Raw genomic sequence first — 57,143 nt, forward strand, 5'->3', positions numbered from 1 at the left:
TACGTCATACCTCCTGGTCAGGAACCTACATAACCCCTGAGCCACAAAGTCTGACGCGCGACACGTTCCTGAGCGGAACGGGCGGCTGATCGCGGACGGGTCACCCGATCTTGCGCGGAGTTATCCACAGGGGCCTAAATGATCCACAGCTGGCGATCTTCTGTTGGTGCTGTGGTTGTGGCTGGTCGATCCTTGCGTTGCGTCAGTGATCAACCCGGCGCCGGAGCGGGCGGCGGGGACCAGGAAGGAGCGACATGAACGAAGTGACGGTGACGGTCATGGGCTACGTCAACAGCACGCCAACGGAACGGCGGACCAGCGAGGGCAAGAAAGTGGTCAGCTTCTGGCTGGGCAACACCGAGCGACGGTTCGACCGCAACAGCGGCAAATGGGAGAACGGCGACCGCCTCAGCGTCCGCGTGAGCTGCTGGCGCCGCCTCGCGGACGGGGTCGCCACCAGCCTCGCCAAAGGCGACCCGGTGCTCGTCACGGGTCGCCTGTACAGCAGGAACTACCAGGTCGAAGGTCAGTGGCGGTCGGCAACCGAGCTGGACGCCCACGCCGTTGGACTCGACTTGGGGCGCTACGACGCACTACCGAAAGGAGGTCCGCCCGCTGCTCGTCACGAGGACCCGCCCGGTAGTGCGGATCCCACCACGACACCGGAGGAAGCGGATCCGGCGAAGGAGGTGGGCACGCAACGCAAACTCGCACTGGTGGCGACCTGACCTGGTCGTCCCCATCCGTGCCCAACTCCGCAAGGGAGTCACGGGCACACGATCCGGCCCAGTCCAACTCTGGGCCCTGTGACAAACAGCCATAAATCGGACACACGCGCTTGCTCACCAGCCTCGCATCCACGGCGCTCGGGTGCCCGGGAACCCGACGCCAGCGGAGCGACGTGATGGAGCGGCCAAGAACAAGACGCCAGGGCACTACGCGTAGGCACAGGGGTACGAGAGCCAGGCTCAAGGGAACGAGGGGACAGGGGTAACGAGGGCCTCAGGGAACAGATGAGGAGGGGAACAGCAGGGGACAGAGCCCAGTGGTGGCGATCAAGTAGCGCGACGACACGGCGTCCAGGACGCCGTCACTAACGAGAAGCGGACCCAGGGCCGGGTCACGCTGTCGACGGTCCGCCGACAGCGTCCGTCCGGGGTCGGACCGCGCGCCAGGAGCGGTCCGACCTCCCCGACCAGCCGGTTGACCAGTGACTTGCATCGCCTGATAGCGGGAGTGGGCCCACCGCGGTGCCCACCCAGAGCCCACCACTCTACGATCGCGGCCATGGCCGAGTTCATCTACACCATGCGGAAGGTGCGCAAGGCGCACGGGGACAAGGTCATCCTCGATGACGTCACCCTCAGCTTCCTCCCCGGCGCGAAGATCGGCGTTGTCGGCCCGAATGGCGCAGGCAAGTCGAGCGTGCTGAAGATCATGGCGGGGCTCGACCAGCCGAACAACGGTGACGCCATCCTGTCGCCGGGGTACAGCGTGGGCATCCTGCTGCAGGAGCCGCCGCTGAACGAGGACAAGACCGTCCTGGGCAATGTCCAGGAAGGGGTCGGCGAGATCAAGCAGAAGCTCGACCGGTTCAACGAGATCGCCGAGAAGATGGCGACCGACTACTCGGACGAGCTGATGGAGGAGATGGGCCGGCTTCAGGAGGAGCTGGACCACGCTGACGCGTGGGATCTGGACTCCCAGCTGGAGCAGGCCATGGACGCGCTGCGCTGCCCGCAGGGGGACTCCGAGGTCAGGCACCTCTCCGGTGGGGAGCGGCGCCGGGTTGCGCTGTGCAAGCTGCTGCTGAGCAAGCCCGACCTGCTGTTGCTCGACGAGCCGACCAACCATTTGGACGCCGAGAGTGTGCTGTGGCTCGAGCAGCACCTCGCCCAGTATCCGGGCGCGGTGCTGGCAGTGACGCACGACCGCTACTTCCTGGACAACGTGGCCCAGTGGATCCTGGAGCTGGACCGCGGCCGCGCCTACCCCTACGAGGGCAACTACTCCACGTATCTGGAGAAGAAGGCCGAGCGGCTGGCGGTGCAGGGCCGTAAGGACCAGAAGCTGCAGAAGCGCCTGAAGGAGGAGCTGGCCTGGGTCCGCTCCAACGCCAAGGCGCGCCAGGCCAAGTCCAAGGCCCGGTTGCAGCGGTACGAGGAGATGGCCGCCGAGGCCGAGAAGACCCGCAAGCTCGACTTCGAGGAGATCCAGATCCCGCCGGGGCCGCGGCTGGGCCAGGTGGTCGTCGAGGTGGAGAACCTGCGCAAGGGCTTCGACGACCGGCAGCTGATCGACGGGCTGTCGTTCAGCCTGCCCCGCAACGGCATCGTGGGCGTGATCGGGCCGAACGGCGTCGGGAAGACGACGCTGTTCAAGACGATCGTCGGGCTGGAGCAGCCGGACAGCGGCTCGGTCCGGGTCGGCGAGACGGTGAAGCTGTCCTACGTCGACCAGAACCGGGCCGGGATCGACCCGAACAAGACGGTCTGGGAGGTCGTCTCGGAGGGCCTGGACCACATCAACGTGGGCCAGGTCGAGATGCCGTCCCGCGCCTACGTCAGCGCCTTCGGGTTCAAGGGCCCGGACCAGCAGAAGCCGGCCGGAGTGCTCTCCGGTGGTGAGCGCAACCGGCTGAACCTGGCGCTGACGCTCAAGATCGGTGGCAACCTGATCCTGCTGGACGAGCCGACCAACGACCTGGACGTGGAGACCCTGGGGTCGCTGGAGAACGCGCTGGAGCAGTTCCCCGGCTGCGCCGTGGTCATCTCCCACGACCGGTGGTTCCTGGACCGGGTGGCAACGCACATCCTGGCCTGGGAGGGCACCGAGGAGAACCCGGCCCAGTGGTTCTGGTTCGAGGGCAACTTCGAGGGTTACGAGAAGAACAAGGTGGAGCGGCTCGGCCCGGAAGCGGCCCGGCCGCACCGGGTGACCTACCGCAAGCTGACACGGGACTGAGCGGAGCAGCCGACGGTGGCGGCCAGGGGCGTGGCGCCGACGGAGGACGAGGCGGGCGAGCTGTTCGAGCCCGCCTGGCGCCTGCGGTGGCGCGCGCCCGAGCTGGCCATGGTGCTCGCCGACCGGGCCGGCCGGACCGCCATGCTGCGCCGGGACGAAACCACCCGGCTGCGGGCGGAACTGCTGGCGGTCTTCGCGCTCAACCGCCTCGGCCGCGGCGTGCTGGCCGCCGAGCGTGCGGTGGTCGCGCTGCGCGCGGCCGAGGCGGAGCGGGAGACCGAGCTGGCCCGGCTGCTCCGGGTGGAGCTGGCCTACTGCGCGCGGGCGGCGGGGGCGCCGCTGACGGGGTTCGGCGTGCTCCGGCCGGTGCTGGCCGACGACGACGTCCCGACCGGACTGCGCGCCGCCGCCCTGGTGCAGCTCGCCGAGTGCATGGCGCACCTGGGTCGCGGCGGGGAGCTGATCGACTCACTGCACGAGGCGGACCGGCTGTACCGGGACGACGAGCAGCTGGACCACGACGTGCGGGTGCTGGTCCGCGGCCAGCTCCGGGCGGTGGCCGCCGCCCACCACCGGCGTTGGGGCGACCCCGATGCGGCCGCGGACGCCGCGCGGGACGGCCTCGCCCTGCTCGCCGAGCTCCGCGCGCCGGAGAGCGATGCCGGGCTGGTCAGCGGCCGCCTGACGGTGGAACTCGTGTGCGCGTCCCTGGACGCCGACCAGCCCGACGACGCCCTGGCGGCCGCCGCACCGGTCCTCGACCGGCCGGTGCGGGCGCCAGCCGCCGAGCCGGTTGGCTGGACCCGGGTGGCCCTGGCGACCCGGCTGCACCTGCCCGCGGGTGAGTCGGCCGAGGCGAGCGATCTGCTCCGCGACGCCGCCGACAGCGCGCAGCGCCACCAACTTGACCCGCTCCTTGCGGAGAGCCTGATCTCTCTCTCGCACGTACACGAGAGCGCGGGCGATCTCGGGGAGGCGTTGTCCTGCCTGCGCACCGCCTACCGGGCGGAGCGGCGCCGGCAGCGTGCCGTGCACTCGGTACGGGTGCGTCTGGCCGAGGAGTTCGCGGCCATGCGCAAGGAATTCACCGCGCTGCGAGGCGAACCCGCCGGGCTGCGCGGCCAGGTGGCAACGCTGCTCCGACCCCGGGAGACCGGCAAGGGGAGGGCTTGGTCCAGCGGGCAGGCCGCCAACCTCGGCCGCACCGGCGAACCCACCTCCCCGGGAACTCACGGCCCGCCGGTCCCATTCGCCCGCTCGGCCAAGTCCGGTCCAACCGGTGGGGAGTACACGGGCGACGATTCGCCGGGCGAGTCGCGCACGGAAGCGCGGCTCACGCCGCTCTGGCCGGGCCTGGGTGTGTCGAGCCACACCGAGCGGCCCGGCCGGGACACCGGAGCGAGCGTGCTTCGCTCCACCCCCGCCGAGGCCACGCCGACGGCCTCGGATTCCGCGGTCGCGGCGGACTCGCCGGGTCTCCCGGCACGGGCCTTTGACCTCCTTGCCTTCGGGCCCTCCGCGAAGGCGGGCGGGCACTCCGAAGCAGCCGCGACGGGCGGGCGGCGCCGGCGCCGCCCACCATGGGAGGACGAGCCGCAGGCTCGTGCCGCGGCCGCCGAGCCTCCCGGGGCGGACCGGCCGGCGACCGGGGCCCCGGACGACAGTGCCAGGGTGGGCGGAAGCATGGCTGGTTCCGGATCGGCGGCAATCCCGTTGGTCGGTGCGTTGCCCGCGGAAACGTCGGGCACCGACGAGGAAGCACCGGCGGCTGGTGGGGAATGGCAGGTGGTACCCCGCCGACAGGGAGGCCGTCGGCGCCGCAAGGACGACCCGGACGAGGACGAGGCGACCACGCTCGGCCCGCCCGACCTACCGGCAGCGGCCGGCAGCGCCCTGAGCATGCTCCTGCAACCACGGCCCGGACCGGACGACAAGCCGGCCATCGGGCCGGTGCCAGCCGAGCGGGCCGGGCCGAGCCCGGGCCGTCACCGCAGCATCGAGGAGCGGCCACCGGGCGTGGACGACACCTCGGTCGGGTCGGAGGGCCGGCTCGCCGCGGAGTCGCTCAACGCGCGGGAGGAGTTGAGCGACGAGGGCTACGTCGGGAAACGCCGGGCCCGCTCGGCGGACGAGGCCCCGGCCACGACGTGGTCCATTCCTCTGGGGGACAAGCCCGCGGGTGCCAACAGGCCATGGGATGAACCGACCGGGCGGCGGGCACGCCGTGCAGCGGCTGAGACCGAGCATTCACCCTCCTATGACCCACTTCTGGGACCGCTTCCGATCGGCGAGTCGGGGCCGAAGCCGCCGCTGGCGAAGGAGGACATCCCATCGGGAACAGGCTTGGCGGGAGGGCTCGGCGACTCGGATCCGCTTTCGGCCGCGGGGGTCCGCGACGCATCCGTGTCGGAGCTCGCGGGTCTGGGGTCGCGGCCGCCTTCCGAACGAGATGCTGGGGCGGAACTCTCGGTGCGGGCTACCGGGCCGGGATCCCCGCGCGGTGACGCCCCCGCGGGAGGCTCCTCGCTCGACGGCGATCCGACCGGGTCGGGCAAGGAGCGCCCCGGGCTGGTGCCGGGGTTGCCGGGATCCGGTGCACAACGCCGGCCGGATCCGTACCCGGGGCCGCCGCCGGTCCCGCCCACACCGGAACCAGAACCGGTGCCGCCAACCCCGGAGCCGTCGCCGATTCCGCCGATGCCGGAACCCTCCCCGATCCCCCCGTCGCCCGAGCCGACCCCGGTGCCGCCGACGGAGCCCCGCCCCCTTCCGGAGCCGGAGTCCGCACCGAAATCCACGTCCTCGCTGCCGCTGGACATGGCGGCGGTGCGTTCGACCGACCCGCGGGAGCTGGTCGCCCAGCTGATGGCGGCGGTCGCGCACAGCGAGCGGGAGGAGCGGGACGACGAGACGGCGGCACGCACCACCGGCGGGACCACCCCGGCCACCGCGGGTGACTCGCGGTCGTCCAGCTCGGCCGAGCAGTCGTTGGGCGGCGCCCGAGCCGCCGCGGTGTCCGAGGGCAGGCGGAGGAGGGAGGTCGAGCAGGAGGCCATCGAGTCGGCTTCCCGGAGCAGACATCTGGAACCGGTCCGATCCGACCCCACCCGTGCCGAACCGGACCTGCCCGCGAACGCCAAGCTCGCCGACCTGCTTGCCGAGGCGATGGCGGCCTACGAGGCGACGCGCCGGGAGCACCCGGAGATGGACGGGTTCGACACCGCGCGGTCTGATCGCGGTGCGGATCAGTCATGGAACAAGCCGGCGTCAGCCCATCGAGAGGATGTCGCCACGGCTGCCGAAGCCGGCACGGAAACGGACGGCACGGAGGGCCGGGAGACCGACGAGGAACGCACGCTGCCCCGCACCGCCCCGTTGGTGGCCGAGGAATCATCGCTGCTCGTCCCCTCGACGCCCAGTGGCATCGATCCACTCGACTGGCGCGTGCGGCCCAACGCGCCCGCGGTCTCGTTCGACGCCGACCCGCTGGATCCGGACGCAACCCCGCCCACCGGCCTGCCCCCGCTCACCGCCGTCGACGAGCAGCGGTTCCGCCCCGGTCTGCTGGACGGTCCGCAGCTGTCCGACCGGGTCGGCCGGCACGGCCTCGCCGACGCACCCTCCGACGACGTGTGGACGCCGCCGGACACCCGCCGCTCACACGGCCGCTAGCGATGCGTTTTTGCGCTGGGGAGGATGAATCGTCGTAACCGCGGGCTTCCGACGGACAAGTCGTTCGGGGTGGGGTGGATCTCTTCGCGCATCGTTGGGGCGGTTCGGGCTGAGACCGAGCTGTCTCGGATGAGGCCCCATGTCCACAGTGGACGGATTGGATGATGCAGTGGGGTTGCGGCCACTCGATTCCGCGGAAACGGGGCCCGGTTGTTGCGTCGATCCGGATGATCCGCCCGAGGGTCGGTCACGCGCGAAGATGCGGCAAGGTACCCGCCGCCGCGCGTGCGCGTGGGAGGAAAACCGCACCCGCGGCGATCTTGGTCGTAGCGAAAGCTCATGATCGAAAGATGTGACGGAGTACTCAACGGCGGCTTCCGGTCAGCCAGCGGCCCGCGTGTCGCGGGGGCGTTTCGTCCTCGGCGTCGGGGTACCCGCCAGTAGCCGGACGGCGGGATCGGTCCCGTGGTTGATTCCCGCCGGCTGCTCGGGGCCCCACATCAAAAAACCGCAGGCCCGAGCCTCCGACCGGCCCCCGATCACCGACCGGGGATGGTTAGGGTTGAAGGTGGTCCTGGCACAGCGGCGTGCCGGAGAACGCGTGGAGCTACCTGTAACGATGACCTCACTCTCGGCGAGCGCAGCCCCGTCCCGAAACGAACGCAGCACCGCACCCGACCAACCGTTCGAGCAGGCTCGTGACCACCTGCTGAGCCGGGCCGCGCAGGCGGCTCCGGAGCTGGCCGACCTGGTCGAGCTCTACTACCGGCACGTCCCGGCCGACGAGATCGCCCACGACGAGCCCGCCGACCTGATCGGCGCGGTGCGCTCGCACCACGGGCTCGCCGGGTCGCGGGTGCCCGGCCGGCCGGCGGTCCGGGTGTTCAACCCCAGCCGCGCCGAGGACGGCTGGCGGTGCCCGGCCACCGCGATCCAGGTCGTCACCGACGACATGCCGTACCTGGTCGACTCCGTGGCCGCCGAGCTGGCCCGCAAGGGCGTGCAGGTCCAGCGCGTGGTGCACCCCATCGTCGTGGTGCGCCGGGACGTCGCTGGCGGCCTGCGCGGGGTGTTGCCGCACGCCGACCCGGAGGAGCCGCCGGCCGACGCGCTCGTCGAGTCGTGGATGCTCATCGAGGTCGACCTGATCAGCGACCCCGAGCGTGCCCGCGAGCTGGAGCACCGCCTGCTGTCGGTGATCAACGACGTCCGCGAGGTCGTCGAGGACAGCGAGAAGATGTCCAGCACCGCGCTGTCGCTGGCCGACGCCCTGGAGCAGGCTCCGCCGCCGCTGCCGGAGGACGAGGTCTCCGACGGCGCGGCACTGCTGCGGTGGCTGGCCGACGGCCACTTCACCTTCCTCGGCTACCGCCACTACGAGCTGGTCGACGACTCCGACAGCGGCGACAAGGCGTTGCGTGCCGTTCTCGCCTCGGGCCTGGGCGTGTTGCGCCGGGACAGCCTGGCCGCGCGCAGCTTCATCACCGGTCCGGACGTCGCCGCGCAGGCGTTCTCACCCCAACTGCTGGTCCTGACCCAGGCGAGCGCTCCCTCCACCGTGCACCGGCCCGTCTACCCCTACTACGTGGGCGTGAAGACCTTCGACGCCAACGGGAAGGTGACCGGCGAGCATCGCTTTCTGGGCGTGTTCACCACCTCGGCGTTGCACGAGGACGTCATGGACATTCCGGTGGTGGAGCGGCGGGTGCGTGAGGTGATCCACCGCGCCGGCTTCCCGCTGGAGTCCTACTCGGGCCAGCGGATGCTGGAGGTGATCCAGAACTACCCGCGCACCGAGCTGTTCTCCACCGACCCGGAGTCCCTCTACGCCACCACCACCGGTGTGCTGTCCCTGGCGGAGCGGCGCAAGCTGCGGCTGTTCATGCGTCGCGACCCCTACGGTCGGTTCTTCTCCTGCCTGGTCTACCTGCCGCGAGACCGTTACACCACGGCGACCCGGCTGAAGATGCAGGACGTCCTGCTCGCCGAGCTGCAGGGCACGTCGCTGGAGTACAGCGCGCGGATCGGCGAGTCGACCCTGGCCCGCGTGCACTTCACCGTGCACACCGACCCCGGGCAGCGGGTGGAGCCGGACACCACGGCCATCCAGAACAAGCTGGCCGCCGCCGTGCGCAGCTGGGACGACCACATGATCGACGCCGTCCAGGCCGAGCAGGAGGCCGCGGCCGACGGGACGGCGCCAGTGAGCGGGGAGTCCGCCACCGAGCTGGGCCAGCGCTACGCGCGGCTGTTCCCGGAGGCCTACAAGGAGGACTTCGGCGCCGCCGAGGGACTGGCCGACCTGCGCCGGCTGCAGCGCCTGTCCGGCCCGGGCGATCTGGCCATGCATCTCTATGCACCGAGCGGCGAGGAGTCGCCCGAGCGTCGGTTCAAGCTGTACCTGGCCGGGGGGCGGGTGACGCTGTCCGCGGTGTTGCCGATGCTGCAGCGGACGGGTGTGGAGGTCGTCGACGAACGCCCGTACGAGGTGATGCGCGACGACGACGTCCAGTGCTGGATCTACGACTTCGGCCTGCGCCTGGAGAAGGTGGCGCTGGACTTCCTGTCCGCGCAACCGGATCCGGAGAAGGCGCGGATCTGGTTCCAGGACGCCTTCGCCGCCGTCTGGCGCGGTGAGGCCGAGATCGACCGCTTCAACGCCCTGGTGCTGCGCGCCGGGCTCACCTGGCGGCAGGCCGCTCTGCTCCGCGCCTACGCCAAGTACCTGCGACAGGCGCGCACGCCCTACAGCCAGGACTACATCGAGGACGCCATCCTCGGGCACACCGAGATCGCCGTCGCCCTGGTGCGGTTGTTCGAGACCCGGTTCGACCCGCAGCTGTCGGCCCAGACCCGCACCAGCCGCGGCGAGGCGTTGCTGGACCGGATCACGCGGATGATCGACGAGGTCACCAGCCTCGACGCCGACCGCATCCTGCGCAGCTACCTGACGCTGGTGCGGGCCACGCTGCGGACGAACTACTACGTGCGCGACGCCGAGGGCCGGCCGCGCCAGTTCCTGTCGTTCAAGCTGGACCCGCAGGCCGTTCCGGACCTGCCCGAGCCGCGGCCCCGGTTCGAGATCTTCGTGTACTCCCCGCGTGTGGAGGGCGTGCACCTGCGGTTCGGCCCGGTGGCACGGGGCGGGCTGCGCTGGTCGGACCGCCGGGAGGACTTCCGCACCGAGATCCTGGGCCTGGTCAAGGCGCAGGCGGTGAAGAACGCGGTGATCGTGCCGGTCGGGGCCAAGGGCGGCTTCGTGGTGAAGAGACCGGTCCCGCCGACCGGTGACCCGTCCGTCGACCGGGAGAACTGGTGGAAGGAGGGCATCGCCTGCTACCGGATGTTCATCTCCGGCCTGCTCGACCTGACCGACAACATGTCGGGCGGTCAGATCGTGCCGGCCCGGCAGGTGGTCCGGCACGACGGCGACGACGCCTACCTGGTGGTCGCCGCGGACAAGGGCACGGCCACCTTCTCCGACATCGCCAACGAGGTGGCGGCCTCCTACGGGTTCTGGCTGGGTGACGCCTTCGCCTCTGGTGGCTCGGTGGGCTACGACCACAAGGCCATGGGCATCACCGCCCGCGGCGCATGGGAGAGCGTCAAGCGGCAGTTCCGTGAGCTGGGCGTGGACACCCAGAGCGAGGACTTCACCGTCGTCGGCGTCGGGGACATGTCCGGCGACGTGTTCGGCAACGGGATGCTGCTGTCCGAACACGTCCGCCTGGTGGCCGCCTTCGACCATCGGCACATCTTCATCGACCCGGACCCGGACGCCGCCTCCTCCTTCCAGGAGCGGAAACGGTTGTTCGAGCTGCCCCGCTCGAGCTGGGACGACTACGACCGCGGCATGATCAGCGAGGGCGGTGGGGTGTGGCCGCGCGCCCTGAAGTCGATTCCGCTGAGCCGGCAGGCCCGGCAGGCGCTGGGGTTGCCGGAGGGAGTCACCCGGCTGTCGCCCCCGGAGCTGATCAAGGCGATTCTGCTGGCCCCGGTCGACCTGCTGTGGAACGGTGGCATCGGCACCTATGTCAAGGCGTCCACCGAGACCCACGCCGAGGTCGGGGACAAGGCCAACGACGCGGTCCGGGTCGACGGCAAGGACCTGCGGGTGAAGGTCGTCGGCGAGGGCGGCAACCTGGGGCTGACGCAGCGCGGGCGCATCGAGTTCGCGCGCGCCGGGGGCAAGGTCAACACCGACGCGCTGGACAACTCCGCCGGTGTTGACTGCTCCGACCACGAGGTCAACATCAAGATCCTGCTGGACCGGATGGTCGACGACGGCAAGCTGGCCGCCGAGGAGCGCAACGAGCTGCTCATCGCGATGACCGACGAGGTCGCCGACCTGGTGCTTGCCGACAACTACCGGCAGAACGCCGTGCTCGGCGTGGGCCGGGCGCACGCGGCGCCCATGCTGTCGGTGCACGCGCGCCTGACCTCCGAGCTGGAGCGGCGTTGCGGCCTGGACCGGCAGCTGGAGGCGTTGCCCACCCCCGCCCAGTTCAAGGCGCTGGACCAGGCCGGGCAGGGGCTGACCTCCCCGGAGCAGGCCACCCTGATGGCGCACGTGAAGCTGGGCCTGAAGGACGAGGTGTTGGCCAGCGACCTGCCCGACGCCGAGGCGTTCGCCCGCCGGCTTCCGGAGTACTTCCCGACCCCGCTGCGCGAACGGTTCGGCGACGCCGTCTCCGGCCACCCGCTGCGCCGGGAGATCACCACGACGCTGCTGGTCAACGAGGTCGTGGACGGGGCCGGGATCTCGTATGCTTTCCGGCTCGCCGAGGAGATGAGCGCCAGCGCCACCGACGCGGTGCGGGCGTTCGCCGTGGTGACCCGCGTGTTCGACCTGAACTCGCTGTGGCGGGAGATCGACGCCCTGGACAACGTGGTGTCCACCGAGGTCGCCGACGACATGGTGCTGGAGTCGCGGCGGCTGCTGGACCGGGCGTCCCGCTGGCTGCTGTCGAACCGGCCGCAGCCGCTGGCCGTGGGCGCCGAGATCAGCCGCTTCGCCCCGGTGGTCGCCGAGCTGGCCCCACACGTGCTGGAGCTGTTGCGCGGCCGGGAGCGGGACGTGGTGTCCGAGCACGCCGAGAAGCTGGTCGCCGCGGGCGTGCCCGTGGGCCTGGCGCGGCGCGTGGCCTGCCTGCTCTACCTCTACGGCCTGCTGGACATCGCCGAGGTGGCGGAGCTGGCCGAGCGGGAGCGGCTGGGCGTGGAGCGCAGCCACCGGGAGACCGCCGAGCTGTACTACGCGCTGTCGGACCACCTCGACGTCGACCGCATGCTGACCTCGGTCGGTGCGCTGGCCCGGGGCAACCGGTGGCACGCCCTGGCGCGGCTGGCGTTGCGCGACGACCTGTACAGCTCGTTGCGCGCCATCACGCTGGACGCGTTGCGCAACAGCGACACCGGGGACAGCGTCGAGGAGAAGATCGCCAAGTGGGAGGAGGCCAACACCTCCCGCCTGGCTCGTGCTCGGGCCGCGCTGCAGGCGATCCGCGACTCCGGCCGCCTGGACCTGCCCACTCTGTCGGTGGCGGTGCGCCAGATCCGCAGCATGGTGCGGTAGCAGCGGCCCGCCGCGACACCGCGGGAAAACATCGCGGCGGACTGCGACGAGTATCGGGCGGGGCACGGTGTCCGGCAGGAAAGCGTCGGGCCCGTGCCCCACACGCCCGACCCTTGGTCCACTCGATCGTGGCCATCGGTACGTTGGTGGATACGGGTCGTCGCGGGGACAACGCCCGGTCACTCCAATCGGTCCCTCGCCGCCACGAGGAGGCGTTCTTTCTTGGGTGTGTTCGTCGCCGAGGTGCAGCCGCGCTGGTCGGACATGGACGCCTTCGGCCACGTCAACCACGCGAACACCGTGGTCCTGCTGGAGGAGGCCCGGGTCGCGATGTTGTTCGTGGAGGGGGCCCGGCACGGTGTGACGGGGATGGCACGGGGCATGGTGGTGGCCCGGCTGTCGGTCGACTACCACGCGCCCCTGGTGCACAACGGCGAACCGGTCCGCATCCAGATCGCGGTACGCGACCTGCGCGCCGCCTCCTTCGTGCTCGACTACAGCGTGCACGGCGGCCGGCAGGACACCGACCCGGTCGTGGCCAGCGCCCACACCCTGATGGCGCCCTACGACGTGGCCGCGGGACGGCCGCGCCGGCTCACCGACGCCGAGCGGGACTTCCTCGCCGGCTTCCACTGCGGAGGCGGCCGTGCCGGCCAGGGCTGACCGGCCGGAGCTGGTGATACCGGAGCGGGCCGAGCGCGACGTGCTCGGCGCGTTCGTGGCGCGCGCCGTGCGGCTCGACGCGCAGGCCGTGGTTCGGCTGCGCGACCGGGGCGGTGACGCGGGCCGGGTGGACGCCTGGTTCGCCACCCCGTTCGACGCGCTGGCCACCCGCTCCGTGGCGGGCCGGATCCAGCCGGCCGACGTCACGGTGCCGGGCAACGAGCTGCTGGCCGCGCTGGCCGTCGTGGGCGGAGAACGACTGGATCCCGGGCCGCCGCAGGATCTGATGTGGCGGTCGGCGCTGCCACCCGGCAAGGGCTGGCAGCACGTGGACGACCTCCCCGGCCGCGTGGTTGCCGAGCTGGCCGAGCGCGGCGTGGCCGTGGCACGGGAGAACACCGGCCCGCAGGGCACCCCACCGGCCTCGCTACTCGACCAGCCGGTGCTCGTCGTCAGCGGCGGAGGCTTCGAGGTCAAGATTCCGCTGCGGTGTCTGTTCGCCATGTCCGGCATGGGGTTCCTGGGCGCCGAGGTGGGCGAGGACGAGATCGTGCGGGTGGGTGCGACCGACTCCTGGCTGCGGCTCGACGCCCGCTTCGGCGCGGTCGCCCGGCGCCGCCACGCCCTCCTGCCCCTTCTCGTCTGACCCCCATCCCACCGGCGTGCGACCGAGCAGCCACACGAAACGGTTGTGGGGCAACACAAACGGGAGTGCCATGGGCGGCATCACGATGGCATTCGGTGAACGACATCGTCCAATCGTCGTGCGATTTCCTGTGATACGGGCGAAGGAAGACTCGCCGCGACCACGAGCCGGTGACACAGCGTCGTTTCCGCTATCGGGTGATCACGCCTCCCGCAGTCGCCGTCGATAAGGAACATGTCCCTCGGTCGACCGTGTGTGGGCGTACTGATGGTGTTTGCCGGCTGTCGCGTCCCCCCAGTCAGCGTGACAGCCGGCAAACACGCTTCAACAACGAAGAGAAGAGGTTACGGCGACGCTGGTGGCACCAGCCAGACCGCGGTGTCCGGCGGCAGCCGGTCGCCCTCCAGGGGGCCGCTGGCCAACAACACCTCACCGGGCGGCAACGGCACCAGCGCGGCCGAGGTGTTCAACGCGCAGATCAGCCCGCCTCCCTTGCGACGGAAGGCGAAACAGCCGGCCGGCGCGCCGTACCACTCGATCTCGTCACCGCGGATCGCCTGATGTGTCTTGCGAAACTCCAACGCCTGTCGGTACAGCGACAGCATCGACCCGGGGTCCTCCAGCTGCGCCTCGGCGGTGACCGCACCCCAGTCCGGGGGCATCGGCAGCCACGTGGTCCCGCCGGTGGTGAACCCGTAGGGCGGTGCCTCGCCCTCCCACGGAAGCGGGATACGGCACCCGTCCCGGCCGATGGTGTGCCCGGAGCGCTCCCACATCGGGTCCTGGCGTGCCCAACTCGGCACCTCCACCTCGGGCAGGCCCAGCTCCTCGCCGTTGTACAGGTAGACCACACCGGGCAACGCCAGCTGCACCAGCGCCATCGCCCGCGCCCGGCGCACCCCGAGCTCACCGCCGCCGTATCGGGTCACGTGTCGCGGCACGTCGTGGTTCGACAGGGTCCAGCTCGCCGGCGCACCCACCAGCTGTACTGCGGCCAGCGACTCCTCGATGGCGGTGCGCAGCGCACCGGCGTCGAACTCGGTGGACAGCAACCGGAAGTTGAACGCCATGTGCAGCTCGTCCGGCCGGATGTAGCGGGCGAACCGCTCGTTGTCCTTGACCCACACCTCACCGGTGGTGACCCGCCCCGGGTACTCGTCGAGCACCTTGCGGATCCGCCGATGGATGTCGTGCACCCCCTCGGTGTCGAACCGCGGGTCGTCGAAGTCCTCGTACAGCGCCGTGGGCGGCCCGATCCTGGACAGGTCCACGTCGGGCAGGCCGTCCGCCTTGGCCATCCCGGTCGCCACGTCCACCCGGAACCCGTCCACGCCGTGGTCCAGCCAGAACCGCAGCGTCCGCTCCAGGTCCGCCCACACCTCGGGGTGCTGCCAGTTCAGGTCCGGCTGGTGCCGGGAGAACAGGTGCAGGTACCACTGGCCGTCGGCCACCCGGGACCACGCCGAGCCACCGAACACGCTCGGCCAGTTGTTCGGCGGCAGCTCACCGGCGACGCCGCGGCCCGCCCGGAACACGTAACGCTCCCGCTCCGGGCTGCCCGGGCCGGCCTGCAGCGCGGCCTGGAACCACTCGTGCTCCTCGCTGGTGTGGTTCGGCACCACGTCGATCACGACCCGGATCCCGCGCTGGTGCGCGTCGTCGATCAGGCGGTCGAACGCGTCGAGGTCACCGAAGAGCGGGTCGACGTCGCGCGGGTCGGCGATGTCGTAGCCGTGGTCGGCCATGGGCGAGCGGAAGAACGGGGTGATCCACAGCGCGTCCACGCCGAGCAGCTCGAGGTAGCCGAGCCGACCCCGGATACCCTCCAGGTCGCCGACCCCGTCCGCGTTGGAGTCCGCGAACGAGCGGACGTACACCTGGTAGACGACCGCGGTCCGCCACCAGGTCGGGTCGTCGGCGCTCTCCTTGCGTAGGTCGGCGGATCGTCGCACGGTGAGCCATCCTGCCATCCATGGAGAGCCACGCCTGCCTCTAACGGGGGATCACGACGCGGCTCACGCCGTGATCAAGAACACGTCACGGCGGGCGACCGGGCCGCGCCGCCGCCACGTGCGAGGGAACACCGGTCAGAACCAGGAGTTGACCAGGCTGTTGGCGGCCATCTCCAGGTACTCCCACAGCTGCTGCCGGTGCGGCTCGGCCAGCCCGGCCTCGTCCACCGCGATCCGCATGCAGCGCAGCCACGCGTCCCGCTCCATCGGGCCGATCGTGAACGGGGAGTGCCGCATCCGCAGCCGCGGGTGGCCACGCCGCTCCGAGTAGGTGTGCGGCCCGCCCCAGTACTGCATGAGGAACAGCCGCAGCCGCTCCTCGGCCGGGCCGAGATCGGCCTCCGGGTACAGCGGCCGCAGCAGCTCGTCCCGGGCCACCTCCTGGTAGAAGCGCGCGACGATACGGCGGAACGTCTCCTCGCCGCCCACCGCCTCGTAGAAGCTCACCGGGGTGTCCACGTCCCCCATCCTTGCTCCACCGTTCCCTTCGGCCGGACCGGGTGCCCCGGCGGGACACCCGGTCCGGGCATGCCTGTTGGTCCCGAACCCGCGGCTACAGGTTGCCCCGTCCCAGCGCGAACGGGGCCTCGAAGCCCGCGTCGTCGAAGGCGGCCTTGACCTGGGCCCGCAGCGCCCGCTGCACCGCCCACTGCCGGCCGGGCCGCACCTTCACGGTCAGCCGCAGCGTCACCGCCTCCGAGGTCACCCGCTCCACGCCGAGCACCTCGACCTCGGCCAGCACGTCGGCGCTGAGCGGGGCCTGTTGGATGGCCCGGTTGGCCGTCTCCCCGGCCAGCTCCGCCGCCTGTGCCACGTTCGTGCTGTGCGCGATCGGCAGGTCGACCACGGCCACGGCATAGCCCTGGCTGAAGTTCCCGACCCGCAGGATCTCGCCGTTGCGCACGTACCACACCGTGCCGCTGAGGTCGCGCAGGGTGGTGACCCGAAGCCCGACCGCCTCCACGGTACCGACGGCCTCGCCGAGGTCGACGATGTCGCCGACGCCGTACTGGTCCTCCATCAACATGAACATCCCGGACAGGAAGTCCTTGACGAGGTTCTGCGCGCCGAAACCGACGGCCACGCCCACAACACCGACCGAGGCCAGGATCGGCGCCATCTGGATGCCGAGCTGACCCAGCACGGTGACCGCCGCGGTACCCAGCACCAGCAGCGATGTCACCGACTTGAGCACCGAGCCGATGGTCTTGGCCCGCTGCGCCCGGCGCTCGGACAACAGCGGCCCCAGCGCGTCCGGGGCCCGCTCCCGCAACGGCCGTAGCAGCAGGGGCACCTTGTTCTCGCCGCGTACGTTGCAGATGCGGTCGATCATCCTGTGCAGCAGGAAACGCAGCACGAACGCGATGACCACGATCAGCACGATCTGCCCGGCCCGGGCCAGCATGTCCGGCCCGTGCTCGGCCAGGAAGTTGGCGGCCTTCTCGGGGTTCTCGACCGCCTTGCTCACCCCGCTGAGGTCGGGCAGCGCCGGGTCGCTCACGGAGGTGGATGGGGCAGGGATGACAGGAGGAACAGCTTCAGCCACGTGCCAGCCTCTCCAGGTCCAGTCCGGTGGCGTCAGCCAAGAATGCCAGCTGGTCGACGCCCAGTGCGACCGTTCTGGTCACCGAGCGTGCGGCATGCCCGACATCGGTTTCGCGCCGCAGCAACACCGACCCCTGGTCGAGGTCGGCGGCCGTGGCGTGCTGCAGCGCCGCACACATCTTGCGGGCGTGACACGGGTCCACCCGGCTGTCCGACTCGAAGACGGTGAACAACGTGGCCGGGTACTTCACCCCGTCCCGCACCTGGTGATAGGGCGAGTAGGCGAGCAACCAGCCCAACTCCTCCCCGACGTCGGCGCTGCCGTACTCCTCGTTCCAGATCCGGCCGATCAGGAACTGTTCGTAGCGCACCATGTCCAGCAGCGGGGCCGAGCACACCACGGCCCGGTACAGCTCCGGCCGCTGGGTGAGCGCGGCCCCGACCAGCAGGCCGCCGTTGGAGCCGCCGATGGTCGCCAGCTGCTCCGGCGTGGTCCAGCCGGCGTCGACCAGATGCCCGGCCGCGGCGTGGAAGTCGTCGAACACGTTCTGCTTGCGCTCGCGCATCCCGGCCTCGTGCCAGGCCTCGCCTTCCTCGCCACCGCCCCGCAGCGACGCCAGTGCCCACACACCGCCGGCCGCGACCCAGGCCAGCGCGGTGGCGCTGTAGCCGGGCTCGCGGCTGATCGAGAAGCCGCCGTAGCCGGTGAGCATCGCCGGCCGCGGCCGGTCGGGCTCGCTGGTCGGGGTGATGAGGAACATCCGCACGGTCGTCCCGTCCGCCGACCGGTACTCCACCTGCCGGGTGGTCACCGGGGGCGGCTCCACCGCGCCGGGAGCCCGCTCGACCAGCTCCACCGCGGGCGCGCCCAGCCGGTACCGGTGCACACCGGGCGGGGTGACGAAGTCGGTGTAGCCCAACCAGACCGTGTCCCTGCCGTGCTCGGTGGCCTCGTCCACGCACGTCAGGCCGGTCAGCGAGCCGGTGCCGGGCAGCTCGACCGCGCCGGTGCGTTCCCCGGTGGCCGGGTCGTGCAGGTGCACCTCGGCGACGGCGTGCCGGGTCCGCAGCACCGCCAGGCGCGGCTCGTGGTCGCCTCCGGGGACCCAGCGCACGCCGTCCAGCACCGAGTCCGGCTCCTCGGCGATCAGCTCTCTCCAGTGCGCGGGCCCGGGGTTCGCCGGGTCGGCCACGCACAGTCGCCACCGCGGCGCGTCGAGCGTGGTCATCAGGTAGAGCCGGCCGTCGCGCTCCACCCAGGCCGCGCAGCGGGCACCGGCCTGGTCGTCCAGCACCTGCCGCAGCTCCGGCACGGTCCCGCCGGCCGCGAGGTCGGCCAGCCACACCGCGTCCCGCCGCGCGGTGCCCCTGCTGCCGTCCACCACGAGCCAGCGGCCGTCCCGGGACACCCGCACCCCGTAGTAGTAGGTCGGGTCGAGGCCCTCGCCGTGCACCAGCACGTCGGTGTCCGGCTCGGTGCCCACCCGGTGCCGCCACACCCGGCGGTGGAACTGCTCCTCACCCGCCGGCACCCGCTCCGGGGCCAGCCGTCGGACGTAGAAGTACTCCTCGCCGCCGGGCAGCCACGCGATCTCGGAGTACTTGCACCGGTCGATCGGGCCCTCGAGCACCTCGCCGGTGTCCACGTCGAGCACGTGCAGCAGCGACTCCTCGTCGCCACCGACCGAGACCTGGTACGCCAGCAGGTGGCCCTCCAGGCTGGGTGCCCAGGCGTCGAGCGTGGTGCGGCCGCTCGGATCGAGGGCCGAGACGTCCAGCAGGGCCCGCTCGCCGCCGTCGGGCTCGCGCACCAGCAGCACCGGGTGCTCCTGGCCGGGTTCGCGTCGGGTGAAGAAGGCCCGCCCGGCTCGCCACACCGGTACCGAGACCGATCCGGCGCGCATCAGTCGTTCCAGGTAACGGGCGGCGGTCTGCCGGCCGGGCAGCGCGTCGAGACGCTGCCTGGCGAGCGTGTCCTGGGCGGCCGACCACGCCTCGGTACGGGGGTCGGCCGCGTCTTCCAGCCAGCGGTACGGGTCGGCCACCCGATGGCCGTGCAGCTCCTCGACAAGATCCAGTCGCTCGGCGGGTGGGTAGCCGTCCGCGGGCGGTCTGGCGGGGGTGGTCACGGGGGGTGCGTCGGTCACGGCAGCGACAGTAACGACCCGGCGTGTCGGCCCCCGGTGAGACCGGCGTTTCCACCGGTCACGAGGTGACGGACGCGACGCGGCCCACATCGTACGTGCGTTCTGGGTGCTCTTTGTGGTCGACTAGGCCCAACACCAGTGGGTCGGACCACTCCAGGGTCCGGCCCACCGGACGGGGCTGCCAGCCCCGCAACCGGCGGAGGTGGTCGCGTGCCCGACCGACAACCGACCCCGATCGGCGCCCCCGGAGGGCCGGCGCCGCGGACCGTTTCGCGCCCGCAGCCCCGGCCCCCGACGAGGACCGTCGGTCCGGTGGCCGGTGTGGTCGCGGATCGCGCCACCGGTGGCACCGTCCCCGCCTGGGGCCGCCGCCGGGTACTGCTGCTCAACACCACGTTCGAACCCCTCACCGCGCTGCCGCTGCGCCGCGCGATCGTGCTCGTGGTCTGCGGGAAGGCCGAGGTGGTGCACGGTGACCCGGCGGGGCTGACGCTGCACTCGGCCAGCCGCACGATCCTGGTGCCCTCGGTGATCCGGCTCAGCAACTACGTGCGGGTGCCCTACCGCGCCCGGGTCCCCCTGACCCGGGCCGGGCTGATGCACCGGGACCGCTACCGCTGCGCCTACTGCGGCGGTCGGGCCGAGACGATCGACCACGTGGTGCCCCGCAGCAGAGGCGGGGCGCACTCATGGGAGAACTGTGTGGCCAGCTGCGCGCGGTGCAACCACCGCAAGGCGGACAAGCTGCTCGTCGAGTTGGGTTGGCGGTTGCGGATCACCCCGACCGCGCCACGCGGCCCACACTGGCGGCTGCTGGCCGGGGTGACCGACACCGACCCGCTCTGGTTGCCCTACCTGGGCGAGCCCGCCGCCTGACCGGTCCGGTCCCCAGCTCCGTCCGGTCGCGGCGGGCGGTGATCAGGCGGCCCGTTGGCCGTGGATGCGCACCCCGCGGCTCACCTCGCCGTGGCTGCGCACGCCCCCGTGGATACGGACGCCCCGCTCGCATCCACGGTGGATCCGAACCCCACCGTGGATGTGGACGCCGCACTCGATGTCGCCGTGGATACGGACGCCCCGACCGGCGTCGGCGTGGATGCGCACGCCACGTTCTGCCCCCTGGTGGATGCGCACCCCGGCGTGGATCCGCACCCCGCGCGCGTAGTCACTGTGGACGCCACTGTCGTCGACGCCGTGGATGCGGACACCGGACCGGCCTCGTGCGTCCCGAGGGATCCGGACACCCGCGTGGATCCGCACCCCACGGTCGGAACGGTCCCGTGCCCGCTGCGCCAGGTCGACGACAGTGCCGGAACCGGACGTCGCAGTGCGTTCACCCCCGCCCGTTTCGGACCGCAGGAACCTCGGACGGGTGAGGTCGATGGTCTGGGTGGGGGCCGTGGCGATCCGCATAACCGGTCCTCCTGGGGAGAGAAGTCGTGTTGAGGATCATTCGTGTTGTCCGCAAGACCCGGACAGGTGAAAAGCTAGGAGTCAGATAGCCCGGGGACAAGCCGCCAACCTGCCCGCTGTTCGCCGCCTTCCGGCCGCAGGGCGTTCGGACGATGCGTATCTGCTGTCCGAGTGAGCTGAGATCACGCTCCGCACACTGCGCTACTACCCCCGGTAGGGTCTGCGGGCAATATGCGGCGGGGGAGGGTCGTGACGTATGCGCGCGGCGTGACCGCTGCGTGTCGGACGGGGGGTACGGCGGACCGATGACCGAACACGGCGACGAGGCGCGGGTGGACCCCGCCGGCGTGCGGGAGGTGCCGCAGGGGGTCCACACACGTGCCTTCCACCGCCTCATGGTGGCCTGGACGGTGTCGCTGGTCGGCGACGGCGTCCGGGTGGTGGCATTGCCGCTGTTCACCGCGGTGTCCACCCGGGACCCGCTCGCGGTCTCCGCCGTGGCCGTGGCCGAGGTGCTGCCCTGGCTGCTCGTCGCGTTGCCCGCCGGCGCCCTGGTGGACCGGTGGCGACCCCGCACCGTGGTGCTGGTGGCCCACGTCGGCCGGGGCCTGCTGACCCTGGGGTTCGCCGCCGCCCTGTTCACCGGGCACGCGACCGTGCCGGTCCTGGTCGCTGTCGCGTTCGTGCTGACCTCCGCGGAGACGTTCGCCGACTCGGCGTCCCAGCTGCTGCTGGTCGCCCTGGCCGGCCCGGCCGACCTGGACGCGGCGAACAGCAGGTTCATCAGTGTCGAGACGGCCGGGGTGGACCTGGCCGGCCCACTGGCCGCGAGCGCGTTGTTCGCCTGGGAACCCGCCGCCTGCTTCGCCGTGGACGGGCTCTCCTTCCTGGTGGCCGCGTTGTTCGTGGCCAGCCTGCCCGATGTTGCGCCGCACCGCGAGCCCTCCGGCGGTGCCCGGTTGCGGACCCAGATCGCCGAGGGGGCCCAGTTCCTGCTCCGGCACCGCGGGCTGCGGGTCCTGGTGCTGGTCGTGGTCTCCGCCGCGGTGGCCGCCAGCGCGGTCAACGCCATCACCGCGCTGTATGCGGTGGAGGTGCTGGCCATCCCGGCGCCGCTGGTCCCGACGCTGATGGTCGCCATGGCGGTGGGCACGATCGCGGTCGCCTCGGTCGTGCCGGCGCTGGTCCGGCGGTTCGGCGAGGGGCCGCTGATGATCACGGCGCTGGTGGTGCTCGCGGCCGGCTTCGGCCTGCTCGGGCTGGTGCCGCACCCGGCCGTCGGCTGGGCCGGCTACCTGGTCATCGGTGTAGGCGCCGGGGCGTGGAACGTGTTGTCGGCAACCCGCCGGCAGCGGCTGACGCCCGGGTCGATGATGGGCCGGGTCTCCAGCACCTACCGCGTGCTGACCTGGGGCCTGATGCCGATCGGGGCCGGCATGGCCGGCCCGGTGGCGGTCATGTCCTCGCTGGGCACGGTCTTCCTGCTCGCCGCGGGCGTGGTGGGCGTGGCCGCCCTGCTCGCCGCCCGCCCGCTGCTACGCACCGGCACGGTGGCTCCCGCCGAGAAGGTTTGAGTCCGACCCGCGACCCGGGTCCGATCCCGGCACGGAAGGTTGCGTCGAACCTGGCGCGTGCCCGCCGTCCTCGCCGGTTGCCGGGGGCCGCGCGCGTTTCTTGGCGCGGGCGTAGACCTGCCTGCGGACCCGGCAGACCAGCTGCCCGTCGGCGTCGACGACCGCGGTGTCGAACCAGACCAGGGCCTTGCCGCCTGCCGCCGCCTGCCGACGGAACTCGTCCAGGTGCCCGTCGGTCAGGCGGAACTCGGCGAAGACGTCGCCCCGGCCCGGGCGGACGTAGTCGATCTCGGCCGCCCTGTCCCACACCACGTAGTCGCGGCCGAGGTTGTTCAGCACCATCAGCATCCAGAACGGGTCGATCATCGAGAACAGCGACCCGCCGAAGTGCGTGCCCACGTAGTTTCGGTTCCACCGGTACATCCGCAACCGCACCTTCGCGTACCGGTAGTCATCGCTCAGCGCCAGTACGCGGATACCGGCGAACACCAGCGGCGGCCACAGGTTCAGCCGCCGACGAAGGCTACGGGCACGCATGGGACCAGTCTCGCAGCAAACCTACTCAAAAGTAGTGTGAGGTGTGTCCGATTCCCCACCATCCCGGGCTCCGCCGTCCGGGCACCGCCCGACACCCGCCCGTCGCCCAGTCGCCATCGAACGTGGCTGGCGCCCGGCCCCGCCATCGACTCGAATGAGGAAGAACGGTCCGCTGCGGGGAGGTGGCATGGGCGAACTACACGAACTGAGCGCGGTGGAACAAGCCGCCGCGGTACGACGCCGCGAGGTGAGTCCGGTCGAGCTGGTCGAGCACCACCTCCGTCGCGCCGAGGAACATCCGGAGCTGGGCGCGTTCACCGTCCTCACCCCGGAGACCGCGCTCGACCAGGCGGCCACCGCCGAGCGCCTCGTGCGGCACGCCGAGGACCCGGACACGCTGCCCCCGCTGCTCGGCGTGCCCACCGCGATCAAGGACCTCACGCTGACCGCGGGCGTGCGCACCACCTTCGGCTCGGCCGCGTTCGCCGACTACGTGCCGCACGTCGACGAGGACGCGGTGGTGTTGTTGCGGCAGGCGGGCACCATCAGCATCGGCAAGACCAGCACCCCCGAGTTCGGCATGGCCTGCTACACCGAGCCTGCCGGGCTGCCGCCGGCGGTCACCCCGCACGACCCCACCCGGCTGGCCGGTGGTTCCTCCGGCGGGGCCGGCGCGGCCGTGGCCGCCGGCCTACTGCCGTTCGCCCAGGGCAGTGACGGCGCCGGTTCCCTGCGCATCCCCGCCGCCTGCTGCGGCCTGGTCGGGCTCAAGCCGACCCGCGGACGCGTCCCGCGCGGGCCGTTCGGCGGGGACGTCACCGGGTTCTCGGTGGTCGGGCCGCTGGCCCGCACGGTCGCCGACGCCGCAGCGATGCTCGACGCCCTGGCCGTGGAGAAGCCGGGCGAGCCGTGGACGGTCCACTCACCCGGCGAGTCCTTCCTCGCGGCCACCCACCGCCCACCGGGCCGGCTCCGGGTCGGCCGCTACGCCACCCCGATCATCCCCGGCGTGCCGGTCGAACCGGAGTACCTGGGCGCCTGGGAGGACGCCTCGGCACTGCTGGAGCAGCTCGGGCACGACGTGGTCGACGTCGAGCTGGCGTTCGCCGAGCACGCGGTGGCCGCCGTGGAGACGATCTGGAACGTCGTCGCGCACAGCATCCCGACCGACCCCGCCCGCGAGCAGGACCTGCTCCCACTCACCCGCTGGCTGCGCGAGCGCGGGTCGGCCACCTCCGCCCCGGAGTTCCTGCGCGCCCTGCAGGTCGCGCACTCGGTCGCCCGCGCGGCGGTCACCGCGCACCTGGCCTTCGACGTCGTGCTCACCCCCGCGTTGGCCCACCTGCCGCCGCCGGTCGGCTGGTTCAGCGGCGTCGACCCAGCCCAGGACCTGGCCCGGCAGAAGGCGTTCACCCCGTTCACCACCGGCTACAACGTGACCGGCCAGCCGGCGTTGGCGTTGCCGCTGAGCTGGACCGCCGACGGGCTACCGGTGGCGGTGCAGCTGGTCGGCCGGCACGGCGAGGAGAGCCTGCTGCTGTGTCTGGCCGCCCAGCTCGAACAGGCTCGTCCCTGGGCTGCGCACCGGCCCGCCTGCTGGTGAGGGCCGGGGCCGTTGGGCGCGGCGACGCCCGGGACCGGCGCGCCGGGTGCGGGTGGCATCGGCTACGGTACGGGCCGTGAGCGTCGTGGAGACCGTCGCCGTCTTTGCGCTGATCCCGCTGGCCATCTACGGCGTGATCACGCTGATGACGCTGTGGCCGAAGTTCACCCGCGGGCCGCGCTACCGACCCGGTCAGGAGTGGGAGTACGAGCCGGTGTGGTGGACCGCCAATCCCGCGGGCCTGGGCGCGTCCACCGCGGCCGTGCCGGCCGGTGAGACCGGGGCCGGTGTGCCCGCGGCGACCGCTCGGGGAGGTGCCCGTGGCAACTGGTGAGCTGGACGAGCGGACCCCCGGCGTCGACCCCGCCGAGCTGGGGCCGGGTGAGGCGTTGATGCCGACCGGTCGAGTGTCGGTGGCCCGCCGCATCCCCCCGGACCGGCCGCGGCTGCCCTTCACCCCGCGCCAGCTGGCCCTGTTGGACGAGGCGTTGACGGTGACCAGCCGGGAGACCGGCCTGGACTTCAGCATCTATTTCGGCGACCTGGGCTCGGACACCCGCGCTCGCGCCGAGCAGCTGCACGCCATGACCGCCCGCCCCAGCGACGCCGTGCTGATCGCGGTGTCCCCCGGGCAGCGGGTGGTCGAGCTGGTGACCGGCGAGGAGTCGCAGCGCCGGCTCGCCGAACGCGGCTGCAAGCTCGCCGTGATGAGCATGGTCGGCTTCTTCAAGGAAGGCGACCTGTGCGGCGGCCTGGTGAGCGGGCTGCGCATGCTGTCGGACCAGGCTGGACGCGCGCCCCGGCGCTGAAGGTGTTGACTGTGCTGGCGCTCGGTCGGCGGACCGGGCGCCACACGTATCTCCGCCGGCTGTTGCTGTGTCCGCAAACTTTGCGCGTTCGCTGTCGCCGGTCTCACCCGTGAAATCGGAGGCCGTCTGGAGCGGACGGCCAGCGGCGGTCAGAGCAGACCGAACCGCTGGAAGTAGTCGGTCAGCTCCACGGCGGAGGAGGTGACCCCGATGGCACCCAACTCGCGCGCCCGGAAACTCGCCTGTGCGAAGTTCTTGGGTACGCAGAACACCACCACCGGGATGTCCACCCCGACGTCGCGCACCTCGCGCAAGAGCTCCAAACCGGCCTCCGGCTGGTAGGTGCCACTCTCCACGCGACCCATGTCGGTCACGATCAGTCGGTAGCGCCGACGGGACAGGGTCCCCATGGCCTCGCTCGTGGTGCCGACCAGGTCGACGCGTACCCCGTTGTTCCGCAGCTGCTCCATGAGCAACGCCTTGCTTTCCGGGTGGTCGTCGACCCACAACACGGCGAACGGCTCGCGTTCCCGGTCCGCCGCCGGCACCGGCTCGGGCGGACGTGTCGGCTCACCTTCTGTCACCGGCGGCGGACCCGGGACGGCGTGGGGGGCGGTCTCCAGCGCCTTGCGCAGCGTCGACACCTGCCGCTGCAGGTCCTGGATCAGCTCGTTCTGCTGGCTGCTGAGCTCCCGGAAGGTGATGCGCTGCCCACCGATCTCGAAGTCGAGCTGGCGGGTCTCAGCCGACCGCAGCACCCGCACCAGGTAGGGGCGGAGCGAGGTGAGGGCGTACAACGCGATCAGCGGCCACATCAGGCTACCGATTGCGGTGATGAGCAGCGCCGCGTCGCCCATGCCCGTCAGCTTACGCTGAGTGTCCGCGGGACTACCGCATGCCGAACCGGCGACGTCGAACGGAGGGTCCCCGTGGCGGCCGGGTACCGCCAGCCGCCACGGGGACCGATCCGCAAGGTCAGGAACGGTCGAACTCGCGGGCCGCCAGCGCCCGCTCCACGCCCGAACGGCCCTCCGTCACCAGCCGTCGCAGGGCGGGCGGCCGGTCCTGCCCCAGCCACTCGTCCGCCGCGGCCAGCGTCGCCCGGTCCACCGCCCACGCCGGGAACAGGCCCACCACCGTGGGCTGCGCACGCTCGCTGGAGCGCCGCTCCCACACGCCGGCCACGTCCGCGAAGTACCGCGCGACGTAGGGCGCCAGCAGCCGCTTCTGCGCCGGGTGGGAGAAACCGCTGATGATGGCGTCGTTGATCGCGTTCGGCAGCTCGTCGTCGTGCACCGCGCGCCGCCACGCCTCCGCCTTGGCCGCCGGTGTCGGCAGCAGGGCCCGCGCCCGTTCCGCCTGCCGCCGGCCGCTGGCGGTGTTGTCGCGCTCCAGCTCGGCGGTGATCTCGGTGTCGTCGGCGGCGCCGTGGGCGGCGAGGGCCTGGAGGAGGCGCCAGCGCAGGTCGGTGTCGACGGTGAGACCGGGTAGCGGGGCGGAACCGTCCAGCCAACCCCGGATCGCGGCGAGCTGCTCGGCGTCCAGCACCGAGCCGGTGAGTGCGTTGACGAAGGCGAGCTGGTGGTCCGAACCGGGTTCGGCGGAGCGGGCCAGCTCCATCACCTTGGTGGTGAACCGGCGCCACGCCTGCTCGGTGTAGCCCGGGTCGGTGTAGGAGTTCACCGCGGTCTGCGCCTGCAGCAGCAGGCGCTGGACCATGCCGACCTCGGTTTCGGTGGGGATGCCGCCGAGGACGAGGGTGAGGAAGTCGCGGGCCTTGAGTTCGGCTTCTCGGGTCATCTCCCAGGCGGCGGACCAGCACAGGGACCGGGGCAGCGGTTCGGCGATGTCGCCGATGTGGTCGATGAGGGTGGCCAGCGAGTCGGGGTCCAGGCGCATCGTGCAGTAGGTGAGGTCGTCGTCGTTGACCAGCACGAGCTTGCCGCGGTGCACGCCGATGAGGTCGGCAACCTCGGTGCGGTCGCCGCTGACGTCGAGTTCGACGCGGTGGGTGCGTACCAGGTGCCCGGTGTCGTCGGTGTCGTAGATGCCGACCGCCAGCCGGTGGGTGCGGTGCTCGCCCCTGCCGGGGCGGGCCGGGCCCTGCAGGACGGCGAAGTCGGTGAACCGTCCCTGGGCGTCGACCGTGAAGCTGGGCCGCAGCAGGTTGAGGCCGGTGGTCTCCAGCCACTGGGCGCTCCAGCCGGACAGATCGCGGCCGGAGGCTTCCTCCAGGGCGGACAGCAGGTCTGCCAGGGTGGCGTTGCCCCAGGCGTGCTTGTCGAAGTACAGGCGCAACCCGGCCAGGAAGTTGTCCACCCCGACGTAGGCGACCAGCTGCTTGAGCACCGCGGCGCCCTTGGCGTAGGTGATGCCGTCGAAGTTGACCTCCACCGCCTGCAGATCGACGATGTCGCAGGCGATCGGGTGGGTGGAGGGCATCTGGTCCTGCCGGTAGGCCCACGCCTTCTCGATGGAGGCGAACGTGGTCCAGGCGTGGACGTATTCGGTGGCCTCGGCTTGGGCGAAGACGCTGGCCCAGGTGGCGAACGACTCGTTCAGCCACAGGTCGTCCCACCAGCGCATGGTGACCAGGTCGCCGAACCACATGTGTGCCATCTCGTGCAGCACGGTCTCCGCGCGCCGCTCGTACATGTAGCGCGTCACGCGGCTGCGGAAGACGTAGTCCTCCAAGAAGGTCACGCACCCGGCGTTTTCCATGGCGCCGGCGTTGAACTCCGGTACGAAGCACTGGTCGTACTTGCCGAACGGATACCGCACCCCGAAAGCGCGGTGGAAGAACTCGAAACCCTGCTTGGTCTCGGTGAACAGGCGCTCGGTGTCCAGGTGCTCGGCGAGTGAGGCCCGGCAGTACAGCCCCAGCGGGATTTCCCCGTCGGCATCGACGTAGCTGTCCCGCCACTCCACATAGGGACCGGCCACCAACGCCACCAGGTAGGTCGACATCGGCTTGCCGGTGGCGAAGACGTGCCGGCGCGCCGCACCAGCCGGCTCCACCTGCTCCACCGCGGCGTTGGAGATCACCTTCCAGTCCGCCGGCGCGGTCACCGACAGCGCGTAGACCGCCTTCAGGTCCGGCTGGTCGAAACAGGCGAACATCCGCTTGGCGTCCGCCGTCTCGAACTGCGTGTAGAGGTAGACGCCCCCGTCGACGGGGTCGACGAACCGGTGTAGGCCCTCACCGGTGTTGGTGTACCGGCACCGCGCCTCGACCAGGAGTTCGTTGTGCTCGGCCAGCTTCGGCAGGGGGATCCCGTCCTCCTCGCGGTAGGCGGAGACGTCCAGCTCGACGCCGTTGAGCACCGCCCGGTCCACGCCGTCGGCCACCAGGTCGATCCACGTCGACGCCCCCGCCCGCCGGGAGCGGAACCGCACCCGGGTCACCGAACGGAACACCACCTCGCCCGGGCGACCCGCACCATCGGTGAGATCCAGATCGACGTCATACGACGCCACGTCCAGCAGCTCAGCCCGCTGCTGCGCCTGCTCCCGGGTCAGGTTGGGCGGGGCCATCTCCACCTCGTTCCTCCAGCTCGATTCCTGCTTCCCGCCGAATCCAATCACGTTCGGGGGGATTGCCGCCGGCCAGTTCGGGCGGGAACACCGGCGCGGCTCGTCCGGTTGAGTGAGGCGAGGGGTACCCCGTTGGTGGCCCCTGCCGTGCGAGTGCAGTGCGAGCGTGCGAGGGAAAGAGGCGCGTATGACGACCGGAGCGAACACCGAGCCGAGCACCACCAGGAAGACCCGGGTGGACTTCTGGTTCGACCCCGTCTGCCCGTGGGCGTGGCTCACCTCCCGCTGGATGCTCGAGGTCGAGCGGGTCCGCGACATCGAGCTGCGGTTCCACGTGATGAGCCTGTCGGTGCTCAACGAGGGGCGGGCCGACCTGTCGGAGGACTACCGCCGGCTGCTGGAGTCGGGGTGGGGCCCGGTGCGGGTGCTGATCGCCGCGGCCCAGCGGGACGGGGAGGAGGTGCTCGCCCCGCTCTACACGGCCATGGGCACCCGATTCCACAACAAGGGGGAGCGGGACCGCCCGGCGGTGGTGGCCGCGGCGCTGGCCGAGGTCGGGCTACCCGCCGAGCTGGCCGCGGCCGCCGACTCCACCGAGTACGACGAGGCGTTGCGGGCCAGCCACCACGCCGGGATGGACCCGGTGGGCATGGACGTGGGCACGCCCGTCATCCACGTCGACGGGATCGCCTTCTTCGGTCCGGTGCTGTCCCGCATCCCGCGCGGGGAGGAGGCGGGCCGGGTCTTCGACGGTGCCCGGCTGCTCGCCGGCTACCCGCACTTCTTCGAGCTGAAGCGGACCCGGACCGAGGACCCGGTCTTCGACTGAGGTCACCGCGAGCAGGCACCGCTCCTTGTCCCGGCTGGCAGAGCTCGTGGTTGCGGACCGGGTGCGGGTGTTCGCCCGGGATCGGCCGGTCGCGGTGGCCGGCCCGCTCGAGGTTCTTTCGGCCCGGCGGCGGCCGGGTGCGATCACCAGGTGTACTCCGGGTGAAAGCCGTGCGGCCGCCGACCGGGTGCTCGCGGGTCGGCGACCGTCCGGCCTCGCTGGATCGGTGGGTGGCTGCCGGGCGGCCGGATGTGACAGGCTCAACGCAGTCTCAGCGTCGAGTGTTACAAGCCTCTGGGAGGACCCATGGCGGCACCGGTGACCACCCGCACCGACCACCTCATTGCCGGGGAGCGGGTTGCCGGCTCCACCGAGCGGATCGACGTCGTCAACCCGGCCACCGAGGAGGCCATCGCCGCCGTCCCGGCCGGCACCGCCGCCGAGGCGGGCGCCGCGGTGACGGCCGCGGCCCGCGCGTTCCCGGCGTGGGCGGCCACGCCGGTCGAGCAGCGCGTCGAGGTGGTCCGGCGGATCGGTGCGGGGCTGCGGGAACGGGCCGACGAGCTGGCCGCCACCATCACCGCCGAGGTGGGCGCGCCGATCAGCTTCGCCAGCAAGGTGCAGGTACCGAACCCGATCGGGATCGTCGACGGGGTACTGGCCGAGCTGGAGGCCGGCTTCGGCAACCCGGAGGAGATCGGCCACTCGCTGGTGGTGCGCGAGCCGGTCGGGGTCGTCGCCGCCATCACCCCGTGGAACTTCCCCCTGCAGCAGACCGTGGCCAAGGTCGTGCCGGCGCTCGCGGTCGGCTGCACGGTGGTGCTCAAGCCGAGCGAGCTGGCGCCGCTGACCGCCGGCCTGCTCGCCGACATCATCTCCGCGGCCGGGGTGCCGGCCGGCGTGTTCAACCTGGTGCACGGCACCGGCCCGGTAGTGGGTGAGGCACTGGCGGCGCACCCGAAGGTCGACATGGTGTCGTTCACCGGCTCGACGCGGGCCGGCCGGCGCGTCTCCGAACTGGGCGCGCAGACCGTGAAGCGGGTCGCGCTGGAACTGGGAGGCAAGTCCGCCAACGTGATCCTCGACGACGCCGACCTCACCAAGGCCGTCAAGCTGGGCGTGGCCTACTGCTACATGAACAACGGCGAGTCGTGCTCAGCGTGGACCAGGATGCTCGTGCCCGCCGACCGGCACGACGAGGCCGTGGAGCTGGCGGCCGCCGCCGCGGCCAAGTACGTGCCGGGCGACCCCGCCGAGCAGTCGACCCGACTCGGCCCGTTGGTGTCGGCGGCGCAACGGGACCGCGTGGTCGGCTACATCCGCAAGGGTGTCGAGGAGGGCGCGACGCTGGCGTGCGGTGGCCCGGAGGCTCCCGAGGGCCTCGAGCGCGGCTACTTCGTGCGGCCCACGGTGTTCGGCGCGGTGCGGCCGGAGATGACGATCGCGCAGGAGGAGATTTTCGGTCCGGTGCTGTCGATCCTGCCCTACCGGGACACCGACGACGCGGTTGAGATCGCCAACTCGACGATCTACGGCCTCGCCGCCGGCGTCTTCTCGGCGGACTCCGACCGTGCGATGGCCGTGGCTCGTCGCCTGCGTGCCGGCACCGTCGACATCAACGCGGCGCCGTTCAACACCAGCGCTCCGTTCGGTGGTTACAAGCAGTCCGGTAACGGACGCGAGTTCGGCCGCCACGGCCTGGCCGAGTTCACCGAGCTGAAGGCCATCCAGCGCTGAGGTACCGGATGTGACCGGGCCCGGTCGGAAGGTTCCGACCGGGCCCGGATCGTGGGGTGGGGTTTCGTGTTGCCCGCTCAGGTCATTCCCTGGTCGCGGGCTGGTGGCCGGCGACGGACTCCGTCACGAGAACGTCGCCGAGATGCGTCTTCTCACCGGGCTTGAGGTTGCAGTTCAACGTGAAGGTGCCGAGATCCGTGAGGGAGCCGTCCGCCTTCTTCGGCGTGAGCGTGGTGGCGAAGTTCGGGGTGATGTCGAACCGCGCGACACCGGGGTTGTCGGCGGTCATCGGGGGAACCGCGCCCTTGGCGGGGACGACGAGGCCACCGGTCTCGGGAACGGGAGTCCTGGGCACGGTCAGGTCGACCTCGTATTCCCGGGTGACGCCGGCGCCGTCGGTCGCCTTGACACCCGCCGTGCCGGTTCCCTCGACCGTCTTGGCCTCCAGCTGACGCAGCACGTCGGTGATGGCCTCGTGCACGGTGGCGTCCGCCTCGTAGTCCGCCACGGTGGTGGGCTGGCCCACCACCGCCGTGTCCGGCATGGTGCCGGAGATCTTCACCGGCAGATCTTGCTTGCCGATCAGGGGAAAGTCGCAGGTGTAGGTGACGGAGAGGGAGACGGGGTCGGCGGTACCGGCACCACTCGCGGTCGCCGACGCGCCCAGGAACAGGGCTGCGGCCGCGGCACCCGCGAAGAGGATCCGGAACGTGCGCATGGTCCATCCTTTCTCGGGCCGGTGCCCGGGACCGTCCCGGTGCCCGGACCCGATATCTCGGCTACGGGACCGGCCGGCCATCTGCGGTAGGCCGCAAAGAGTCGAACCAGTCCCGCCAGGCGCAGACGTTCGCATCGTGCTCCGTCAACCCGGCTGGCTGCAGACGCGAGAGGGAATTCCTCCAGACGCCAAACCTGTTGGCGGATAACGGAGGGGCGTTTGGTGTAGCGCAAAGCCGCCCGCTGTATCGATATCCGGGCAGGGTGGCGGCTAAGCGCCGCTGACTGGATTGCTGGTGGCGGCACTGTCCGGGTCCCGCGTCGACAGGTCGGGCACGAGGACCTTGCGGTGCTTTGTCAGACAGAGCTGGGGAAAGCTGGTCTTGTGTATTCCTCCGGGTAGGGGGAGCGGTGTAGCGCGTCCTCCATGGACAGCTCACCCGCGTGTACCGCAGCTACGAGGTCCGCCAGCTGTTTCAGCTCATCCCGTTGGCGGGCAACGAATGCGTTCGCTACTGGGTCGCCGTGCCCCGGGACCACGAGGCGTGTCCGCATTTCGATCACTGCGTCCAGTGTGGACGGCCATTCGGGCAGCACCGAGTCTGGTCCGATCGACGGCGGTGCTCCTTGCTCGACGAGATCGCCCGCGAAGACGACTTTGGCGTCGGGCACATGCACGACGATGTCGTTGTCCGTGTGGCCCCGCCCGAGATGGCACAACTCCACGTGGCGCCCGCCCAGATCCAGCTCGACCTGATGCGGCACGTCGTGGTTCGGCAGGACCAGGGTTGCTGCCGCGAGCCGGTCGGCCGCAACCTCCTTGCCCTGTTCGCGGTAGCACTCCACCCACTCGGCGCGCTGTTCCTCGGCTGAAGTCTCCACCGCCCGGCGGCATCGAGGATGGGCCCAGACAGCGCATGGCTGGAATGCCGATGTGCCGAAGAAGTGGTCCCAGTGGGCGTGGGTCACCACCACGCTCCAGGGCAGGGTGGTGAGATGGCGGACCGCCTCGGCCCATGCCGCGCCGTGGACGTCGTCCGTGCCGGTGTCGACCACCAGGCACCGCTCTTCGCCCACGACCAGACCGAGCGACTGGTCCAGCTCGGCACACCGGCGCACCCACACCCGGTCGTCGACTTCCACCCACCGCCCGGTGTCCACCCGCTCCTCCTAGACCACGATGCGCATCCGCAGGCCACGAGGGTCGACCTCGTCGCCGAGCACCTCGGCGGTGCCGTCCCGCCAGCGGGCTGCTGACCACGCGGCCGCGAGTGCGTCCACCGCGTCGCCCAAGCCCGGCCCGGGCGGGATGCCGGCGAGTACCGTGCCGCTGTCGACAAAGCGCCTCAGCGCCGCGAGGCGTTGCCCGATTCCACGCGTCGTGCGCTTGCCCGCAAACGCCACCGCCGGCGCCATTGCCCGGAAGCTCGACTCGGGGTGGACCTCGACCACCCGGTCCTGGTCCTGCGGCGACAGGCTGCGTTCCCAGTCGGCGATCTTCGGTACGAGGTTCCATGCCTGCCGGCTGATCGCCTTGCCCGTGGCGGCCCGAGCCGCCTCGCATGCTTCGGCGTAGCCGGGCTGCCCGAGTACGGCGCGGACCGGAGCCGGGAACACCGAGGAGCGGGCGGCTCCGAGCCGGCGGGCCGCGAGCAGATCGCACGTTCGCGCGCCCTGCTCGGCGAGACCCATGGGGATGTCCACGCCCACGGCAGCGCAGTCCGTGGTCACCGCCATTACCTCGGCGGCGGTGGGCAGGACGTGCCAGCGCACATGGCGCGGGCCAGCCACGACGGCGACCACCCAGCCACCGCGCGTCCCATCCACACCAGCAACTGTCATCGTGCCTCGAACACCCCATCGACAAGCATCGGCACCGTCCGGCTGCTGTCCAGCTGTGCCGCCAGCACGGCGTCATCGGCGAAACCGGCCTGCACCACCTCACGCCCGGACGAGCAGTTGGCGATGAGCTCGGTGAGTCGAGGCCGCGCCGCGGCAAGGGCTTCCGCGGCCAGCTCCGCCTCGGGCGACAGCGTCGTTCCAGCGTCGGCGAGGGCGGCGACCACCGCCCCGGCGCCGAGAAAATCCTCCACCGCCGGCCGCAGTCCCTCCCGATGCCCGGCTCCCCACCGTTCCCCGGCCGGGATGACCCCGATCGGATGACCCCCGGCGATCCCCGTCGCCGCGGCACCGACAGCGCCCGCATTGCGGAGGCAGCCCGCGAGGACGACTGCGTCGGTCTCGGCTGCCGCTGCCGACAACGTGGCCCCATTGGGGGAGGGCACCGCCAACATCGCCCGGTTCGGCAAGTCAGGCAACCGGGAGGGGCGGGCGGGCCACCCGTTCTCGGCGACGCCGAGAACCGCTTTGCGCTGGTGGGCCTCGCCACGAGCGCGTTCGTCACGCCATCGCAGCGGCAGCACCTTGCTACCGCGCGCCACCACGAGGTCCACAGTCGTGCTGAAAGTCAGCACATCGACCACAACCAAGACGCCACAGGAACGGCCGAGAACCTCGACGCCCTCCCGCCCCCACTCCAGCCGCACGTCGTACCCGGCCTGATCGCTCATCCGGCCGATGCTGCCCGGGCGTACCGCGACCCACCACTCGATTTCCCCGCCCACTGTGGGGGGACTGAGCCAGAGCGAGGAGAACAACTCACCCCAGCACGCAAAGCGGCCCGCGTACTGGGAAGCACGCGGGCCGCCTCCATGCCTTACGGCGACTGGTCAGGCCACGCCCGGGTCCGACGTCTGCGGGCCGGCGGCCTGCACGTCGTCGATCCGGTACTTGCGCGCGGCCTCGGCCACCTTCGCCTTGTCGACCTCGCCCCGCCGAGCCAGCGCCGCCAGCGCGCCCACCGTGATGGACTCCGCGTCCACCAGGAAGTGCCGCCGCGCGGCCGGCCGGGTGTCGGAGAAACCGAACCCGTCGGTGCCCAGGGTGACCATGTCGGTCGGCACGTACGGCCGGATCAGGTCCGGCACCGCACGCATCCAGTCCGACACCGCCAACACCGGTCCGGACACGCCGGACAGCGCCTTGGTCACGTACGGGACACGCTGTTCGGCCTCGGGGCGCAGCAGGTTGTGCCGGTCGCACTCCACCGCCTCGCGGCGCAGCTCCGACCACGACGTCGCCGACCACACGTCGGCCCGCACGCCCCACTCCTCGGCCAGCAGCTCCCGCGCCCGCAACGCCCACGGCATCGCCACACCGGAGGCCAACAGCCGCACCCGCGGCCCGGTGCCACCCTCCGCCGGCAGGTACCGGTACAGGCCGCGCAGCAGGCCCTCCACGTCCAGCCCCTCCGGCTCGGCCGGCTGCTGGTAGGGCTCGTTGTAGATCGTGAGGTAGTAGAAGATGTCCTCGGGGTTGTCCCCGTACATCCGGCGCAGGCCGTCCTTGACGATGTGCGCCACCTCGAACGACCACGCCGGGTCGTAGGCCACCACCGCCGGGTTGGTGTGCGCCAGCAACACCGAGTGCCCGTCGTTGTGCTGCAGGCCCTCACCGGTCAGCGTGGTGCGGCCGGCGGTGGCGCCCAGCACGAAGCCCCGCGTCATCTGGTCGGCGGCCGCCCACAGCCCGTCACCGGTGCGCTGGAACCCGAACATCGAGTAGAAGATGTAGATCGGGATCATCGGCTCGCCGTGCGTGGCGTACGACGTGCCCGCGGCGGTGAAGGACGCGGTCGAGCCGGCCTCGTTGATACCCTCGTGCAGGATCTGCCCGCGCTCGCTCTCCTTGTAGGCGAGCATGAGCTTGGCGTCCACCGACGTGTAGAGCTGCCCGTGCGGGTTGTAGATCTTCTGCGTCGGGAACATGGAGTCCATGCCGAACGTCCGCGCCTCGTCCGGGATGATCGGCACCAGCCGCGGCCCGATCTCCGGGTCCTTGGCCAGGTCCTTGACCAGCCGGACGAACGCCATCGTGGTGGCGACCTCCTGCTTGCCCGAGCCACGCCGGATGACGTCGTAGACCTTGTCGCCCGGCAGCACCAGCGGCTTGCTCTTGGCCCGCCGCTCGGGCAGGTAGCCACCCAGCTGGCGACGCCGCTCGACCAGGTACTGGATCTCCGGCGAGTCCGGCCCCGGGTTGTAGTACGGCGGCCGGTACGGGTCGTGTTCCAGGTCGGCGTCGGTGACGGGGATGCGCAACGAGTCCCGGAACTGCTTGAGATCTTCCAGGTTGAACTTCTTCATCTGGTGCGTGGCGTTGCGCGCCTCGAACGTCGGGCCCAGGCCGTAGCCCTTGATCGTCTTGGCCAGGATGACCGTGGGCTGGCCGACGTGTTCGGCCGCCGCCTTGTACGCGGCGTAGACCTTGCGGTAGTCGTGCCCGCCGCGCTTGAGGTTCCAGATGTCCTGGTCGCTCATGTGCGCGACCAGCTCCTTGGTGCGCGGGTCGCGACCGAAGAAATGCTCCCGTACGTAGGAGCCGTCATTGGCCTTGTAGGTCTGGTAGTCGCCGTCCGGCGTGATGTTCATCAGGTTCACCAGCGCGCCGTCGCGGTCGGCGTGCAGCAACGCGTCCCACTCCCGGCCCCAGATGACCTTGATGACGTTCCAGCCGGCGCCGCGGAAGAACGCCTCCAGCTCCTGGATGATCTTGCTGTTGCCGCGGACCGGGCCGTCCAGCCGCTGCAGGTTGCAGTTGATCACGAAGGTCAGGTTGTCCAGGCCCTCGTTGGCCGCGACGTGGATCAGACCGCGCGACTCCGGCTCGTCCATCTCGCCGTCGCCCAGGAAGGCCCACACCCGCTGCGCGGAGGTGTCGCGGATACCGCGGTCCTGCAGGTACCGGTTGAACCGGGCCTGGTAGATCGCGTTCATCGGGCCCAGGCCCATGGAGACGGTCGGGAACTCCCAGAAGTCCGGCATCAGCCGCGGGTGCGGGTAGGACGGCAGGCCGCCGCCCGGCCCGGCGTGCGACAGCTCCTGGCGGAAGCCGTCGAGCTGGGACGCCGAGAGCCGGCCCTCCAGAAACGCCCGGGCGTAGATGCCGGGGGAGGCGTGCCCCTGGACGAAGATCTGGTCACCCCCGCCCGGGTGATCCTTGGCGCGGAAGAACCAGTTGAAACCAACCTCGTAGAGCGAGGCCGAGGACGCGAACGTGGAGATGTGGCCACCCACACCCACACCGGGCCGCTGCGCCCGGTGGACCATCATCGCGGCGTTCCACCGGATCCACGCGCGGTACCGCCGCTCGGTCTCCTCGTCACCGGGGAACCAGGGTTCCTGCTCGGTGGGGATCGTGTTCACGTAGTCGGTGCTGACCAGCGAGGGGACGCCGACGCGGCGTTCCCTGGCGCGCTCCAGCAACCGGAGCATCAGGTAGCGGGCGCGCTGCTGGCCGGACGCCTTCACCATCGCGTCGAAGGACTCCAGCCACTCGGCCGTCTCCTCCGGGTCGATGTCCGGGAGGTGGGCGGCCATGCCGTCGCGGATGACGCGCACCCGCTCCGGGGTGCCCGTGCCACCGGCGCCGTTGTTCTGCGGGGCCAAGGGTTCTCCTAGCCTGCGTCGTCGACTTGTGCACGGATAGGGCAGGTGCCCATCGGGTCCATCATCCCTCCTATACGCGCGCGCGATGAAAGGGACCCAGAACTTACTGACGGGTAACTGTCAATCGGCCGATCGAGGGGTGTGGCGGGCCATGTTGGGGCAACCCGTTCGGCGTGTCCATGGGTGTGCGGTTGCGCAGGTGGGCGCCGTCAGTGTTCGCTAACCGCGACCTTGTTGGACCGACAGGTGCGGCGGCGCCGTCCCGGGACGGACGAAAGCCGCCGCACTGGCGCAATTGGAGGAGTGAGAAGGCGTGGTCGCCGCGGGAGACGCCGGCAAGATCGGTGTCGCCGAGAAGCTTGGCATCGAGCCTGACATGGTGGTCCAGGAGCTCGGCTGGGACGAGGACGTCGATGACGAGGTCCGGGCCGCCGTCGAGGAGCGGTGCGGCAGCGAGCTCCTCGACGAGGACGCCCAGGACGTCATGGACGTCGTCCTGCTGTGGTGGCGGGACGGTGACGGCGACCTCGCCGACGACCTGGTGGACGCGATCGGCCCGCTGGCGGACGACGGCGTCGTGTGGGTGCTCACCCCCAAGACCGGGCGTGAGGGGTACGTCGAGCCGAGCGACATCGCCGAGGCGGCCAAGACCGCCGGGCTGTCGTCGGCCTCCCCGGTCTCGTTGTCCGAGGACTGGTCGGCCACCCGCCTGATCGGGGCCAAGGCCAAGCCGAAGTCCAAGCGCTGAGACGGCGCTCACCTCCCCGGGGCTGGCCGGCCCGGCCAGCCTCTAGGCTGGCGGGGCAGGCAGCCCGCGACGCAGTAGGAGATGCTTCCCATGCCGCTCGAGGTCGGTACCGAGGCCCCGGACTTCACGCTCCCGGACTACAACAAGCAGCAGGTGAGCCTGTCCGGCTTCCGGGGCGAGAAGAACGTTCTGCTGGTCTTCTACCCGTTCGCGTTCAGCGGGATCTGCCAGGGTGAGCTCTGCCAGGTCCGGGACGAGATCGGCGAGTTCCAGAACGACGACGTGCAGGTGCTGGGTGTGTCGGTGGACACACCGTTCAGCCTCAAGGCGTGGGCGGAGCAGCAGGGCTACACCTTCCCGCTGCTGTCGGACTTCTGGCCGCACGGCGAGGTGGCCAGGGCCTACGGTGTGTTCAACGACAAGGCCGGCATGGCCAACCGGGGTACGTTCCTGGTCGACAAGCAGGGCGTGGTGCGGTTCGCCGAGCTGAACCAGCCCGGCGAGGCCCGGGACCAGGGCGCCTGGAAGAAGGCGCTCGCGGCGCTGGCCTGACCCGAGTCGAGCCCCGTGCCGCCGGCGCGCGGTGCGGGGCGGGGGCGCATAGCTCAGCGGGAGAGCACTCGGCTTACAACCGAGGGGTCGCAGGTTCGAACCCTGCTGCGCCCACCAGCCGGGGTGGGATATATCTACTGGCACAGTGGTATATACTGGCTTGGTGAAACACCTGGTGGATCTCGACGAGGCGGCGCTCGTCGCCGCTCGGGAACGCCTGGGTACCAAGACGTTGAAAGACACGGTCAACGTCGCACTGCGCATCGCGTCGGGTCGTGATCCGGAAGGCCGTGACATCGACGCCGCGTTGGATGTCCTGGCTTCGTTCCAGTTCGAGGATCGAGACGAAGCGTGGCGTTGACGCACCTCGCTGACACGAGCGTCCTGACCAGGCTCGGCGTGGCACCAGTCCGTGCGGCCGTACGCGAACTGCTCACCGCGGGCATGCTCGGCCGGTGCGCCGTGACGGATCTGGAGCTGGGTTTCTCCGCGCGAAATGCTGCCGAGTGGGACCACCTCATGAAATCGGTCCGGCTGATCCCGCCGGTTGAGATCAAGTCCGAGGACTTCAGCCGGGCCCTCGGGGTGCAGCGTGCGTTGGCGGAGCAGGGGCTTCGGGGCAGGAAGGTCCCGGCCCTGCTGATCGCCGCTGTTGCGGAGCGCCATGGCGCTGTCCTGCTCCACTACGACCCCGACTTCGAACTGACCGCGGCGATGACCGGCCAACCGCACGAATGGGTCGTACCTCGCGGCAGCATCGACCAGCCGCAAGCCGCCGCTGGCAGGGGTGGCCACGGCCGCAACGACCTGGTGGCCGGCGAACCGGCCACCAGATCGTGAGATCCCACTGTCACCCAGCGAGTGCTTTGCGGGCGATTTCGGCGTCGGCGACGCCGACCGCGAGCGTTGTCTCCTCGTCCAGGACCGTCGGCGCGAAGAACTCGATGTTGACCCCCGCCTCGGCGAGGCGTCGGCTCACCCGGGCCAGCTCACCGGGCCGGTCGGGCATGGTCACCGTCATGCACTCCAGCGTGCGGTAGGAGATCCCCGCCTCGTCGAGCACGGCACGCGTGCCGGACTCATCGCTGGTGACCAGGCCGATGGTGCCCCGGTCGCCGCAGCACAAGCAGGCACCTGTCTTGATGTTGATCCCTTTCGCGGCGATCGCCTCGCTCACCCGCGCAACCTCGCCGGGCTGGTTCGGGCATTCGACGAGAACGACGTCCATCACGCACCTCCCGGCAGATGGGTTGTGCTGGACGTGCCCAGTCTCCCTCCCCGACCGCGGTACCGGGACCCCCTCGAAGCATGGGTCTCCGGTGGCGGCGACGCCTCGGGGTGTCCCGAAGAGTCCACACGGCACGGGCACGGAGGCCGGTTGGCCTCTAGGGTGTGGCGCCGTGCACGTGTGCTTCGTCTGTACCGGAAACATCTGCCGGTCGCCGATGGCGGCCTCGGTGTTCGGCGCCCATCTGGATCGGGCCGGGCTCGCCGACCAGGTTCGGGTGACCAGCGCCGGCACCGACGGGTGGCACGTCGGTGACACCGCCGACCCGCGGGCCGCGAAGACGCTGGCCAACCACGGGTATCCGACCGAGCACACCGCCGAGCAGGTCGGCACCGGGCACCTGGACGCCGACCTCCTCGTCGCGCTCGACCGGGGCCACGACCGGGCGCTGCGCCGGCTGGTCGCCGACCCGGACCGGGTGCGCCTGCTGCGGTCCTTCGACCCCGACGCCGACGATCACGACGTGCCCGACCCGTACTACGGCGGCCGGCAGGGCTTCACCGACGTGCTGGGCATGATCGAGGCGGCCATGCCCGGCCTGCTGGACTGGGTGCGCGGGAGGCTCGCCGCGTGACCCGGCACGCCGCGCTGCTCGAGGCGGTCGCCGGGATCACCGGCGACCGGCCGGTGGACGGTCGCCGCGTGGGTGGCGGTGACGCCAGCGAGATCTACGAGGTCCAGCTGGCCGGCGGCGACGTCGTGATCGCCAAGACGTCCCTGGCGGACCTGCCCGGCGCGATGGTCGCCGAGGCCGCCGGTCTGGACTGGCTGGGCGCCGCCGGCGCGGTCCCCGTGCCCGCGGTCCGCGGGCACGACGACAGCTGGCTGGTCATGGCGCGGGTCGAGCCCGGTCGGCCGAGCCGGGCCGCCGCCGAGCAACTGGGCCGCGACCTGGCCGCGCTGCACGCCGCCGGTGCGCCCGCCTTCGGTGCCCCACCGCCCGGTGGGCCCGCCGATGCGTGGGTCGGGCTGGCACCGATGCGCAACGAGCCCTCCGCGGACTGGCCGGAGTTCTTTGCCACCCAGCGCATCGAGCCCTACCTGCGGCGCGTGGTCGACGAGGGAACGCTGAGCGCGTCGGAGAGCAGGGAGATCGCGCGCGTGTGCGATCGGTTGCCGGAGATCGCCGGCCCGGTCGAACCCCCGGCACGCCTGCACGGGGACCTGTGGGGCGGCAACGTGCACTGGGCCGCCGATGGCCGTGCCTGGCTGGTCGACCCGGCCGCACACGGCGGCCACCGCGAGACCGACCTCGCCAGCCTGCACCTGTTCGGCTGCCCCCACTTGGACCGCGCCGTCGCCGCCTACCACGAGGTCGCGCCCCTGGCGCCCGGCTGGGCCGACCGCATCCCCCTGCACCAGCTCTTCCTGCTCCTGGTGCACGTCGTGCTGTTCGGCAGGTCCTACGCGGGGTCGGCGCTGTCCGCCGCTCGTTCCGCACTGGCCGCGGCCTGATCCCGGTGCCGGGCATCGCGGGGAGCGGAGGAAGAACACCGGGCCACCTGCGGCTTGCTTAGGTAGGCGTCCTACTGTTGTCGGGTAGTTCCCATCTCGCACTGACCAGGCCGGGCACGGCGAATCTGGGACAGATCTGGGACACCACAGCGAGGCGCCCGCCTCTCCCTAAATGAGAGGCGGGCGCCTTGGTGATCATCCGCCGCCCCGTGGCTGTGCGCGACAGGATCTGCACAGCCGGGGCAGTGCGGACAGAGTACCCGTTGATCACGGCATCATCACCGAGCTGGGCGACGACGGGCCATGATCGCCACGCCACGATGGCCGGCATGCGGATGCTGATCCTCGGCGGCTCATGGTTCCTCGGACGCGCGGTCGCTGAACAGGCGAGGGACGACGGCTGGACGGTGGCCACGTTCAGGCGGGGCCGAACCGGCGAACAACCGCCCGGCACAGTGCTCATCACGGGCGACCGCAACAACCTCACCGATCTCGACCGGGCCGCCGCCGGGCCTTGGGATGCCGTCGTCGACACCTCCGGCTACATCCCCGCCAACGTGCTCGATGTCGCGCGCGCCCTCGAACCGGTGGCCGACCGGTACGTGTTCGTCTCGACGGTGTCGGTCTACCGCGGCTGGCCGGTCGAACCGCTCGACGAGGACTCGCCGATCCTCGACACACCACACGATGCGGGCCCCGACTACGGCTACGACGGTGACCCTCGGCCCAGCCGCTACGGGTACGGCAAGGCCGGATGCGAGCGCGCCGTCCGCTGGATCTTCGGGCCGGGACGGACGGTCATCCTCCGGCCGGGCGTGATCCTCGGTCCGCGCGAGTACGTGGGCCGCACCGCGTGGTGGCTGCGCCGCCTCGCCCGCGGCGGCACCGTGCTGGCGCCCGGTGATCCTGACCGCCGGATCCAGCCGATCGACGTCCGTGACACCGCCCGCTTCGCCATCCAGGCCGCGGTGCCGGGCGGCCCCACCGGCACGTTCAACCTGGTCGGTGACGGGCATGAGACGTTCGGCGACCTTCTGGCCGCGGCGGCCCGTGCGACTCGGTCGGCGGCACGGCTGGTGTGGGCTGCGGATGAGGTGCTGCTCCGGCATCGTGTCCGGCACTGGACCGAACTCCCGCTCTGGCGCCCCTACCCCGGCACCTGGGCCGTGGGCTCCCGCAGAGCCCGACTCGCCGGGCTGACCACGCGGTCGATCACCGACACCATGCGCGACACCTGGGACTGGATGACCACCGGCGCAACACCCGTCCAGCACGGCCGGGCCGCCGAGCTGGGCATCACACCCGAGCGCGAGGCACAGATCCTCGCCGCGATCGACGGCAAGGATCAGCCGGTGATGGCCAGCCACTGACCGGCAGGGCGCACGAACTCCGTGGCCTGCTCGGTGATCCGCCGGGCCTCGAGGGACTGTCGATAGCGAGCCGTACCGAGCACGCGTGTGAGGTGGACGAGCCGGAGTCGGAGTGCCTCAGTGCGATGGTCCAGCTCCAGGGTGAACACGGGTGCCAGTGCCTCCTCGGCGCCGGCCAGATCGCCGCGAAGCGTGCGCGCCGCGGCCAGATCCACCGTCGCCCCGAGCTCACCCGGCCGCCACCGTTCCCGCTCGGCGAACAACCGCAGGGCGAGCATCGTGGCCTCCTCGGCGCGGTGGGCGTCCCGCAACGCGACATAGGCTGTGCCCGCACACAGGGCGGTTCGACTGCGGCCGAAACACAGCTCACCGCCGACCCCGTCCAGCAGCGGATCACTGCCGGCACGATCCAGCTCGTCGGCGGCCCGGCCGAGCGCCTGTTCGACCTCACCGCGTGCCCCCAGCAGCGCCAGCGCCCGCGCATTCACCGCCCACAACCGGGCACGGGCCGTGCCAGGCGGCGCCGAACGGACCGCGGCTGCCGACAGCTCTGCCGCGAGATGGGCCCTACCGGACCAGAACGTCGAGGCCACCTGCCATGCCCGTGCCCAGGCGCACAGGCTCGGCGAGTCCACCAGTGAGCCATAGCCATAGGCACCGCGGGCGTACTCCTCCGCCACGTCGAACTGACCCACGGCGGCCGCGGACGCCGAGAGCAGACCCGACACCTGACCCAGGATGAGGTAGAGCTCGGCTTGCTGCCCTGGCTTCCTCGTCCGCTCGAGCTGGTCCCTGACGGTCTGGCGGAACGTGAGCAGCTCGCGCGCGAGCGCAGCCGGGGCGGTGTGGAAATAGGCGTGCGCCAGGCGGCGGGCCTCGGCGTGCAGCTGCTCTAACGCGATCGGGTCGAGCGCCGCCGCGGTTGACATCACGTGCGCAGTCGTGTCCCGGGCGGCGGTCATCAGACGCTCCTCGTCACTGGGTGGCGGTGCCACCGGGTCCGCTGACGTCACGGGAGACCCGAGCAGCGCCTCCAGCGGCTCACCGAACAGGTGTTCGAGCACGCGCTGCTGTGCCGGGCGCGGCTCGTCCACGTCTCCGGACAGCCACCGGGTGGCCTGGCGTCGGCTCAGCGACACCGTCCCCTCTCCGCGACCCGCTTCGGTGAACCGAGCGCAGAACTCCTCGACTGACCAGCGCCGTTGCTTGACCAGTTGTGCGAGCCGGGTTCGGGGTTCGCGGCGGCGGGATGGCGGCATCTCAACCTCCCAGTGCCGCAGACGGTAGCGACACGATCACGCCAGGTCCGGCTTCTCCGGCGCAACGGCACACCAATGGCTCATCAACGGCACGCCAATGACCTCCACCCGACACGCCCCTGGTGACGACGGTGAGGGCACCCCGAAGCACTGGTTTCGGGGATGCGGCGGGGCCGGATCCACTCCCCCGACGGACCGGCTCCGCCGCGCACGATCAACACCCGAGCAGGTCGGGAGAGACCCATGGATCTGCGTGTATGGCAACCCATGTCCTCGGAGGAAGTCGAGGAGTGGAATCGGCGGATGGCGCCGTTGCGGGCCCGACGGGTCCGGGTTCGGTTGAACACGACCGTGCCGGGCACGCCGCGCCGGGTGGCGGCCGGGCGGGCCGCGTCGTGAACGAGGAGCTTGAGTTCTGGCTGGTCGTCGTTCCCGGCAGTCAGACACGGACCCAGGTGCATGCCTTCCCCGCCCCGGACCAGGATCCGCTCGTCGCACTGTGCGGGCTCGAGGTCAACCGGGCCCTGGTCGAGAAGACCAACGAGGGCATGCCGTGCGTGGCCTGCTTCATGAAGGTTGCCGATGGCCTCGCGGCCGCTGGCGCGTTCTCCGACCGGCCACCAGCACCGAACCCTCTGCTCGCCGGGTTCGACGACGACCTTCAGTAGACCCCCGCCCCCGTTGAGTACGGCACGACGGTGCCTCATCCCCGACCAGCGGGGGCGGGCCCTCGTCTCCTGTTCGACCGTCATCATCCGTAGGGAGGGCCTACGGAGATCATCGGGCTCGGCGGTCCCAGGGGATCCCGGGGCCGGCGCACCAGATGCATAGGGTGCGCCGGCACCATCGGGTTCTGACGCCAGTGCCCATGCTTCATCGCCTGATCGAATGGTCGAGACGCGGACGGGCTAACACTCACGTTCCACCGGGGGAGATACCGAACACACGACGTCAACGTTGGGAAGCACCATTGACCAATTCGCCCACCGTATGGGCCGTGACCGGTGTCGCGGCCCTGACGGTTCTACTGTTCGTAATGCTCATGGTTGCCCAACCGGAGCCCGACACCACGCCGCGAGGGGCACCCATGGCACCGGCTGTGACGTCGTCGAGTGCAACACCGTCACCGCGCGACCAGTACATCGAGTTCCTGGACACGTCGGGACAGTTCCCGGACAACGTCACCACCGACGCGCGGGGGTTGTGGCTCCGTACGGGACTGCGGGCCTGTGACCATCTTCGCCGCACGTACGGGGATGTGGGCCGGACGACACTTGCGGTCGCGGAGAGCCTCGTCGACTACAGCGGCAAGGGATGGAATGAGTCTGGCTTGGGGAATCGGGCCGTGATCGTGGTGGCGGCGGCCTCACATCACCTGTGTCCCGGTGTCGCCACCGAATGAACGGAGAGAGCGCCTGTGACTCATGAGCATGCCGCCGACTTCATAGCCGGGGCTGATCAGCGGCCACCCGGTCCCGACGGCCAGCAGATCAATTACGACCTGATCGGGGAGCTGATCGGCGCGGCCTTCGACGGGTGTACGAGCTGCCAGGATGTGGCGATCACGCTGGTGGTTGAGGACGCGGCGACGTGCGCGCGGCTAGTCGAGCTGGCCTGTGTTGCGGTAGCCGGGACGTTGGGTGGGCTGCCGGCGAACCTCACCAGCAACCGGGCGCCAGGGCTGGCGTCGCCGCACTTCCGCCGACTGGCGCGAGTCGGGTTCGACGGGCACAACCACCGCCTCTACGTCGAGTGCGCGCAGATGATCCCGTCTCGGCGACGGGATGCCGCCAACACGGCCGTTGACCTGTTGGTGGGGATCATGACCACCTGACTGGGCACTCGTAGCTGGCCATAAGAAAAGCGCCCCCGACGCTCGACCAGGAGGGGAGTCCTGGCCAGCGTCGGGGGCGTTGGAGTTGTCCACGCTCGCCGCCGGGCGTGGACGGGCCCGCCCTGGGGGTGGCGGGCGATCAGGGGATCAGTCGACCGACGGGACCGGCTTGGGTGTGGTGGGTCGGTTGCGTACGCGGTACACCACCCCGAGCGCGGCGAGGGCGGCGCCGGCGGCCGCGATCCATTCCGCCGGGGTGATTGTGCCGTCGGTGAGCGCGGTGGCCAGCGAGCCGAGTCCGGCGGCCAGGGCGCCGAGGAGGGCCTTGGCGTAGGTGGCGATCCTCACTGCTGCACTCCCGTTCTGCCGAGTCGTTCGGCGAGCTTGTCCACGATCGCGTCGGCCTGGTCGGCGTTGTCGGTCCCCAGGACCTCACGGACGACCGCGGTGAGGTCGGGTCGGAGCGCGTCGGCGACGGCGCGCGGATCGACCGGCGGCACCGCGGCGAGCTGCTGTTCAATGCGGACGAGCTTGAGGTAGCGGTCGCCAGCGTGGCGGATGCCGTCGATGCCGTGTTGCCACCACTCGTGGAGCTCGGCCAGGCGGCGGCGGTCGTCGTCGGTGAACATGTCGTCGGCCTCCGTCGCGCGGTGGTTGATCTCGGGTATCGCCTGGTAGGCCCAGTGGCCGGGGCAGGCGGTGGGGTAGACGTCCCGGTGTCCGCCGGACAGCCGCGGGGCGGTGATCCAGCCCTGGGCGTGGGCGTGGCGCAGCAGCCAGGCCACCGCGTCGATCTGCGCCTCGGTGGGCCGATCGAGGTCGTAGTTGCCGACCAGGCACACCGCCCGGCCACGGTCGTTACGGCCGGCGGTGTGGGTGCCCTGGCGGCCGATGCTGTGTCCCTCGCAGATACGGCCGTCGGGGTAGACGACCCAGGTGTAGGAGATGCCACAGCCGAAGCGGCGGTGGCCGATCTCCTCGAGCTCGCGCATCGAGATCGTGGGAGCGGTCACGGAGTGGTGAAGCCAGACTTCGGTGGCCGGGAGCGGCGCGAGTCCGCATCCGTTGGGATGCTGGGCGCCCCACGCGGATCTGGGAATGATCCGCATCTCAACCTCCTAGGACGGATTGCAGGGCGGCGAACAGGCCGGCGCCGGCGCCGCCGCCGAGGCCCGCGGCGAGGCCGGCGGCGAGCCAGAGTTTGCGTTCGATGGCCCGCAGGCGGGTTTCGTGGTCGTGGAGTGTGCGGAGTTCGGTGCGCATCTCCCGGACCTCGTCGCGGATGCCGCGGAGTTCGGCGAACAGTTGTTCGAGTGGGATGACGACGCCGTCGCGGTCGGTCATGGTCACCTCCGGTGCGGAGGGTCAGGGGGCGCGCCATTCGAGCGTGAACCAGATGTGGTTCAACGTTCCTGGGGCGGTGTCGAGGTTGGCGCCGCTGGACTGGAGAGCGTGAACACTCAACACGTCGTCGACGGCGAAACGTCTGGTCGTGCTGCAGTTAAGAAACGACGCGGTGCCGGTGTTATTGTTCGCGGCAGTGTAGCGGACGGTATTGCCGTCATCGGTGATCGCGAGGAAGCGTTCGTTGGCGGTGCCGGAGTTGAACACGATGTTGGCTGACACGAACCAGAGTCCGGCGCGTTTGAGCGTGAAATCCACGTTGCCGGTGCCGGAAACCACAACGTCGCCGGCGGAAGTGTGGTCGGCGGTGCCGTCGAATTCCACCTTGGTTTGGGTGCCCGTACTGAACGTCTGGGCGGTGGACTGCCGGGCCCGGTGCATGGGGATGGCGTAGTTGCGGTCGTCGGTGACGTCACCGGCGGCGATGGTGGTCGCTCCGGCGGCGACGTCGACCACGGCCAGACTGGTTTCCCACTGGCTGGTGTTCTGGGTCAGCGAGGGTGTGGTGGGGGATGCGGCCGGGGTGCCGGTGAGGACATCCAATTCCACCACGTTGTCCACGAAGTCATTGCGCAGAATGACGCGGTCCTTGCGAGGATCGGTGGGATCGGCGGTGGCGATGGCGAGTGTCTTCTGGCTGGTGGACTCGCCCCACTGGCTGCGGATGAAGCATTCGCCGGTCTTGACCTTGACCTGGAGTCCGCTGCTGTCGCCGAAGACTTCGAAATCGTTGGCGATGTTCCGCAGGATTCCATCCGCCCCGCTGCCCAGCATATGGCGCATGAATTTGCGCCAGGTGTCCTCGGTGACATCGGCGCCGGCGCCGGCGTCATATGGCGCGAACGTATCGAGAGAGGTGGGCATGGGAATCCCTCCGGCGAGTAGTCGTCGGATCCAAGAAATGCTGCGGGATCAGCGGCGTTCGAGGTTGCTGATGCGGCCCTCGGCGGCGGCCAGGCGGCGGAACAGGCCCAGCACGTCCGTGGGATCCGGTGTGGTGATGTCGGGCATCACCTTCTGCGGGCCCTCGGGGGTGAGCTCGATCCGGACCGCCCGCACGATGTCGGTGATGGTGACGCCGTCGACGACGACGGTGACCTTGTCGCCGAGGTCGTAGTGGGTGAGGTACGTCTGGCCGTCCAGGTCGATGGGCTCGAGCTCCAGGCGGGTCTCGACACCGGACGTGTCGAGAGTCTCGGTGATCTCCTGGTCCAGCTCACCGGTGTCGGTGGTGTCGCGTCGATCCACAAACGTTTCGTTCCGGCCCCAGGTGGCGACGTCGGTGGAGTCCTGGCCCTCACGGATCGTGCGCGCGGTGCCCTCGCCACCCCCACCGACGTAGATGTAGGACGCCTTGGGCCCGCGGACCTCGTAGCTGAACCCGACCAAGTTGCCCAGGTCTTCGGAGAAGTGCACCGTGCCGGTCTTGTCTTCGGGCTGGTAGACGGAGAACTCGAGGTCGGTGCCGGATTGCACCACCTGGAATCCGAGGTCGCCGCCGGCCAGGGCGAGTTTCTGCAGCAGTTCGAGGAGGTTCTGCCAGCGGGCCCGGCCGGTGACCGAGCTCCCGACGGCGGGGTCGGCGGCCAGGGTCAGGCCGTCGACCTGCCGGGGTGTCAGGGCCCCGGGGCCGGCGTTGACGTCGACGTACTGGCGCAGGATCGTGCTGGCCGTGCCGGTGCGCACGTCGTAGGCGTTGGTGTTGTAGGGCGGGGAGCTGGTGGCGGGTTCGGGGTGGGCCAGGCGGCGGGCCAGCCACACCATGTCGTCCACACCGGTCAGGCGGAGCCGGTTACGGCGCAGATCCCGCACGCGGGCGCGATGGTCAACGGGTCCGGACAGGACAGTGGTCAGGGTGGAGCCGTCGTCGCGTACCACTTCGATGCCGTAGCCGGCCGTGGCGAGCTGGCTCGCCGGCGCGGTGCGCTGGTCGATGTCCAACTCCCAGGTGCCCACCGCGTTGAACCGGCGGATCAGCGTCAGGGTCTGGTAGTCCTCGACCAGGGCGACCCGGTTGCGGTCGGCGTCGCGCACGTAGATCAGCCACTCGGCCACGACGCACCCCCTCTACGCGGTGAGGTAGCGGGGCCGGAACGCCAACTTGACCGACGAGTCAGACGTGGATCCGGTCATCTCGACCCGGATCGGGTTGTCCCCGGCCAGCAGCGGCCACAGCACCGAGGAGGACGACAGGCTGCCGAACAGGTTCGTGCCGTCGCCCTTCGTCACCGTTTTCTTCCCCGGGCGGGTGTCGATCTCGGCGGTTTCGCCGGCACCCAACGTCGTCGACAGCGTGAGTGTTTTGGTTTCACCGCCGGTGAATCGCTTGAGATTGACGTTCGATCCAGGTCCGGTGATCGTCCACACCGGCCACGCCTCCACATCCCCGACGTTGTTCACCGTCGGGTCTGCGAACACCTCCGAGGACGACAAACGGATCGGGAAAAACGGGAAAAAGGTGGCGGTGGTGCCGGTGGTGTAGGTGTCGACCGTGTCGGAGGTGGCCCGCCAGTACGGATCGAACGCCCGGAACACAACCGGGGTGCGCTGCACCAACGGGCCGGACGTATCGCCGAGGATCTCGTCCAGCTCCAAGCCGCCGGCGTAGCGGCAGACGATCTCGCGCTGGTCACCACCGGGCGCGGTGACCCGGATCGTGCCGTCCCCACGCGCCGGATCCATCGCCTTGACCAGATCCCGCAACGTGGTCCGCAGCGCGGACTCGCTGCTGTCGCTGATCCACAGTGGCAGCACGAACTCGCGGGTGGCGTGCCGCACCGCCCGCAACCGCGACCCGGGCTGCTCCGGAACCCCCTCCTCCTCGAACGCGATCGGCGGGGCGAACCGGGCGCGAGTCGACCAGTTCACCTCGAGTGTGGTGGTGGCGCCATCCGGGTCGATCCAGATCACGGTCTCGGCCATCCGCCACCCCTCTCGACCCGATCCGTGGACAGCGGACAGCGGTGGCGGTCAGCCGCCGGCGAGCAGCTCCAGTCGCCGGAACTGCGTCCGCAGGTCGACCTCGTCGTTGCCGGCGTTGACCACGGTGAGATGGAAATGCTTCTCGACACGGCCGAGCTCGACACCCATGCGCCGGGCCGTCTCGGCCAACAGCGCCCGTGACCGCGGTGAGCCGTTGATCGGGATGAACGCCTCATCCCCACTCGCCCGGTCGCCGATCACCCGCAAGCTCCTCGGCGGCACGATCCGCGCGAAGTCCGCCGACATCGGACGTAGGCCGCCGTGGGAGTAGTGCTCGAGGATCCCGCCGGCCGCCATGGTGAACTGTCTGGTGCCGCGGCCGGCGCCGACACCGGGGCCGAACCCGTGACCGATACCCCTGGTGAACGTGTCGATGAGGATGGTTGCGGTGCGCTGCCGCGCGGTGTGGTTGATGGCCTCCTCGGCCTCATCCGTGAGGGCGGTGACCTCAACCCGGCCATCGGGCAGCGTGCGCACGGTCAGGCCGACCTGGTTGAGGTTCGCCATCGCCTCGGCGATCTCGGCCCGGGTGGTCACGAGCTTCTGGTCCGGTACTGCCAGCACCCGCAGGCGCAGCTCGGCGGCCGCGATCAGGGATTCGAGCATGCCGGGCTGGGTGACCGAGGTGGCGATGTCGGTGGGAATCTTCAGGTACTCGTCCGCCAATTCCTTGGCCTGGGTCTCGTTGAAGCCCATCTGCTGCATCTCGGTGAGGAACTGGGCCCGGCGAGCCGCCAGTGCCTCGGCGACCGCGGCCGTGGCTTTCTCCTGGGACTTGGTTTGCTGCAGCGTCGTGGTGCCCACGGTCACCGCGAGGGCACGATATGCCTCGCCCTGCTCGCTGAGGTTGCTGTGCAGTTCCCGGCCGGCCTGGTTGGCGAGGTTGATCGTGCCGTTGGCGTTGAACAGCACGCCCTGCCAGTCGGCGGTCTCCTTCTTCAGGCTGGCGATGGACTCCCCGATCTGGTCGAGCCCCTCCTCAAACGCTGCTTGGGCGTCCTTCAGGTCGAGCTGGACACCGAACAACCGTCGCCACGCGGTGTTCAAAGCGTCGACCTTGTCGGCAGTCGACGCGGTCTCCTTCTTGAGGGTCGTCATCGCCTTGGCGAACTCTTCGGCGCCCGGTGTGCTCTCGATCAGCGAGCGTCCGGCTCCTCCGACGGCGTCCCCGAACGCCTTCTGGTTGCTGATGGCGTCGCGGGTGTCGCCGTTGAGGGCGTTGATCTTGTCGAGGAGGTCTTGGGCGGCCTTGCCGGTCTCGTTGAGTCCCGCGGGGACGGGAATACCCTCCTTGGCACCCTTGCTGAAGGTGCGGTTGGCCTCGACCAGGTCCTCGAGCTTGGTCTTGACCTGATCGAACGCGTTGCCCTGGTCCAGGGCCGCGTCCAGGATGACGTCGGCAGTCAGCCCGAACTGCTCTCCCGCCTCGATTGCCTTGAGCGTGGCCTCTTCCTGGGCAAGCGTCCGGCGGACTGCGTCGGTGATGGCGCCACCGGACTCACGCAGCGCCGAGGCGAGATTGCGGACGATACCGGCATGCTCGGCAGCCTCGGCTGCGGCCTGTTCCTGCCGTTTGCCGAGCAGGATCAGGCCGGCGGACACGGCGGTGAGCGCGATCCCGAGGGGTCCGCCGAGCGCGCCGGTGACCAGGCCGACCTTCTGGGCCAGGCCGCCGGCGTTGGTGACGGCCTTGGTGGTGCGGTCGGACAGCGTCTGGACCGAGCTGGACACGGTGTCGACGACTCGGGCGGCGGCGCCGAGGGTGCGCCAGGCGGCCGCCACCGTCAGGATCACGCCGGCCATGGGGCCGAGGACGTCGGCGAGCGGTTCGAGAACGCTCAGCATGCCGGACAGGATCTGCAGGGCGATCCCGATCGAAGAGGAGAAGGCGGGCATTGCGCCGGAGGCGAGGTCGGCGATCAGGGTCAACAGTCGGGTGAGCACGTCGCTGACCTCGTCGCCGTGCTCGGCCCACAGTGCGGTGAGTTCGACGAGCAGGCTGGCCACCGGGGTGAGCGCGCCCTCGATGAGCTCGCCGAGGTGTTCCAGGCCGGTGCCGGCGTCGTCGGCGCCGCGGGTGAGCTCGGTGAAGAAGTCGGAGACACCGCGGCCGGTGCGGGCCATCACGGTGGACAGTCCCTGGAACACGGGGCCGGCCGCGGTCACGGCGTCGACCAGTCCGGGCATCGCGCCGCGGGCCAGGCCGGTGACGCCTTCGGTGAGCTCGGCGATCTGGGGTCCGGCGGCGGCGAACGCCTGCTGGAACTGGGGACGGAGCTCGCGGTAGGCGGTTCCGATTTCCTCGGCGGCGCCGACCAGGAATGGCGCGAGCGGGGCCGCATCCTGCATGACGCCGGTCTTGATCTCCTGGCCCAGTGCGGAGAACGACTCCTGGACGTCCTCGTTGGCCGCTGCCGCGGCCGCGCCGATGCCGAGGAACAGCAGCGGCACACCGCCGAGGGCGGCGCCCAGGGCCACGGGGGCGGCGGCCGCGGCCGCGGTCAGCCCGGCCAGGCTCTTGGCCGATCCCACCGCGATGCCGTCGAGTTTCTTACCGAGCTCGTCGGCGGACCGGCCGACCTTGCGGAACGTCGACGACGCCCGGTCGACGCCGAGAATGGTGAAGATCAGATCCTTGATGGCCACCGTGGCTCACCACCCTTCGTCACTGCTGGTCGGGTGGGGGTCGTAGGGCCTCAGCGGCGCGGCGGAAACGCTGCCAGTCGGCCCAGGTGAGTCGGCCGATCTCCCAGGGCCGGATGCCGAACAGGTGTGCGAACAGCGGTTTGTGGGCGTCTACTTCTTCTTCGAATGGGGATGTGCCGCGGCGGTGGAGGCGCCCGCGGCCCCGGTAGGGCCCGGCGGCGGCTCGCTCGCGTCGTTCTCGTCGGACTCGGCGTCGACGTCCTCCACAGCGAAGTCGACGAGTTTGAAGTTCAGGTCCTTGTAGGCGATATCCTCGCCGGCCCGCCGCCGGGCCAGCCAGAAAAAGACTTTCGTCGCTTCACCCTCGCCCATCTTGGCGGCCAAGTTCAGATCGTTCCACAGCCGGCCGACGGCCTTTTCCGCGGCGATGATCTCGTCGATGGAGACATCACCGTCCCAGGGCCAGGTGCGCTCACCGAGCCGAAATTGGATCATGTCAACTCCCCAGCCGGTCCAAGGTGTCCAGCACGACAGTGAAGGCCTTGCCGCGGATGATCGGGCCGTGCTTTTGCATGGCGCGGTCGAACCAGCCGGGCGGGGTGACCGTCTGGGTCACCCATCGATCGCCGCCGAACACCGGGTGCCTCCACCGGCCCTTGTTCATGTGCCGCGGGAGGCGCTCCTGGTCCTCGGGCATGAGCTTGCGCCGCGACCGGACCCGTACGGCGGAGGAGCGACCACTGGTGGAGGTCTGGATTTTGACGGTGCGGGCGACGCTGTCTCGCAGTCCCCGCTGGGCGAATGCGCGCTGCTTGGCGCGTTCGGTGACCTTCTTCTTGCGTGCGAGAGCAGCCTGGGCGCGGGCGAACCGGCCGCCGCCGCGCTGTGCCTTCGAGGAGGTGGCCTTGACGTTGGACTGCGCCTCGTTCACTGCCGGGCCGGCGGCCTTGCGCATCGCACGGGTCATGTCCCGTCGCAGCTGGCCGTTGCCCGCCTGTTTCAGCTCGCGGCCCAGTCGCGTGAACGCGTCGGTGCCGACAACCTTGACCCCAGCCGCCATCGCACACCCTTTCCACTACGGAGTGGTATCCGTGGTCTGGTACTCGATTTTGATACTGGTCGTACCGTCGTCGATCACCTTGTACGGCAACGGTTGCATGATGATGTCGGGGCCCGTGACGTTGGGGGTTTCCCCATCGAATCGAACGTTCGCGGTGATCTTGGTTTCGAACTTGAAGGCGTCCTCGATGGTGGCGCCTTGGAACAGCAACACCAGCGAGGCCTCGGTGCCGTTGACGAACCGGTTGTACTCGGTGAGGCCGTTAAACTCTGCCTCAAGGTTGCCGGTGATGTTCCGGAACGCGACTTCTAGCGGTTCATCACGCAGCTGGGATCCGAGGTTGTATCGGCCCTCGGCCAGGCCGTTGTTGCCTTCCACCGATGCCGAGCGCACATCCACGTTGGATCCGGCGATCGTGAGGCTTCCCTCGACGAACGTCATCATCGACATGTCGCTGGTGTAGGACGCGGTTTCCAGTGCAGTGGTGGTGTCCTCGTCCTCACCGAGAATGGTCGGGGTGAAGGTGGCGATCTCGCCGGCCGCGCACGACAGCGTCCAACTGGCGACCTTGCAGCCGTGATACGTGTGTGCCCTGACCGTGCCGCCGATGTCGGGGCGTCCTACCTGGATGGTCAGGCCGGTGGGAATGTCACCGGGTGTGAATGTGTGCAGGTAGACGGTCGGGGAATTGGTCGCGTCCGGTTGACTCGTCGCCACGGTGCCCAATGCGTGCTTGAACCACAAACCCATGGACTTGTTCAGCAGGTCCATGGTGATGTCGCCGGTCACGGTCTTCCGCGATGCGGCCCACCGAGCGCTTGGAAGGATCCGACGGCCGGGGCGAAGTGCCGGGGATTCCATGCGTTCGATCCCGAGCTTCAGCGACTCGTTACGGATCTCGTAGAACCGGGTGACCGTGACCGGGGTGCCATAGGTGGTCTCTTCGGCAATGCCGAGCTGGGCATCGAGGCCGGAGGGAATCGCCACCTCAGCCCACCTCCTTCTCGCTCTTCACGCGGGTGGGCTTGGACTGAGGGGCTTCGCGCCAGCACTTCTGGTGCAGCAGGGCGGCGCCAATGGCGTCGGGAACCTCGACTGGTTCGCCGTAGCGGGCGATCAGGCCGAGGATGGGAATCTCGACTCCGGGCCGGGCGGGGCCGTCGTAGACGACGCGCACAGCGGGTCTCCTTCGTGGACAGCACAGAGCCCCGGATCTGGTCAGATCCGGGGAGGATGCGAGTGAGGGACTAGGGCTCCAGTCGGGCGCGGATGCGCACCGTTACGTCGAATCGGGACCCGTGGTTGCTGCCGCCGAGCTGCCCACCGGTGTGGGTCCAGCCGACCATCTCCGCGGCGTAGATGTCAGTGATCGTGCGCGGGGTCTCGGCGAGCTCCTGCTGCAGCTCGGCCAGCAGCGCGACCGCCCGCAGATCGGCGGTCTCCTGGTCCTCGCCCTGTTGCTTGAGGACCTGGACGACCACCGGCACGCTGACGGTTTCATCCACTTTCTTGGTGCCGGACTTCATGATCGGGATCTCGGCGTCGGTCTCGGCGATCTCGCCGAACCAGATGTCCTCACCCGTGATCCCGGTCTCCGGGAAGGCGTAGTGCACTGTGACCCCGGATAGACCGGCACGGGCCTCCAGCTGCGTCTTCAGCTCCTGCTTGAACGACACCAGGGTGGTTCCGGTCGCCACCTCAGCCACCCCCTCCTACAGCGGCAACGGGTCCTGCAGTTCCCCGTTGAGCAACTCCCGCACCGCACGGGGCACGGAGAACGTCGGGAAGATCAACTGAGGGACATCGAACTCGCCCACGTTGCCGGTGGAGTCCTGTTGGGATCGCCACAGGTTGATCACCATCAGGGCGGCGGCCCGCTTGTATCGCTCGTCGACGCTGGCGGTGTCCGCGAATCGGCCGGCCACGTAGGTGATCTCGACGTTGTTCCGTCCTGGTGGGAAGAACGCGTCGGCGTTGTCGCTGCGCCGCCGCAGGATGTTGGACAACAGGGTGCGGTCGGCGCTGTAGCGGTCGGTCAGAAAGCCGTCGGTTGGCTTGGTGGAGTTGGTTTCCTCGGTCAGCGTGGTGGCGGTGGTGTTGTCGTACTCGGTCACGCTGGTGATCGAGGTGATCGGATGGTGCTCGAGGAAAATCAGGTGTCCGCCGCCGTCCTGGTTTTCGGCGGTGATGGTGCGCTGGACGACCGGGCCGACGAGCTCGTCCAGCCGTAGCGAGACGCCCGTGATCCAGGCCGGCAACTCCTCGTCGTGCGCGGTCGTGTTGGCCAGGTTCAATGCATCCTTGGCCTCAGCGAGGGTGAGCACGTCCAGGGTGGCCACAGCTCACCCCCTTCCTCAGCCCAGCCAGATCGAGCCCTCGGTTTCGCCGGCGGTGCGATCGACGAACACGCCCGTGGCGCACTGAATCCCCTCGCCCAGCCACACCGTGTCGTGGCTGTCGGCGGCGAGTTCGATGACCGCCACGATCATCCCGGTGTCGTCCGTGCCGTCGCGGATGATCACGGTGGCGGCCAGGGCGAGCGTCGCGCTCTCCCGGATCGACCAGCCCCGCAGGATCGTGTAACCGGTGTGGACGGTGACGTCTCCGGTACCGGTGGCCAGCTCATGGGGTGCTGCAGCCAACGGGTGCCCCTTTCCGAGGCTCCGGTGAGCCGACACGGTGCCTCCGGTCCGCCCGCCTCGTCAGCCCAACCAGATCGAGCCCTCGGTCTCGCCGGCGGTGCGATCGACGAACACGCCATCGCTGCACTGGATGCCGTCGCCCAGCCACACCGTGTCGTGCGTGTTGGCGGCCAGTTCGATGGTCGCCACGATGGGGTCGGTGGCGGCGGTGCCGTCGCGGATGATCACGGTCGCTGCCGCCGCGGTGCCGGCGCTCTCCCGGATCGACCAGCCCCGCAGGATCGTGTAACCGGTGAACACGGTGACATCGCCGGTACCGGTGGCGAGCTCGTGATGTGCTGCCGGCATGGCCTCACCACCTGCCCCGGTTGGTGCCGCCGCGGTGCTGGCGGTCCCGGCCGGCCGGCTTGGCTCGCACC

The 57,143-nt window shown here is 70.5% G+C and carries 55 protein-coding genes and 1 tRNA gene (1 of these 56 running past the window's edge); 25 read left to right on the forward strand and 31 right to left on the reverse strand.

All coding sequences use genetic code 11. The features are described 5' to 3' along the window. The first annotated feature begins 254 nt into the window (after positions 1-254). The 6 genes from IEY55_RS18335 to IEY55_RS18360 all read left to right on the forward strand — a co-directional run bounded on the left by IEY55_RS18335 (position 255) and on the right by IEY55_RS18360 (position 13,520). A complete protein-coding gene (locus IEY55_RS18335) occupies positions 255-728 on the forward strand; it encodes a single-stranded DNA-binding protein (RefSeq protein ID WP_189059490.1) in 474 nt (157 codons plus the stop codon). 559 nt (positions 729-1,287) lie between these two features. Then, a complete protein-coding gene (gene ettA, locus IEY55_RS18340) occupies positions 1,288-2,964 on the forward strand; it encodes an energy-dependent translational throttle protein EttA (protein ID WP_189059492.1) in 1,677 nt (558 codons plus the stop codon). 15 nt (positions 2,965-2,979) lie between these two features. Continuing rightward, the gene (locus tag IEY55_RS18345; protein WP_189059494.1) at positions 2,980-6,636 is read left to right on the forward strand and encodes a hypothetical protein; all 3,657 of its coding nucleotides are present in this window, start codon (positions 2,980-2,982) and stop codon (positions 6,634-6,636) included. Between the two features lie 619 nt (positions 6,637-7,255). Next, complete coding sequence (locus IEY55_RS18350; RefSeq protein WP_189059496.1) at positions 7,256-12,211, forward strand: NAD-glutamate dehydrogenase; 4,956 nt, start codon at positions 7,256-7,258, stop codon at positions 12,209-12,211. A 222-nt stretch (positions 12,212-12,433) separates the two neighbouring features. Further along, complete coding sequence (locus tag IEY55_RS18355; RefSeq protein WP_189059498.1) at positions 12,434-12,874, forward strand: acyl-CoA thioesterase; 441 nt, start codon at positions 12,434-12,436, stop codon at positions 12,872-12,874. Further along, entirely contained in the window at positions 12,858-13,520 is a 663-nt protein-coding gene (locus tag IEY55_RS18360) for a DUF8185 domain-containing protein (protein ID WP_229686515.1), read from the forward strand. Before IEY55_RS18355 ends, IEY55_RS18360 begins: the two co-directional genes overlap by 17 nt. A 344-nt stretch (positions 13,521-13,864) precedes the next feature. On the opposite strand, the gene IEY55_RS18365 is transcribed toward IEY55_RS18360, so the two are convergent. From IEY55_RS18365 to IEY55_RS18380, 4 genes are all read right to left on the reverse strand, one after another. Beyond that, positions 13,865-15,472: a glycoside hydrolase family 13 protein gene (locus IEY55_RS18365; RefSeq protein ID WP_229686516.1), complete on the reverse strand. Its 1,608-nt coding sequence runs from the start codon at positions 15,470-15,472 to the stop codon at positions 13,865-13,867. Positions 15,473-15,607: 135 nt separating this feature from the next. Beyond that, positions 15,608-16,000, reverse strand: a complete 393-nt coding sequence (locus IEY55_RS18370; RefSeq protein ID WP_189059502.1) for a globin — start codon at positions 15,998-16,000, stop codon at positions 15,608-15,610. Between the two features lie 85 nt (positions 16,001-16,085). Further along, positions 16,086-16,937, reverse strand: a complete 852-nt coding sequence (locus IEY55_RS18375; protein WP_189059713.1) for a mechanosensitive ion channel domain-containing protein — start codon at positions 16,935-16,937, stop codon at positions 16,086-16,088. A gap of 133 nt (positions 16,938-17,070) precedes the next feature. Next, positions 17,071-19,224, reverse strand: a complete 2,154-nt coding sequence (locus tag IEY55_RS18380) for a prolyl oligopeptidase family serine peptidase (protein WP_229686518.1) — start codon at positions 19,222-19,224, stop codon at positions 17,071-17,073. A gap of 210 nt (positions 19,225-19,434) precedes the next feature. On the opposite strand from IEY55_RS18380, the gene IEY55_RS18385 reads away from it, so the two are divergent. Next, the gene (locus IEY55_RS18385; RefSeq protein ID WP_189059506.1) at positions 19,435-20,100 is read left to right on the forward strand and encodes an HNH endonuclease; all 666 of its coding nucleotides are present in this window, start codon (positions 19,435-19,437) and stop codon (positions 20,098-20,100) included. Positions 20,101-20,142: 42 nt separating this feature from the next. Here the strand turns inward: IEY55_RS18385 and IEY55_RS18390 are convergent, their stop codons facing one another. Beyond that, positions 20,143-20,637, reverse strand: coding sequence for a hypothetical protein (locus IEY55_RS18390; protein WP_189059508.1), 495 nt, complete (start codon positions 20,635-20,637; stop codon positions 20,143-20,145). 305 nt (positions 20,638-20,942) lie between these two features. On the opposite strand from IEY55_RS18390, the gene IEY55_RS18395 reads away from it, so the two are divergent. Continuing rightward, complete coding sequence (locus IEY55_RS18395; RefSeq protein WP_189059509.1) at positions 20,943-22,211, forward strand: MFS transporter; 1,269 nt, start codon at positions 20,943-20,945, stop codon at positions 22,209-22,211. Here IEY55_RS18395 and IEY55_RS18400 read toward each other — a convergent pair. Next, on the reverse strand, positions 22,173-22,748 hold the full coding sequence (locus IEY55_RS18400; protein WP_189059511.1) for a DUF4442 domain-containing protein: 576 nt from the start codon (positions 22,746-22,748) through the stop codon (positions 22,173-22,175). The genes IEY55_RS18395 and IEY55_RS18400 overlap by 39 nt on opposite strands. Before the next feature lie 187 nt (positions 22,749-22,935). On the opposite strand from IEY55_RS18400, the gene IEY55_RS18405 reads away from it, so the two are divergent. The 3 genes from IEY55_RS18405 (at position 22,936) to IEY55_RS18415 (ending at position 25,160) form a co-directional block, all read left to right on the forward strand. Continuing rightward, entirely contained in the window at positions 22,936-24,351 is a 1,416-nt protein-coding gene (locus IEY55_RS18405; protein ID WP_189059514.1) for an amidase, read from the forward strand. A gap of 76 nt (positions 24,352-24,427) precedes the next feature. Continuing rightward, entirely contained in the window at positions 24,428-24,685 is a 258-nt protein-coding gene (gene ctaJ / locus IEY55_RS18410; protein WP_189059516.1) for an aa3-type cytochrome oxidase subunit CtaJ, read from the forward strand. Further along, positions 24,672-25,160, forward strand: a complete 489-nt coding sequence (locus tag IEY55_RS18415) for a DUF5130 family protein (protein ID WP_189059518.1) — start codon at positions 24,672-24,674, stop codon at positions 25,158-25,160. Before ctaJ ends, IEY55_RS18415 begins: the two co-directional genes overlap by 14 nt. Positions 25,161-25,309: 149 nt before the next feature. Here IEY55_RS18415 and IEY55_RS18420 read toward each other — a convergent pair whose 3' ends face one another. Further along, positions 25,310-26,017: a response regulator gene (locus IEY55_RS18420; RefSeq protein ID WP_189059520.1), complete on the reverse strand. Its 708-nt coding sequence runs from the start codon at positions 26,015-26,017 to the stop codon at positions 25,310-25,312. Positions 26,018-26,135: 118 nt separating this feature from the next. Next, a complete protein-coding gene (pepN, locus tag IEY55_RS18425; RefSeq protein WP_189059522.1) occupies positions 26,136-28,694 on the reverse strand; it encodes an aminopeptidase N in 2,559 nt (852 codons plus the stop codon). Between the two features lie 187 nt (positions 28,695-28,881). On the opposite strand from pepN, the gene IEY55_RS18430 reads away from it, so the two are divergent. Further along, positions 28,882-29,523: a mycothiol-dependent nitroreductase Rv2466c family protein gene (locus tag IEY55_RS18430; RefSeq protein WP_189059524.1), complete on the forward strand. Its 642-nt coding sequence runs from the start codon at positions 28,882-28,884 to the stop codon at positions 29,521-29,523. Between the two features lie 306 nt (positions 29,524-29,829). Then, positions 29,830-31,260 (forward strand): aldehyde dehydrogenase family protein, encoded by a 1,431-nt coding sequence (locus IEY55_RS18435; protein ID WP_189059526.1) that lies wholly within the window; start codon positions 29,830-29,832, stop codon positions 31,258-31,260. A gap of 82 nt (positions 31,261-31,342) precedes the next feature. On the opposite strand, the gene IEY55_RS18440 is transcribed toward IEY55_RS18435, so the two are convergent. The 5 genes from IEY55_RS18440 to aceE form a co-directional block, all read right to left on the reverse strand. Continuing rightward, the gene (locus tag IEY55_RS18440; RefSeq protein WP_189059528.1) at positions 31,343-31,978 is read right to left on the reverse strand and encodes a DUF6801 domain-containing protein; all 636 of its coding nucleotides are present in this window, start codon (positions 31,976-31,978) and stop codon (positions 31,343-31,345) included. A 356-nt stretch (positions 31,979-32,334) separates the two neighbouring features. After that, complete coding sequence (locus IEY55_RS18445; RefSeq protein ID WP_189059530.1) at positions 32,335-33,138, reverse strand: MBL fold metallo-hydrolase; 804 nt, start codon at positions 33,136-33,138, stop codon at positions 32,335-32,337. Between the two features lie 9 nt (positions 33,139-33,147). Continuing rightward, on the reverse strand, positions 33,148-33,804 hold the full coding sequence (locus IEY55_RS18450) for a DUF429 domain-containing protein (RefSeq protein WP_229686520.1): 657 nt from the start codon (positions 33,802-33,804) through the stop codon (positions 33,148-33,150). Positions 33,805-33,815: 11 nt separating this feature from the next. Further along, positions 33,816-34,547 (reverse strand): 2-phosphosulfolactate phosphatase, encoded by a 732-nt coding sequence (locus IEY55_RS18455; protein ID WP_189059534.1) that lies wholly within the window; start codon positions 34,545-34,547, stop codon positions 33,816-33,818. A 159-nt stretch (positions 34,548-34,706) separates the two neighbouring features. Then, complete coding sequence (gene aceE / locus IEY55_RS18460; protein ID WP_189059536.1) at positions 34,707-37,484, reverse strand: pyruvate dehydrogenase (acetyl-transferring), homodimeric type; 2,778 nt, start codon at positions 37,482-37,484, stop codon at positions 34,707-34,709. Between the two features lie 313 nt (positions 37,485-37,797). On the opposite strand from aceE, the gene IEY55_RS18465 reads away from it, so the two are divergent. The 5 genes from IEY55_RS18465 (at position 37,798) to IEY55_RS18485 (ending at position 39,624) form a co-directional block, all read left to right on the forward strand. Next, the gene (locus tag IEY55_RS18465; RefSeq protein WP_189059538.1) at positions 37,798-38,232 is read left to right on the forward strand and encodes a DUF3052 domain-containing protein; all 435 of its coding nucleotides are present in this window, start codon (positions 37,798-37,800) and stop codon (positions 38,230-38,232) included. Between the two features lie 90 nt (positions 38,233-38,322). Further along, positions 38,323-38,784 carry a peroxiredoxin gene (locus IEY55_RS18470; protein WP_189059539.1) on the forward strand — a complete coding sequence of 154 codons (462 nt, stop codon included), beginning with the start codon at positions 38,323-38,325 and terminating at the stop codon, positions 38,782-38,784. 42 nt (positions 38,785-38,826) lie between these two features. Then, positions 38,827-38,901: transfer RNA gene (locus IEY55_RS18475), tRNA-Val, on the forward strand. A 46-nt stretch (positions 38,902-38,947) separates the two neighbouring features. Continuing rightward, positions 38,948-39,145: a class I SAM-dependent methyltransferase gene (locus tag IEY55_RS18480; protein WP_189059541.1), complete on the forward strand. Its 198-nt coding sequence runs from the start codon at positions 38,948-38,950 to the stop codon at positions 39,143-39,145. Further along, on the forward strand, positions 39,136-39,624 hold the full coding sequence (locus IEY55_RS18485) for a PIN domain nuclease (protein WP_189059543.1): 489 nt from the start codon (positions 39,136-39,138) through the stop codon (positions 39,622-39,624). The genes IEY55_RS18480 and IEY55_RS18485 overlap by 10 nt, the downstream gene beginning before the upstream one ends. 10 nt (positions 39,625-39,634) lie before the next feature. On the opposite strand, the gene IEY55_RS18490 is transcribed toward IEY55_RS18485, so the two are convergent. Next, positions 39,635-40,012, reverse strand: coding sequence for an ACT domain-containing protein (locus IEY55_RS18490; RefSeq protein ID WP_189059732.1), 378 nt, complete (start codon positions 40,010-40,012; stop codon positions 39,635-39,637). A 172-nt stretch (positions 40,013-40,184) separates the two neighbouring features. Between IEY55_RS18490 and IEY55_RS32125 the strand changes: the two genes are divergently transcribed. The 3 genes from IEY55_RS32125 (at position 40,185) to IEY55_RS18505 (ending at position 42,897) form a co-directional block, all read left to right on the forward strand. Continuing rightward, entirely contained in the window at positions 40,185-40,646 is a 462-nt protein-coding gene (locus tag IEY55_RS32125) for a low molecular weight protein-tyrosine-phosphatase (protein ID WP_268239331.1), read from the forward strand. Continuing rightward, entirely contained in the window at positions 40,643-41,527 is an 885-nt protein-coding gene (locus IEY55_RS18500) for a fructosamine kinase family protein (protein ID WP_373290029.1), read from the forward strand. The genes IEY55_RS32125 and IEY55_RS18500 overlap by 4 nt, the downstream gene beginning before the upstream one ends. 329 nt (positions 41,528-41,856) lie before the next feature. Continuing rightward, on the forward strand, positions 41,857-42,897 hold the full coding sequence (locus tag IEY55_RS18505; protein WP_189059547.1) for an NAD-dependent epimerase/dehydratase family protein: 1,041 nt from the start codon (positions 41,857-41,859) through the stop codon (positions 42,895-42,897). Here IEY55_RS18505 and IEY55_RS18510 read toward each other — a convergent pair. Continuing rightward, positions 42,873-44,156, reverse strand: coding sequence for an NsdA family TPR-like regulatory protein (locus IEY55_RS18510; protein WP_189059549.1), 1,284 nt, complete (start codon positions 44,154-44,156; stop codon positions 42,873-42,875). The genes IEY55_RS18505 and IEY55_RS18510 overlap by 25 nt on opposite strands. A gap of 243 nt (positions 44,157-44,399) precedes the next feature. Here IEY55_RS18510 and IEY55_RS18515 point away from each other — a divergent pair, with 243 nt between their 5' ends. The 4 genes from IEY55_RS18515 (at position 44,400) to IEY55_RS18530 (ending at position 45,990) form a co-directional block, all read left to right on the forward strand. After that, the gene (locus tag IEY55_RS18515; protein ID WP_189059551.1) at positions 44,400-44,555 is read left to right on the forward strand and encodes a hypothetical protein; all 156 of its coding nucleotides are present in this window, start codon (positions 44,400-44,402) and stop codon (positions 44,553-44,555) included. After that, positions 44,552-44,824: a hypothetical protein gene (locus IEY55_RS18520; protein WP_189059553.1), complete on the forward strand. Its 273-nt coding sequence runs from the start codon at positions 44,552-44,554 to the stop codon at positions 44,822-44,824. The genes IEY55_RS18515 and IEY55_RS18520 overlap by 4 nt, the downstream gene beginning before the upstream one ends. A 329-nt stretch (positions 44,825-45,153) precedes the next feature. Next, the gene (locus IEY55_RS18525; RefSeq protein WP_229686521.1) at positions 45,154-45,558 is read left to right on the forward strand and encodes a DUF732 domain-containing protein; all 405 of its coding nucleotides are present in this window, start codon (positions 45,154-45,156) and stop codon (positions 45,556-45,558) included. Between the two features lie 15 nt (positions 45,559-45,573). Further along, a complete protein-coding gene (locus tag IEY55_RS18530) occupies positions 45,574-45,990 on the forward strand; it encodes a hypothetical protein (protein WP_189059556.1) in 417 nt (138 codons plus the stop codon). A gap of 147 nt (positions 45,991-46,137) precedes the next feature. Here the strand turns inward: IEY55_RS18530 and IEY55_RS18535 are convergent, their stop codons facing one another. The 16 genes from IEY55_RS18535 to IEY55_RS18610 form a co-directional block, all read right to left on the reverse strand. Beyond that, the gene (locus IEY55_RS18535; RefSeq protein WP_189059558.1) at positions 46,138-46,338 is read right to left on the reverse strand and encodes a hypothetical protein; all 201 of its coding nucleotides are present in this window, start codon (positions 46,336-46,338) and stop codon (positions 46,138-46,140) included. Beyond that, positions 46,335-47,099: an N-acetylmuramoyl-L-alanine amidase gene (locus IEY55_RS18540; protein WP_189059560.1), complete on the reverse strand. Its 765-nt coding sequence runs from the start codon at positions 47,097-47,099 to the stop codon at positions 46,335-46,337. The genes IEY55_RS18535 and IEY55_RS18540 overlap by 4 nt, the downstream gene beginning before the upstream one ends. A 1-nt stretch (position 47,100) precedes the next feature. Further along, positions 47,101-47,334 carry a hypothetical protein gene (locus IEY55_RS18545; RefSeq protein ID WP_189059562.1) on the reverse strand — a complete coding sequence of 78 codons (234 nt, stop codon included), beginning with the start codon at positions 47,332-47,334 and terminating at the stop codon, positions 47,101-47,103. Between the two features lie 21 nt (positions 47,335-47,355). Further along, on the reverse strand, positions 47,356-48,258 hold the full coding sequence (locus IEY55_RS18550) for a hypothetical protein (RefSeq protein WP_189059564.1): 903 nt from the start codon (positions 48,256-48,258) through the stop codon (positions 47,356-47,358). A 48-nt stretch (positions 48,259-48,306) separates the two neighbouring features. Beyond that, the gene (locus IEY55_RS18555; protein WP_189059566.1) at positions 48,307-49,449 is read right to left on the reverse strand and encodes a Gp37-like protein; all 1,143 of its coding nucleotides are present in this window, start codon (positions 49,447-49,449) and stop codon (positions 48,307-48,309) included. 12 nt (positions 49,450-49,461) lie between these two features. Beyond that, on the reverse strand, positions 49,462-50,316 hold the full coding sequence (locus IEY55_RS18560) for a phage distal tail protein (protein ID WP_189059568.1): 855 nt from the start codon (positions 50,314-50,316) through the stop codon (positions 49,462-49,464). Between the two features lie 48 nt (positions 50,317-50,364). Further along, a complete protein-coding gene (locus IEY55_RS18565; protein ID WP_189059570.1) occupies positions 50,365-53,022 on the reverse strand; it encodes a hypothetical protein in 2,658 nt (885 codons plus the stop codon). Between the two features lie 150 nt (positions 53,023-53,172). Continuing rightward, positions 53,173-53,517: a hypothetical protein gene (locus IEY55_RS18570; RefSeq protein ID WP_189059572.1), complete on the reverse strand. Its 345-nt coding sequence runs from the start codon at positions 53,515-53,517 to the stop codon at positions 53,173-53,175. 1 nt (position 53,518) lies between these two features. Beyond that, on the reverse strand, positions 53,519-54,082 hold the full coding sequence (locus IEY55_RS18575) for a hypothetical protein (RefSeq protein ID WP_189059574.1): 564 nt from the start codon (positions 54,080-54,082) through the stop codon (positions 53,519-53,521). Positions 54,083-54,097: 15 nt separating this feature from the next. Then, entirely contained in the window at positions 54,098-55,069 is a 972-nt protein-coding gene (locus tag IEY55_RS18580; protein WP_189059576.1) for a phage tail tube protein, read from the reverse strand. 1 nt (position 55,070) lies between these two features. Further along, positions 55,071-55,259, reverse strand: a complete 189-nt coding sequence (locus tag IEY55_RS18585) for a hypothetical protein (protein WP_189059577.1) — start codon at positions 55,257-55,259, stop codon at positions 55,071-55,073. A gap of 70 nt (positions 55,260-55,329) precedes the next feature. Beyond that, the gene (locus tag IEY55_RS18590) at positions 55,330-55,779 is read right to left on the reverse strand and encodes a hypothetical protein (RefSeq protein ID WP_189059579.1); all 450 of its coding nucleotides are present in this window, start codon (positions 55,777-55,779) and stop codon (positions 55,330-55,332) included. Between the two features lie 15 nt (positions 55,780-55,794). After that, complete coding sequence (locus IEY55_RS18595; RefSeq protein ID WP_189059581.1) at positions 55,795-56,421, reverse strand: hypothetical protein; 627 nt, start codon at positions 56,419-56,421, stop codon at positions 55,795-55,797. Between the two features lie 15 nt (positions 56,422-56,436). Continuing rightward, positions 56,437-56,724, reverse strand: a complete 288-nt coding sequence (locus IEY55_RS18600; RefSeq protein ID WP_189059583.1) for a hypothetical protein — start codon at positions 56,722-56,724, stop codon at positions 56,437-56,439. A 60-nt stretch (positions 56,725-56,784) separates the two neighbouring features. Further along, positions 56,785-57,072, reverse strand: coding sequence for a hypothetical protein (locus IEY55_RS18605; RefSeq protein WP_189059585.1), 288 nt, complete (start codon positions 57,070-57,072; stop codon positions 56,785-56,787). Between the two features lie 4 nt (positions 57,073-57,076). Further along, positions 57,077-57,143: the final stretch of a hypothetical protein gene (locus IEY55_RS18610; RefSeq protein ID WP_189059587.1), read on the reverse strand. 197 nt of this gene lie beyond the right edge of the window; the window shows 67 of its 264 coding nt (coding positions 198-264); the start codon falls outside the window, past its right edge; its stop codon occupies positions 57,077-57,079.

It is taken from the genome of Longimycelium tulufanense (assembly GCF_014645795.1).
Taxonomy (GTDB): Bacteria; Actinomycetota; Actinomycetes; order Mycobacteriales; family Pseudonocardiaceae; genus Longimycelium; species Longimycelium tulufanense.

Bases quoted from the DNA above. Each gene is read 5' to 3' on its own strand.
- IEY55_RS18335 (WP_189059490.1), top strand. From the start codon at position 255: ATGAACGAAGTGACGGTGACGGTCATGGGCTACGTCAACAGCACGCCA.
- ettA (WP_189059492.1), top strand. From the start codon at position 1,288: ATGGCCGAGTTCATCTACACCATGCGGAAGGTGCGCAAGGCGCACGGG.
- IEY55_RS18350 (WP_189059496.1), top strand. From the start codon at position 7,256: ATGACCTCACTCTCGGCGAGCGCAGCCCCGTCCCGAAACGAACGCAGC.
- IEY55_RS18370 (WP_189059502.1), bottom strand. From the start codon at position 16,000: ATGGGGGACGTGGACACCCCGGTGAGCTTCTACGAGGCGGTGGGCGGC.
- IEY55_RS18375 (WP_189059713.1), bottom strand. From the start codon at position 16,937: ATGCTGGCCCGGGCCGGGCAGATCGTGCTGATCGTGGTCATCGCGTTC.
- IEY55_RS18390 (WP_189059508.1), bottom strand. From the start codon at position 20,637: ATGCGGATCGCCACGGCCCCCACCCAGACCATCGACCTCACCCGTCCG.
- IEY55_RS18395 (WP_189059509.1), top strand. From the start codon at position 20,943: ATGACCGAACACGGCGACGAGGCGCGGGTGGACCCCGCCGGCGTGCGG.
- IEY55_RS18400 (WP_189059511.1), bottom strand. From the start codon at position 22,748: ATGCGTGCCCGTAGCCTTCGTCGGCGGCTGAACCTGTGGCCGCCGCTG.
- IEY55_RS18405 (WP_189059514.1), top strand. From the start codon at position 22,936: ATGGGCGAACTACACGAACTGAGCGCGGTGGAACAAGCCGCCGCGGTA.
- IEY55_RS18420 (WP_189059520.1), bottom strand. From the start codon at position 26,017: ATGGGCGACGCGGCGCTGCTCATCACCGCAATCGGTAGCCTGATGTGG.
- pepN (WP_189059522.1), bottom strand. From the start codon at position 28,694: ATGGCCCCGCCCAACCTGACCCGGGAGCAGGCGCAGCAGCGGGCTGAG.
- IEY55_RS18430 (WP_189059524.1), top strand. From the start codon at position 28,882: ATGACGACCGGAGCGAACACCGAGCCGAGCACCACCAGGAAGACCCGG.
- IEY55_RS18435 (WP_189059526.1), top strand. From the start codon at position 29,830: ATGGCGGCACCGGTGACCACCCGCACCGACCACCTCATTGCCGGGGAG.
- IEY55_RS18440 (WP_189059528.1), bottom strand. From the start codon at position 31,978: ATGCGCACGTTCCGGATCCTCTTCGCGGGTGCCGCGGCCGCAGCCCTG.
- IEY55_RS18455 (WP_189059534.1), bottom strand. From the start codon at position 34,547: ATGAGCGATCAGGCCGGGTACGACGTGCGGCTGGAGTGGGGGCGGGAG.
- IEY55_RS18470 (WP_189059539.1), top strand. From the start codon at position 38,323: ATGCCGCTCGAGGTCGGTACCGAGGCCCCGGACTTCACGCTCCCGGAC.
- IEY55_RS18490 (WP_189059732.1), bottom strand. From the start codon at position 40,012: ATGGACGTCGTTCTCGTCGAATGCCCGAACCAGCCCGGCGAGGTTGCG.
- IEY55_RS18505 (WP_189059547.1), top strand. From the start codon at position 41,857: ATGCGGATGCTGATCCTCGGCGGCTCATGGTTCCTCGGACGCGCGGTC.
- IEY55_RS18510 (WP_189059549.1), bottom strand. From the start codon at position 44,156: ATGCCGCCATCCCGCCGCCGCGAACCCCGAACCCGGCTCGCACAACTG.
- IEY55_RS18515 (WP_189059551.1), top strand. From the start codon at position 44,400: ATGGATCTGCGTGTATGGCAACCCATGTCCTCGGAGGAAGTCGAGGAG.
- IEY55_RS18540 (WP_189059560.1), bottom strand. From the start codon at position 47,099: ATGCGGATCATTCCCAGATCCGCGTGGGGCGCCCAGCATCCCAACGGA.
- IEY55_RS18545 (WP_189059562.1), bottom strand. From the start codon at position 47,334: ATGACCGACCGCGACGGCGTCGTCATCCCACTCGAACAACTGTTCGCC.
- IEY55_RS18550 (WP_189059564.1), bottom strand. From the start codon at position 48,258: ATGCCCACCTCTCTCGATACGTTCGCGCCATATGACGCCGGCGCCGGC.
- IEY55_RS18560 (WP_189059568.1), bottom strand. From the start codon at position 50,316: ATGGCCGAGACCGTGATCTGGATCGACCCGGATGGCGCCACCACCACA.
- IEY55_RS18570 (WP_189059572.1), bottom strand. From the start codon at position 53,517: ATGATCCAATTTCGGCTCGGTGAGCGCACCTGGCCCTGGGACGGTGAT.
- IEY55_RS18575 (WP_189059574.1), bottom strand. From the start codon at position 54,082: ATGGCGGCTGGGGTCAAGGTTGTCGGCACCGACGCGTTCACGCGACTG.
- IEY55_RS18605 (WP_189059585.1), bottom strand. From the start codon at position 57,072: ATGCCGGCAGCACATCACGAGCTCGCCACCGGTACCGGCGATGTCACC.